The sequence below is a fragment of the Variovorax robiniae genome, assembly GCF_037889955.1.
Lineage (GTDB): Bacteria > Pseudomonadota > Gammaproteobacteria > Burkholderiales > Burkholderiaceae_C > Variovorax > Variovorax robiniae.
On the sequence record NZ_JBBKZS010000017.1, the window covers coordinates 1 to 56333 of the forward strand.

53 protein-coding genes are annotated in these 56333 nt (G+C 66.8%); 19 read left to right on the forward strand and 34 right to left on the reverse strand.

Translation table 11 applies throughout. From position 1 onward, the window contains the following. The 9 genes from WKW79_RS27920 to WKW79_RS27960 form a co-directional block, all read right to left on the reverse strand. The coding region (locus tag WKW79_RS27920) for a GTP-binding protein (RefSeq protein ID WP_295178652.1) at positions 1–107 on the reverse strand (107 nt) is incomplete at its 3' end. 139 nt (positions 108–246) lie between these two features. Then, complete coding sequence (fusA, locus tag WKW79_RS27925; protein WP_340338491.1) at positions 247–2346, reverse strand: elongation factor G; 2100 nt, start codon at positions 2344–2346, stop codon at positions 247–249. An 84-nt stretch (positions 2347–2430) separates the two neighbouring features. Then, entirely contained in the window at positions 2431–2904 is a 474-nt protein-coding gene (rpsG, locus tag WKW79_RS27930) for a 30S ribosomal protein S7 (RefSeq protein ID WP_114968651.1), read from the reverse strand. Positions 2905–3081: 177 nt separating this feature from the next. Beyond that, complete coding sequence (gene rpsL, locus WKW79_RS27935; RefSeq protein ID WP_213954645.1) at positions 3082–3459, reverse strand: 30S ribosomal protein S12; 378 nt, start codon at positions 3457–3459, stop codon at positions 3082–3084. A 120-nt stretch (positions 3460–3579) separates the two neighbouring features. Beyond that, positions 3580–4749, reverse strand: a complete 1170-nt coding sequence (locus tag WKW79_RS27940; protein WP_340338492.1) for a D-alanyl-D-alanine carboxypeptidase family protein — start codon at positions 4747–4749, stop codon at positions 3580–3582. Between the two features lie 25 nt (positions 4750–4774). Continuing rightward, positions 4775–5407 (reverse strand): alpha/beta hydrolase, encoded by a 633-nt coding sequence (locus WKW79_RS27945; protein ID WP_340338493.1) that lies wholly within the window; start codon positions 5405–5407, stop codon positions 4775–4777. A gap of 2 nt (positions 5408–5409) precedes the next feature. Continuing rightward, positions 5410–5763, reverse strand: a complete 354-nt coding sequence (locus WKW79_RS27950) for a (2Fe-2S) ferredoxin domain-containing protein (RefSeq protein ID WP_340338494.1) — start codon at positions 5761–5763, stop codon at positions 5410–5412. A gap of 174 nt (positions 5764–5937) precedes the next feature. After that, positions 5938–7047: a VanZ family protein gene (locus WKW79_RS27955; protein WP_340338495.1), complete on the reverse strand. Its 1110-nt coding sequence runs from the start codon at positions 7045–7047 to the stop codon at positions 5938–5940. 4 nt (positions 7048–7051) lie between these two features. Then, positions 7052–7489: a CopD family protein gene (locus tag WKW79_RS27960; protein WP_340338496.1), complete on the reverse strand. Its 438-nt coding sequence runs from the start codon at positions 7487–7489 to the stop codon at positions 7052–7054. A 375-nt stretch (positions 7490–7864) separates the two neighbouring features. On the opposite strand from WKW79_RS27960, the gene hemB reads away from it, so the two are divergent. Both hemB and WKW79_RS27970 read left to right on the forward strand, forming a co-directional pair. Then, positions 7865–8869: a porphobilinogen synthase gene (gene hemB, locus WKW79_RS27965; protein ID WP_340338497.1), complete on the forward strand. Its 1005-nt coding sequence runs from the start codon at positions 7865–7867 to the stop codon at positions 8867–8869. 60 nt (positions 8870–8929) lie between these two features. Then, on the forward strand, positions 8930–10072 hold the full coding sequence (locus WKW79_RS27970) for a magnesium transporter CorA family protein (RefSeq protein WP_340338498.1): 1143 nt from the start codon (positions 8930–8932) through the stop codon (positions 10070–10072). An 81-nt stretch (positions 10073–10153) separates the two neighbouring features. Here the strand turns inward: WKW79_RS27970 and WKW79_RS27975 are convergent, their stop codons facing one another. From WKW79_RS27975 to WKW79_RS27985, 3 genes are read right to left on the reverse strand one after another with little or no spacing between them, the layout of a single operon-like run. Continuing rightward, positions 10154–10528: a DUF4148 domain-containing protein gene (locus tag WKW79_RS27975; protein ID WP_340338499.1), complete on the reverse strand. Its 375-nt coding sequence runs from the start codon at positions 10526–10528 to the stop codon at positions 10154–10156. Between the two features lie 43 nt (positions 10529–10571). Then, complete coding sequence (locus WKW79_RS27980) at positions 10572–10928, reverse strand: alpha/beta hydrolase (RefSeq protein WP_340338500.1); 357 nt, start codon at positions 10926–10928, stop codon at positions 10572–10574. Positions 10929–10956: 28 nt separating this feature from the next. Then, positions 10957–11094, reverse strand: a complete 138-nt coding sequence (locus WKW79_RS27985; protein WP_340338501.1) for a hypothetical protein — start codon at positions 11092–11094, stop codon at positions 10957–10959. A gap of 119 nt (positions 11095–11213) precedes the next feature. Between WKW79_RS27985 and WKW79_RS27990 the strand changes: the two genes are divergently transcribed. Then, entirely contained in the window at positions 11214–12128 is a 915-nt protein-coding gene (locus WKW79_RS27990; protein ID WP_340338502.1) for a LysR family transcriptional regulator, read from the forward strand. A gap of 4 nt (positions 12129–12132) precedes the next feature. On the opposite strand, the gene WKW79_RS27995 is transcribed toward WKW79_RS27990, so the two are convergent. The 3 genes from WKW79_RS27995 to WKW79_RS28005 are packed head-to-tail and all read right to left on the reverse strand — an operon-like array spanning position 12133 to position 14317. Then, the gene (locus WKW79_RS27995; RefSeq protein ID WP_340338503.1) at positions 12133–13005 is read right to left on the reverse strand and encodes an amidohydrolase family protein; all 873 of its coding nucleotides are present in this window, start codon (positions 13003–13005) and stop codon (positions 12133–12135) included. Positions 13006–13009: 4 nt separating this feature from the next. Continuing rightward, entirely contained in the window at positions 13010–13693 is a 684-nt protein-coding gene (locus WKW79_RS28000; protein ID WP_340338504.1) for a dienelactone hydrolase family protein, read from the reverse strand. A gap of 27 nt (positions 13694–13720) precedes the next feature. Then, complete coding sequence (locus tag WKW79_RS28005; protein WP_340338505.1) at positions 13721–14317, reverse strand: 2-hydroxychromene-2-carboxylate isomerase; 597 nt, start codon at positions 14315–14317, stop codon at positions 13721–13723. Positions 14318–14392: 75 nt separating this feature from the next. Here WKW79_RS28005 and WKW79_RS28010 point away from each other — a divergent pair, with 75 nt between their 5' ends. Further along, positions 14393–15139, forward strand: coding sequence for an SDR family oxidoreductase (locus WKW79_RS28010; protein ID WP_340338506.1), 747 nt, complete (start codon positions 14393–14395; stop codon positions 15137–15139). Between the two features lie 22 nt (positions 15140–15161). Next, on the forward strand, positions 15162–15797 hold the full coding sequence (locus tag WKW79_RS28015; RefSeq protein ID WP_340338610.1) for a MarC family protein: 636 nt from the start codon (positions 15162–15164) through the stop codon (positions 15795–15797). On the opposite strand, the gene WKW79_RS28020 is transcribed toward WKW79_RS28015, so the two are convergent. Genes WKW79_RS28020 through WKW79_RS28050 form a run of 7 tightly spaced genes read right to left on the reverse strand, consistent with a single transcriptional unit; the run spans position 15794 to position 21506 of the window. Further along, positions 15794–16402: an HAD family hydrolase gene (locus WKW79_RS28020; RefSeq protein ID WP_340338507.1), complete on the reverse strand. Its 609-nt coding sequence runs from the start codon at positions 16400–16402 to the stop codon at positions 15794–15796. The genes WKW79_RS28015 and WKW79_RS28020 overlap by 4 nt on opposite strands. Further along, positions 16389–16877, reverse strand: a complete 489-nt coding sequence (locus WKW79_RS28025; RefSeq protein ID WP_340338508.1) for a metallophosphoesterase family protein — start codon at positions 16875–16877, stop codon at positions 16389–16391. The genes WKW79_RS28020 and WKW79_RS28025 overlap by 14 nt, the downstream gene beginning before the upstream one ends. Positions 16878–16884: 7 nt before the next feature. After that, positions 16885–17544, reverse strand: coding sequence for an ABC-type transport auxiliary lipoprotein family protein (locus WKW79_RS28030; protein ID WP_340338509.1), 660 nt, complete (start codon positions 17542–17544; stop codon positions 16885–16887). Between the two features lie 11 nt (positions 17545–17555). Then, positions 17556–18518, reverse strand: coding sequence for an MlaD family protein (locus WKW79_RS28035; protein ID WP_340338510.1), 963 nt, complete (start codon positions 18516–18518; stop codon positions 17556–17558). A gap of 7 nt (positions 18519–18525) precedes the next feature. Further along, positions 18526–19320: an ABC transporter ATP-binding protein gene (locus tag WKW79_RS28040; protein WP_340338511.1), complete on the reverse strand. Its 795-nt coding sequence runs from the start codon at positions 19318–19320 to the stop codon at positions 18526–18528. Continuing rightward, the gene (locus tag WKW79_RS28045; protein WP_340338512.1) at positions 19317–20450 is read right to left on the reverse strand and encodes an MlaE family ABC transporter permease; all 1134 of its coding nucleotides are present in this window, start codon (positions 20448–20450) and stop codon (positions 19317–19319) included. Before WKW79_RS28045 ends, WKW79_RS28040 begins: the two co-directional genes overlap by 4 nt. Before the next feature lie 42 nt (positions 20451–20492). Beyond that, positions 20493–21506, reverse strand: coding sequence for a LysR family transcriptional regulator (locus WKW79_RS28050; protein WP_340338513.1), 1014 nt, complete (start codon positions 21504–21506; stop codon positions 20493–20495). Between the two features lie 114 nt (positions 21507–21620). Between WKW79_RS28050 and WKW79_RS28055 the strand changes: the two genes are divergently transcribed. From WKW79_RS28055 to WKW79_RS28065, 3 genes are all read left to right on the forward strand, one after another. Further along, a complete protein-coding gene (locus tag WKW79_RS28055) occupies positions 21621–23138 on the forward strand; it encodes a CoA-acylating methylmalonate-semialdehyde dehydrogenase (RefSeq protein ID WP_340338514.1) in 1518 nt (505 codons plus the stop codon). Positions 23139–23207: 69 nt separating this feature from the next. Further along, positions 23208–24848, forward strand: a complete 1641-nt coding sequence (locus WKW79_RS28060) for a GMC family oxidoreductase (protein WP_340338515.1) — start codon at positions 23208–23210, stop codon at positions 24846–24848. Between the two features lie 420 nt (positions 24849–25268). After that, positions 25269–26027, forward strand: coding sequence for a sulfite exporter TauE/SafE family protein (locus tag WKW79_RS28065; RefSeq protein WP_340338611.1), 759 nt, complete (start codon positions 25269–25271; stop codon positions 26025–26027). Between the two features lie 343 nt (positions 26028–26370). Here WKW79_RS28065 and mrdA read toward each other — a convergent pair whose 3' ends face one another. The 4 genes from mrdA to WKW79_RS28085 form a co-directional block, all read right to left on the reverse strand. Beyond that, positions 26371–28362 carry a penicillin-binding protein 2 gene (gene mrdA / locus WKW79_RS28070; protein ID WP_340338516.1) on the reverse strand — a complete coding sequence of 664 codons (1992 nt, stop codon included), beginning with the start codon at positions 28360–28362 and terminating at the stop codon, positions 26371–26373. 78 nt (positions 28363–28440) lie between these two features. Next, complete coding sequence (gene mreD, locus WKW79_RS28075) at positions 28441–28962, reverse strand: rod shape-determining protein MreD (RefSeq protein ID WP_340338517.1); 522 nt, start codon at positions 28960–28962, stop codon at positions 28441–28443. Continuing rightward, complete coding sequence (gene mreC / locus WKW79_RS28080; protein ID WP_340338518.1) at positions 28959–30080, reverse strand: rod shape-determining protein MreC; 1122 nt, start codon at positions 30078–30080, stop codon at positions 28959–28961. The genes mreD and mreC overlap by 4 nt, the downstream gene beginning before the upstream one ends. A gap of 130 nt (positions 30081–30210) precedes the next feature. Then, the gene (locus tag WKW79_RS28085) at positions 30211–31254 is read right to left on the reverse strand and encodes a rod shape-determining protein (protein ID WP_340338519.1); all 1044 of its coding nucleotides are present in this window, start codon (positions 31252–31254) and stop codon (positions 30211–30213) included. A gap of 225 nt (positions 31255–31479) precedes the next feature. Between WKW79_RS28085 and gatC the strand changes: the two genes are divergently transcribed. Genes gatC through gatB form a run of 3 tightly spaced genes read left to right on the forward strand, consistent with a single transcriptional unit; the run spans position 31480 to position 34781 of the window. Then, on the forward strand, positions 31480–31779 hold the full coding sequence (gatC, locus tag WKW79_RS28090; protein ID WP_340338520.1) for an Asp-tRNA(Asn)/Glu-tRNA(Gln) amidotransferase subunit GatC: 300 nt from the start codon (positions 31480–31482) through the stop codon (positions 31777–31779). Then, positions 31776–33269: an Asp-tRNA(Asn)/Glu-tRNA(Gln) amidotransferase subunit GatA gene (gene gatA, locus WKW79_RS28095; RefSeq protein WP_340338521.1), complete on the forward strand. Its 1494-nt coding sequence runs from the start codon at positions 31776–31778 to the stop codon at positions 33267–33269. Before gatC ends, gatA begins: the two co-directional genes overlap by 4 nt. 15 nt (positions 33270–33284) lie before the next feature. Next, complete coding sequence (gene gatB, locus WKW79_RS28100) at positions 33285–34781, forward strand: Asp-tRNA(Asn)/Glu-tRNA(Gln) amidotransferase subunit GatB (RefSeq protein ID WP_340338522.1); 1497 nt, start codon at positions 33285–33287, stop codon at positions 34779–34781. 76 nt (positions 34782–34857) lie between these two features. On the opposite strand, the gene WKW79_RS28105 is transcribed toward gatB, so the two are convergent. Together WKW79_RS28105 and pyrE are read right to left on the reverse strand one after the other, a co-directional pair. After that, entirely contained in the window at positions 34858–35517 is a 660-nt protein-coding gene (locus WKW79_RS28105; protein WP_340338523.1) for a DUF4124 domain-containing protein, read from the reverse strand. A gap of 27 nt (positions 35518–35544) precedes the next feature. Next, a complete protein-coding gene (gene pyrE, locus WKW79_RS28110) occupies positions 35545–36222 on the reverse strand; it encodes an orotate phosphoribosyltransferase (RefSeq protein ID WP_340338524.1) in 678 nt (225 codons plus the stop codon). A gap of 16 nt (positions 36223–36238) precedes the next feature. On the opposite strand from pyrE, the gene WKW79_RS28115 reads away from it, so the two are divergent. Then, positions 36239–37042 (forward strand): exodeoxyribonuclease III, encoded by an 804-nt coding sequence (locus tag WKW79_RS28115; RefSeq protein WP_340338525.1) that lies wholly within the window; start codon positions 36239–36241, stop codon positions 37040–37042. A 12-nt stretch (positions 37043–37054) separates the two neighbouring features. Then, on the forward strand, positions 37055–37747 hold the full coding sequence (locus WKW79_RS28120) for an alpha/beta fold hydrolase (protein ID WP_340338526.1): 693 nt from the start codon (positions 37055–37057) through the stop codon (positions 37745–37747). 69 nt (positions 37748–37816) lie between these two features. Here the strand turns inward: WKW79_RS28120 and WKW79_RS28125 are convergent, their stop codons facing one another. Further along, positions 37817–39331, reverse strand: coding sequence for an amidohydrolase family protein (locus WKW79_RS28125; RefSeq protein WP_340338527.1), 1515 nt, complete (start codon positions 39329–39331; stop codon positions 37817–37819). 4 nt (positions 39332–39335) lie between these two features. After that, entirely contained in the window at positions 39336–40244 is a 909-nt protein-coding gene (locus tag WKW79_RS28130; RefSeq protein ID WP_340338528.1) for a cysteine hydrolase family protein, read from the reverse strand. A 118-nt stretch (positions 40245–40362) separates the two neighbouring features. Between WKW79_RS28130 and WKW79_RS28135 the strand changes: the two genes are divergently transcribed. The 4 genes from WKW79_RS28135 (at position 40363) to WKW79_RS28150 (ending at position 47378) form a co-directional block, all read left to right on the forward strand. Beyond that, positions 40363–42075 (forward strand): uracil-xanthine permease family protein, encoded by a 1713-nt coding sequence (locus WKW79_RS28135; RefSeq protein WP_340338529.1) that lies wholly within the window; start codon positions 40363–40365, stop codon positions 42073–42075. Positions 42076–42224: 149 nt separating this feature from the next. After that, positions 42225–42473: a DUF2917 domain-containing protein gene (locus tag WKW79_RS28140; protein ID WP_340338530.1), complete on the forward strand. Its 249-nt coding sequence runs from the start codon at positions 42225–42227 to the stop codon at positions 42471–42473. A 25-nt stretch (positions 42474–42498) separates the two neighbouring features. Next, complete coding sequence (locus WKW79_RS28145) at positions 42499–43410, forward strand: LysR substrate-binding domain-containing protein (protein WP_340338531.1); 912 nt, start codon at positions 42499–42501, stop codon at positions 43408–43410. A 281-nt stretch (positions 43411–43691) separates the two neighbouring features. Further along, positions 43692–47378 (forward strand): hypothetical protein, encoded by a 3687-nt coding sequence (locus tag WKW79_RS28150; protein WP_340338532.1) that lies wholly within the window; start codon positions 43692–43694, stop codon positions 47376–47378. 165 nt (positions 47379–47543) lie between these two features. Here WKW79_RS28150 and WKW79_RS28155 read toward each other — a convergent pair whose 3' ends face one another. Next, positions 47544–50519, reverse strand: a complete 2976-nt coding sequence (locus tag WKW79_RS28155) for an ATP-binding protein (RefSeq protein ID WP_340338533.1) — start codon at positions 50517–50519, stop codon at positions 47544–47546. 335 nt (positions 50520–50854) lie between these two features. On the opposite strand from WKW79_RS28155, the gene WKW79_RS28160 reads away from it, so the two are divergent. After that, the gene (locus WKW79_RS28160) at positions 50855–52393 is read left to right on the forward strand and encodes a wax ester/triacylglycerol synthase family O-acyltransferase (RefSeq protein ID WP_340338534.1); all 1539 of its coding nucleotides are present in this window, start codon (positions 50855–50857) and stop codon (positions 52391–52393) included. Positions 52394–52503: 110 nt separating this feature from the next. Beyond that, positions 52504–52812 (forward strand): cell envelope biogenesis protein TolA, encoded by a 309-nt coding sequence (locus tag WKW79_RS28165; protein WP_340338535.1) that lies wholly within the window; start codon positions 52504–52506, stop codon positions 52810–52812. A gap of 93 nt (positions 52813–52905) precedes the next feature. Here WKW79_RS28165 and WKW79_RS28170 read toward each other — a convergent pair whose 3' ends face one another. The 3 genes from WKW79_RS28170 to WKW79_RS28180 form a co-directional block, all read right to left on the reverse strand. Further along, positions 52906–53622 (reverse strand): GntR family transcriptional regulator, encoded by a 717-nt coding sequence (locus WKW79_RS28170; protein WP_340338536.1) that lies wholly within the window; start codon positions 53620–53622, stop codon positions 52906–52908. Positions 53623–53631: 9 nt separating this feature from the next. Then, positions 53632–54300, reverse strand: a complete 669-nt coding sequence (locus tag WKW79_RS28175) for a cysteine hydrolase family protein (protein ID WP_340338537.1) — start codon at positions 54298–54300, stop codon at positions 53632–53634. A 217-nt stretch (positions 54301–54517) separates the two neighbouring features. Next, positions 54518–56314, reverse strand: coding sequence for an ABC transporter ATP-binding protein (locus WKW79_RS28180; protein WP_340338538.1), 1797 nt, complete (start codon positions 56312–56314; stop codon positions 54518–54520). Positions 56315–56333 lie beyond the last annotated feature (19 nt).

The window sequence follows — 56333 nt, forward strand, 5'->3', positions numbered from 1 at the left end:
AGCACCGTTGCGATTGCAGCGGTCAGCGTGGTCTTGCCGTGGTCGACGTGACCGATCGTGCCGACGTTGACGTGCGGCTTGGTGCGGGTGAACTTGCCTTTTGCCATTTTTCAATCCTTGAAAGAGCATTCCCGTGGTTTGGTTTTATGTCTGCATCCGATTGCTGGTTCGCCCCGCACGGGAACAGGGCGGCACCGGATCGCAGACAAGTCGGGCAGCGCCTGGCGCCGCCCCACATTCTTGGAATTACTTCGCGCGTGCGGCCACGATGGCTTCGGCGACGTTGCGCGGAGCTTCAGCGTAGTGCTTGAACTCCATCGTGTACGTGGCACGGCCTTGCGACATCGAGCGCAGGGTGGTCGAGTAGCCGAACATTTCCGACAGGGGCACTTCGGCCTTGATGGCCTTGCCGCCGCCGACCATGTCGTCCATGCCCTGCACCATGCCGCGACGGCTGGACAGGTCGCCCATCACGTTGCCGGCGTAGTCTTCAGGCGTTTCCACTTCCACGGCCATCATCGGCTCGAGGATGACCGGGCTGGCCTTCTTGCAACCTTCCTTGAAGCCGAAGATGGCAGCCATCTTGAACGCCATTTCGTTCGAGTCCACGTCGTGGTACGAACCGAAGTGCAGCGTGACCTTGACGTCCACCACCGGATAGCCGGCGAGCACGCCCTGGCCCAACGCTTCGATGACGCCCTTTTCCACCGCAGGGATGTATTCGCGAGGAACCACACCGCCCTTGATGGCGTCGACGAACTCGAAGCCCTTGCCGGCTTCCTGCGGCTCGACCTTGAGCACGACGTGGCCGTACTGGCCCTTGCCGCCCGACTGGCGAACGAACTTGCCTTCGGCTTCTTCGACGGTCTTGCGGATGGTTTCGCGGTAGGCCACTTGCGGCTTGCCCACGTTGGCTTCCACGCCGAATTCGCGCTTCATGCGGTCCACGATGATTTCGAGGTGGAGCTCGCCCATGCCCGAAATGATGGTCTGGCCCGATTCTTCGTCGGTCTTGACGCGGAACGAAGGATCTTCCTGCGCGAGGCGCTGCAAGGCGATGCCCATCTTTTCCTGGTCGGCCTTGGTCTTGGGCTCAACAGCCTGCGAGATCACCGATTCCGGGAACACCATGCGCTCGAGCGTGACGATCGAATCCGGATCGCACAGGGTTTCGCCCGTGGTCACTTCCTTCAGGCCGACGCAAGCAGCGATGTCGCCGGCGCGGATTTCGCTGACTTCTTCGCGGTTGTTCGCGTGCATCTGCACGATACGGCCGATGCGTTCCTTCTTGCCGCGCACCGGGTTGTAGACGCTGTCGCCCTTCTTCAGCACGCCGGAATAGACGCGCACAAAGGTCAGCTGGCCCACGAACGGGTCGGTCATCAGCTTGAATGCGAGGGCCGAGAACTTCTCGTTGTCGTCGGCCTGGCGCGTCACCGGGTGCTCGTCGTCATCGGTGCCGGCGACCGGCGGAATGTCGGTCGGCGCGGGCATGTATTCGATGACGGCGTCGAGCATGGCCTGCACGCCCTTGTTCTTGAAGGCCGAGCCGCAGAGCATCGGCTGGATTTCGCCAGCGATCGTGCGGGTGCGGATGGCGAGCTTGATCTCTTCTTCCGAAAGCTTTTCGCCTTCGAGATACTTGTTCATCAGCTCTTCGCTGGATTCAGCGGCGGCTTCCACGAGCTTCTCGTGGTATTCGTTGCAGACGTCGACGAGGTCGGCCGGGATCTCACCGTAGGTGAAGGTCACACCCTTGTCTTCGTCCCAGATGATGGCCTTCATCTTCACGAGGTCGACGATGCCCTGGAACTTGTCTTCGGCGCCGATCGGGATCTGGATCACGACGGGGTTGGCCTTCAGGCGGTCGATCATCATCTGGCGAACGCGCAGGAAGTTCGCGCCGGTACGGTCCATCTTGTTGACGAACGCGAGGCGGGGCACCTTGTACTTGTTGGCCTGGCGCCAGACGGTTTCCGACTGGGGCTGCACGCCGCCGACGGCGTCATACACCATCACGGCGCCGTCGAGCACGCGCATCGAGCGCTCGACTTCAATGGTGAAGTCCACGTGGCCGGGGGTGTCGATGATGTTGATGCGGTGTTCCTGGAAATTCTGGGCCATGCCCTTCCAGAAGCAGGTGGTGGCAGCCGAGGTGATCGTGATGCCACGCTCTTGCTCTTGCTCCATCCAGTCCATCGTGGCGGCGCCGTCGTGCACTTCACCGATCTTGTGGTTCACACCGGTGTAGAACAGGATGCGCTCGGTCGTCGTGGTCTTGCCAGCGTCGATGTGCGCCGAGATACCGATATTGCGGTAGCGCTCGATGGGGGTATTGCGTGCCATGAGAATTACTCCGTTAACGGCGGAAAGCCCGCCCACCACATGGCAGGTCGGGCCTCAAGCCTGGTCTGATTGAAAGGACGGTGCTTAGAAGCGGAAGTGGCTGAAAGCCTTGTTGGCTTCTGCCATGCGGTGCACTTCGTCACGCTTCTTCATCGCGCCGCCACGGCCTTCCGTGGCTTCCATCAGTTCGTTGGCCAAACGCAGGGCCATCGACTTTTCACCGCGCTTGCGAGCAGCTTCCTTGATCCAGCGCATCGACAGGGCGAGGCGACGGACCGGGCGCACTTCGACGGGCACCTGGTAGTTCGCGCCGCCGACGCGGCGCGACTTCACTTCGACCATGGGCTTCACATTGTTGATGGCCATGGTGAAAGCTTCGACCGGGTCCTTGCCCGGGTTCTTCTTTTCGATCTGTTCCAGGGCACCGTAGATGATGCGTTCTGCAACAGCCTTCTTGCCGCCTTCCATGATCACGTTCATGAATTTGGACAGCTCGACATTGCCGAACTTCGGGTCCGGCAGGATTTCACGTTTGGGGACTTCGCGACGACGTGGCATTTTTTTAACCTCTTTGCTTCAGTTGGCACCGTTTCCGGCACCGCGAGAGCTGACAAGAAACTCTCACTTACTCGACCCAACCCTGGGTCACTACGTTCGATGCACCCGCCAAGGTACGCCGAACACCGCTGAATGAGAACGACAGAAGGACGAATCCCTCGGGAAACAGAAAGCCGATCAGGCCTTCTTCGGACGCTTCGCGCCGTACTTGGAACGCGACTGCTTGCGGTCTTTCACGCCTTGCAAGTCGAGCGAACCGCGCACGATGTGGTAGCGAACACCGGGCAAGTCCTTGACACGACCGCCGCGAACCAGCACGACGCTGTGTTCCTGCAGGTTGTGGCCTTCGCCGCCGATGTAGGAGATGACTTCGAAGCCATTGGTCAGACGGACCTTGGCAACCTTGCGAAGCGCCGAGTTGGGCTTCTTAGGCGTCGTGGTGTAGACGCGGGTGCAGACACCGCGACGTTGCGGCGAGTTCTGCATGGCAGGGCTCTTGGAGTTGACTTTCTCAACTTCGCGGCCCTGACGCACCAATTGATTGATGGTTGGCATGAATGAATAGTCCAAAAATTCTGCAGCTTGAACTTCCGGCGTGACACGGGAACTGCAGATGACGAAAACGTGAAACCCTTCGGAATTTTCCGAAAAGCCCACGATTATAGCAGGCGCGCCCTACTTGATCCAGAGGCGCATGGCATCCCAGGCGCGGCCCATGACGCCGGCCTGCTGGACGCCCTCGAGCGCGACGAGCGGAACGTCCGTCACCGGCTGGTCGCCCAGCGTGACCTTGAGCGAGCCGATGGCCTGGTTCCTGGCGAACGGCGCCACCAGCGGATCGGGGCGCGCGATCTGCGTCTTGATCTTGCTGGCCGAGCCCGAGGGCACGGCCACCACAATCGGCTCGACGCGGCCGATCTTGATCGTGTTCTGCTTGCCCTTCCAGATCGCCGGCGTGGCGACAGGCTGGCCGCCATCGAACAGCCGGACCGCGTCGTAGGCTGTGTAACCCCAGTTAAGCAGCTTTTGCGATTCGTTGGCACGGGCGTTTTCGCTGGATGCACCGAGGAGAATGCTCACCAGCCGGCGACCGCCGGCGAGGTTCGGGAAATCGCGCCTGGCGGTGGCGATCATGCAGAAGCCGGCAGCCTCGGTGTAGCCGGTCTTCAGGCCGTCGACAGTCGGGTCGCGGAACAGCAGCAGGTTGCGATTGGTGTCGTTGGTCGATGGCGTGCCGGGGTAGCGATACTTCTTGATCGCGTAATACTTGACCTCGTCCGGATAGTCGCGCAGCAGGCGCGTCGCGAGGATGCCCAGGTCGCGGGCGGTGGTCGTGTGGCCGGGCGCGGTGAGGCCTTCGGGGTTTTTGAAGGTGGTGTTCTTCATGCCGAGGGCCTTGGCCTGCTCGTTCATGAGTTCGACGAAATGCTCGACGGTGCCGCCCACGCCTTCGGCCAGCGCAATGGTCGCGTCGTTGCCCGACTGCACGATCAGGCCCTTGATCAGGTCTTCCACGGGCACCTGCATCTTGGGGTCGATGAACATGCGCGAGCCGGGCATCTTCCAGGCGCGCTGGCTGACCGGCAGGGTCTGCGTCAGGGTGATCTTCTTCGCCCGCAGAGCGTCGAAGACGACGTAAGCGGTCATGAGTTTGGTCAGCGATGCGGGTTCGACCGGGGTGTCGATGTCCTTTTGCGCGAGGATCTGGTTGGCCGTGACGTCCAGCAGCAGGTAGCTGCGCGCCGCGACGTCCGGCGGCGCCGGGACCTGGGCGAATGCCGACATGCAAAACGGCAGGACGAAAGCAAGCAGAAGCGCACGCAGCGCTTTCGGAAAACGAATCATGGAAGGCGGGGGAACGAAAGGGAAACTAGCCCGCGCGCAGGTGGCGGGCGACGAGATTCTTGAGCAGCGGCAATTGTCCGTGAAAGAAATGACCGCCCCCGGGGACGACTGTCACAGGAAGTGACTGCGGGCGTGACCAATCCATCACTGCGGCGAGGGAAACCGTGTCGTCCTGCTCGCCGTGGACCACCAGCACGCGCTCGTGCGAGTCGGCTGGCAAGGGCGGCGGGGGCACCCGCTCCACGCTCGGGCCGACCAGCGCGATGCGCTGGACATCGCGGGCGCCCCACAACGATTGCAAGGCATTGATCGCGACGAAGGCGCCGAAGGAGAAGCCGGCGATGGCCAATGGCCCGTCCGCGGCGACCTGCTGCACCACCGCCAGCATGTCCTCGGCCTCGCCGCGCCCCTCGTCGTGCACGCCTTCGCTGGCCGCGACGCCGCGAAAGTTGAAGCGCACCGCGGTCCAACCGGCGCCGATGAAGGCCCGCGCCAGCGTCTGCACCACCTTGTTGTCCATGGTGCCACCGAACAGCGGATGCGGATGCGCGATGACGGCCACGCCTTGCGACACGGTTCCGGCGACGGGCGCATCGCGCAGTGCCTCGATGACGCCTGCGGCGCCGTGCAAGGAGAGCTTCTCGGTCCGCGGGTTCACGCTCAGCGCCCCACGCTGGGCGGCAGCAGCAGGCGCTCGACGACCTGGCCGTTCTTCAGGTGCGAGTCGACGATCTCGTCGATGTCTTCCATGTCGACGAAGCTGTACCAGACCGCTTCCGGATAGACCACGGCCACGGGTCCGCCCGCGCAGCGATCGAGACAGCCCGCCTTGTTCACGCGAACCTGCCCCTGGCCTGCGAGCCCTTCCTTCTTGACGCGCATCTTGCAATGGTCGAAGCCGGCCTGCGCGTTGTGCTGAGAGCAGGAGTCTTCGCCGTTCTTGCGCTCGTTCAGGCAGAAGAAGATGTGGCGGGCGTAGTAGCCGCTCGGTGCGGGGGGCGAAGACGTGGACATTGGGGGATTCTAGGAGCCTCCGATCAAGTTCCACGCGAGGACGCGCGCCTCTGCGCGGGATGGGATGCAAGGCGCAAACCACAGCCATGGCCGAAGCCATGGCGAGGATTTGCAACGCCGCAGACCGCCCGGGCAGAGGATGCGCGGTCCGCGGGGGACTTGATCGGAGGCTCCCTAGGATTGCCCGCCGCGGCGCGAGAGCGCCAGCACCACGTAGCCCAGCGTGGCGAAGGGCCAGAGCCAGCCCACCCACTGCGCAAGGCCATTGAAACGGATGAAGCGGCCCTGCTCCCAAGTCGCCAGCGTCTGGGCGAAGTAGGCGCTCTCGGGTGCCTGGTTGAGCAGGCTCAGGTGCACGACCAGTGCCAGGATCAGCAGCACCCCGCAGACGCGGCGCGGCGCCCAGAGCAAAGGCACGCCCAGCACCACGGCCGCCACGATGCCCACTTGAACCGGCAAGCTGAGCCAGGACCAGGCATGCGGCGGCCCGTAGCTCAAGGCCGCCGACAGCGCGCTGGCGGCAATGCCGGCAAGCAAGGTCATCGACAACAAAAGCGCGCGGCGCGCCACGGCACGCACCACGAAGAAGCCCAGCAGGCAGGGCACCAGCGCCCCCAGCATCACGCAAAGCAGTTCGACGCCCGGCACCAGCGGCTCCAGTTCGAACTGGCGCACCGGCATCCAGTCGATGAAGGGCGTATCCATCAGCAGTTCGGAGATGCTGGCCTCGAGGCGCTCGAACACCTGGCCCAGCCCGAAGGTCACCGCCGCCGGGAACAGCAGCGCGATCGGCCACAGCGCAATCAGCACCAGGGCACCGCGCGGCTCCTCGACAAACCACTTCGAGCGGGCGGTATGCCAGTGCGCGATCACGCCCAGTCGCTCCAGCCCGGCCGCCAGCACCGCGCCGATCAGGGCGCCGGCTGAATTGAGGCTGAGGTCCACGTTGGAGGGCACGCGGTCAGGCAGGTAGCTTTGCAGCGTCTCCATGGCGAAGGAGATCGCCACGCCGGCAAGCGTCGCCCGCAGGATGGCGCCGGGCACGGCCAATGCCGCGTTCGTGCGCAGCACGGTCAGGCCGGCGAGAAAGCCGAAGGGGATGTAGCCCACGACGTTGACCGCGAGATCGAAACCGGTCCAGTACTTCGGCCACGGCGCGGCCAGGTAGGCCCATGGCGCGATGCCCTGGTCGCGCCAGTCGGCGAACGGATAAAGGCTGGCGTAGACGATCAGCGCCGCATAAGCCAGCGCAAGCGGGAGTGCGGTTGTCTTGTGCGCGGCCACCGGATCAGAAGGGACGCACGACCACCAGCAGGACGATGGCCAGCAGCAGCAGCACCGGCGCCTCGTTGAACCAGCGGTACCAGCGGTGACTGCGCCGGTTCTCGCCCGCCTCGAAGCGCCGCAGCAGCACGCCGCAGCCGTGGTGGTAGCCGATGACCACCAGCACCAGGGCCAGCTTGGCATGCAGCCAGCCGTTGCCGGGCCCGCGTCCGACGCCGAAGCCCAGCCAGAGCCACAGCCCGAGGGCCAGCGCGGGAATCGCCAGGATGGTGGTGAAACGCATCAATTTGCGGCCCATCAGCAGGAGGCGCGCCCGTTCGGCGATCGACTCGGGCGGCACCATGGCCAGGTTCACGAAGATGCGCGGGAGGTAGAAGAGGCCGGCAAACCAGCTTGCGACGAAAACGATGTGCAGTGACTTGACGACGTTGAACCAGAGCATCCGAAGAAGTTTAGTGGGCGCACGCTCCGGCGCGAGCGGGCAAAAAAAAGCCCGGCGTCAAAACGCCGGGCCAGGAAGCCCTTTTGCTGTCACACATCAAGGCACCCGCTCAGGGAGGAAAAGCGGGGGACGACAAGTCGCCCAAGACAGAATTTAACAAAGCCACCTGATCCTTTCAAGCTACTGGTAACTATTTTTTGACGTTTGTGGTGGATTGGATACAACCATTGTTTTCGTTTAGGCGAGTTCCTCGGACGAACGGTCGTGCGGAAACAACAACTCGCTGGAGACACTGTCGAGGCGAAGCGATTCCGTGAGCTCGACACAATCCCCACGGGCCGGTTCAGCGGCGACGCTTCAGGCACAATTTTCGGCATGACCCCCCTCGCCCCCTTCCCCGCCGGCCGGCCGCGCAGGCTGCGCCGCGACGCCTTTTCACGCAACTTGGTGCGCGAACATGCCGTGACCGCCCATGACCTGATCTATCCCGTGTTCGTGCAGGAGGGCCAGAAGAAGCGCGACGCGGTGGCTTCGATGCCGGGCGTCGACCGTTTGAGCCTGGATCTGCTGCTGCCGGTGGCTGAGGAATGCGTGGCGCTCGGCATTCCGGTGATGGCCCTGTTCCCGGTGATCGACAGCAGCCTCAAGACGCCCGCGGGCGACGAGGCCTTCAATCCGGACGGCCTGATCCCCCGCGTGGTCGCCGCGCTCAAAGCGCGCTTCCCGGAACTGGGCGTGATGACCGACGTGGCGCTCGACCCCTACACCAGCCATGGCCAGGACGGCCTGCTGGACGACACCGGCTACATTCTCAACGACGAAACCGTTGAAGTACTGACGAAGCAGGCGCTCACTCAAGCCGAGGCAGGCGTGGACATCGTGGCGCCCAGCGACATGATGGACGGCCGCATCGGCGCGATCCGCGACATGCTGGAAACCGACGGGATGATCCACACCCGCATCATGGCCTACAGCGCCAAGTACGCCAGCGCCTTCTACGGCCCGTTCCGCGACGCGGTCGGCTCAGCCGCCAACCTTGGCAAGAGCAACAAGAAGGTCTACCAGATGGACCCGGGCAATACCGACGAGGCGCTGCGCGAAGTGGCCATGGACATTGCCGAAGGCGCTGACATGGTGATGGTCAAGCCCGGCATGCCGTACCTGGACATCGTGCGCCGCGTGAAGGAGGAGTTCCGCGTGCCGACCTTCGCCTACCAGGTGAGCGGCGAATACGCGATGCTGAAGGCCGCCGCGCAGAACGGCTGGCTCGACCATGACGCGGTGATGCTGGAAAGCCTGCTCGCCTTCAAGCGCGCCGGCGCGGATGGCGTGCTGACCTACTTTGCGCTTGACGCGGCCCGCTTGCTACAAAAACAATAGCAATCTTCGCCCGTTCCGTGGGCGCAAAAGCCGGCTTCGACTGGCGGAAATCCTCGACCGATGCGCAGCTTCGAGATCAATGGCACCCGGGTGCTCGAGCATGATTCCCTGGCACCGCTGGCCCTGCCGGGCGCCTGCGGCGTCGGCAGCTATCTCTGGATTTCGCTGACGCGAGAGGAATTCCGGGCCCAGCTCGACACGGTGCAGGACATCCTGCAACGCCTTTGCGGCACGCAACTCGTCGACCTGCACGTGCTGGACCTGCTCAACGAGCAATTGCCCTCGCACTACGACTACACCTCAATCTACGACGTGCTGGTGATCCGGCGCCTGGCGACGAATGCGGGGAGCGCGGGCGCGGCGCCACAGGCGCCGACATCTTCCGCCACACCTGAGGGATCGGCCTTGCTCAGGCGAATCGACACCCGTCCGGTCGGCTTTGCCGTGTTCGACCGGGTCCTCTTGTCGGTGCATCCGGAAGACGGCGCGGTGCGCGACGCGTACGCGGCCAAGCTGCTGGCCGCCGGCACGCCGGGCGCGGTGGCAGCGCCCCCGCCCGACGGACGGCCCACCAGCAAGCGCCTGCCAACCGGCCCGGCCGACCTGATGCTCCGGCTGGTCAACCAGATCGTCGACGGGTATCTGGAACTGCGGCGCGAGATGACCCGCCAGATCGACCACTGGCAGGCGGAACTGATCGACGTCAGGAGCCGCTTCTCCAACTGGGGCGCGCTGATGCAGGCGCGCCAGTCCCTGCATCGGCTCGACGAGATCTGCGAGGACCAGCGAAGCGCCGTGCAGGACTGGATCGACGCGCTGGAGACGCTGCCCACGCCTGACGACCCGGCCGAGCGCCGCGAGCGTGAACTGGTGATGATCCGCAGCCGCGACGTGCACGAGCACATCGAGCGCGTGTTGCACCACGTGCGCCGTCTGGAGCAGAACGCGGAAACCGCGGTGCAGATGCATTTCAGCGTGCAGAGTCACCGCACCAACGACATCATGCGCGTGCTGACCGTACTCACGGCCGTGTTCCTGCCGCTGAACCTGATCGCCGGCATCTTCGGGATGAACTTCGAGTTCGTTCCACTGGTGCACAAGGCGGATGGGTTCTGGATCGCGATGGGGGCGATGGGGGTGACCGCCGTGGTGCTGGTGCTTGTGTTCTGGCGAAAGAAATATCTGGCCCGAACAGCTCGTTAGGGTTTGCAGATCGCGCGCAACGAAAAAGGCCGGGCGGTGCTTGCGCACCTGCCCGGCCTTCTTGATCCGCAACGCGACGGTTTACATCCGCGTCGAATTCCGGCGAACCAGCTCGGCGCGGACGTCGACCGGGTTGCCCAAGGTCGAAACCAGCTTGCTGTTGACGCGTGAACTTGGGTTCACGTTCTGGTCCGGGGCGGCCGCGGTGCGGACGGCTTCGGCTTTCACCACGCTGCGAGCAACCGACACCTGAACCGTTTCCGGGCCGCGCGAACCGCGCGTCACGTTCTGGTCCGGCGCGGTGGCCGTGCGAATGGCTTCGCTTTGCACGTCCGCACGGTTGAGGCCGGACACCGGCGCTTGAACGCCTTCGTACGTCTCCGCCTGGACGCCCGTCGCGGCGATGAGTCCGACGAGGGCCAATGCGGCGGCGGCGAGGAGGTTCGAGGCTTTCATGGGTGGTCTCAGCTCAGGTGGTGTGGGCAGCGTGGGAGCGGATTTACAGAGCGGCTTGGCGCTGTTCGGCCGGGCGACGGACCTTGTTGTATTGCGCAGGAACGGTGTCGCGGTAGAAGGCGCGGCGGTCCAGGCTGGCGAACGGGTCGTGCGCCTTGGCGACGGCTTCTGCGCGGACGACGCTGCGGTCGACGCTGCCATTGGTGGCGGCGACCACGCTGTCGTTGGCGCCTTCGGCGTAGGGGTTGGCCGAGTGGGCGGCGACGGTCGCTTCAGCGGCGACTTCGGCACGCGAGCGCTGGTTCGTCAACGGCTGCACGCCTTCGTAGGTTTCAGCCTGGGCGCCGGCGGCGGCGAAGAGGGCGATGGCGGCGGCTGCGATGATGTTCGAGGTCTTCATGATGATGATTCCTTGGGTTGGACTGGACTTACAGATGGGACTTCAACGATGCCGTGCGCATGGCAACGGGCATCATGTGCAGCGCGCGCGCTGCGGCATACGTTTCTGCTTGCGCGCGGGTGACAGTCAGCAGGGCCCTGAAAACGTCGATGAACTTGGCGGTCATTTCTTGTTCCTTCATTTCGGCGGATTTGCAGTAGTGCGTCCCCGTGCATCGAATTTTGGACGCGTTATCTAGGTAAAAACCCTCGAAAATCGAATCACCGCGTTCACGAACTGGAAACAATGGACAGCCTCGACCTCATCAAGACCTTCAGGGAAGTGGCGGCCTGCGGCAGCTTTTCCAAAGCCGCGACCAAGCTCGAAATGTCCAAGGCCACGGTCAGCAAGTACGTCGCCGAGCTGGAGACGCGCTTCGGCGTGCGCCTGCTGAATCGGTCCACGCGCTCGGTCAGCCTCACCGATGCCGGCGCCCTGCTGCTGGATCGCAGCAAGCCGGTACTGGAAATGGTGGAGTCGACCCAGGCCGAGATGCAGGGGCTGGCAGAGCAGCCACGCGGGCGCCTGCGCATCTCCGCCACCCACGGCATGGGCCAGGGCAACCTGCCGGGGATGCTGGCGCAGTTCATGGGCCACTACCCCGACGTGCACATCAGCCTTCAATTGACGAACCGTACTGTCGACATGGCCGAGGAAGGCATCGACCTGGCCCTGCGCTTCGGGCCGATCACGGACGACAACCTGATCGTGCGGCGGCTGCTGCTGATGGACCTGGTGGTCTGCGCGTCACCGCGCTACTGGAAGAAGCATGGCAAGCCGGAGCATCCGTCGGAGCTCGCGCACCACGATGCGCTGACCAACTTCAACCAGGGCCAGCATCCGCAATGGGTCTTCGTGGTCGATGGCAAGCCGGTCCGCGTCAACGTGAAGAGCCGGATGGATGCCACCGAGGGCGCGCCGCTGATCGAGGTGGCACTGCACGGCTTCGGCGTGCTGTACCTGCCGGCGCTGCTGGTGCAGTCGCACATCGACAAGGGGGAACTGGAACCCGTGCTGCAGCCCTATGTGCGCAGCGACATGTGGCTGTCGGCGGCGTACCTGCAACGGCGCCACAACAGCGCCGCGCTGAGGGCGCTGCTGGACTTCCTGGAGACGCGCATCAAGGGGCCGTCAAAGATCGTGCGGCCGAAGAAAGTCTGACCGGCTACTGCAACCCGAACAACCCCGCCGCGTTGCCCCACGCGATGCGTTGCGCCACCGCGGGCGGCAGGTCGCCGAGCCAGCCGCGGTAGCCCTGCATCAGCTCGTCGTAGGCGCTCCAGCGCTGGTTGACCCAGGTGTCGGAGCCGACCATGAAACGGCCGGGGTGCTGCAGGATCAGCTCTTTCCACTCAGGGCACAGCTTGCCGTCGGCGCAGGTCAGGCCGGGGCGGTAGGACAGTTCGCCCATCAGCAGCGGGTAGCGTTCCAGCAGCGCCCGCACGCGCGCCACCGGCGGGCCGCCGATGCCGGTGTGGGCCCAGATGATGCGCAACTGCTGGCCGCCGGACGGGGCGTTGGCCATCAGCAGGTCGATCGCCGTGTCATCGACGTGGGCCAGCACGGCGAGCTTTTTCTGCTCGGCCAGGACAATCAGCTTTTTCGCGACGGGGCCATTGGCGTTGGCGCTTTCATAGAGGTGGAACTCGCCGAGGCCACGGTACGGGCCGCTCGCGGTGCCGCGTGCCAGTTCGGTCTGCACCATCTCGTAGATCGACTCGTCGCGGAACCAGTTGCTGTAGTCGTCCCGGTTGCGATAGAGCCGCACGAAGGGCACGACGGTGACGCCGGCCTCGCGCGTCTCCCGCGCCGCCGCGAGCGTCTGCGTGCCGGCGTTGGGGCGCGAATTGGCGATGATGGCCTTCACACCGTTGCGCTGCATGCGTGCCAACGCCTCGGTCGGCGGGTACGGGCCGGTGTTGCCGTCCCACGCTTCCTGGTTGTAGTGCAGGTGGGTGTCGAACAGCGGGCCGGCGTAGTCGGCGGCCTGCGCGGCGAGCGCGCCGGCCGCGAGCAGTGCAAAAGCCAGTGCGCGCACGCCGTCAGCCGACGTACTTGGCGAAGAAGGCCAGCGTGCGCTCGCGCGCCAGCTTCGCCGCCTCGGCGTTGTACGAGCCGCGCTGGTCGCAATTGAAGCCGTGGCCGCACTCGTACACGTGCACTTCGACCTCCGGATGTGCGGCGCGGAAGGCATCCACGGTCGGCATCGGAATCCAGTGGTCGTTGTTGCCGAAGTGGACCAGCACTGGAACCTTGGGCTGCAGCGCGCTTTCCTCGGGCGTGGTCATGCCACCGCCGTAGTACGGCGCCGCGGCCGACAGGCCTGACACCACCGCGGCCGAGCGCCAGGTCAGCAGGCCGCCCCAGCAGTAGCCCACGATGCCGACCTTGCCGGCCTTGCCCGCGTAGTCGACCGCGGCCTGGATGTCCTGCAGCACGCCCGGCGGCGGCAGCGCCTCGACGGCCATCTTGAGTGCGAAGCCGGCCTTCATGTCGTCCTCGGTGTAGCCCAGTTCGACGCCCTGCTTCACGCGGTGGAAGGTGGCCGGTGCCACGGCGAGGTAGCCCGATGCCGCATAGCCGTCGGCCACGGCGCGGATGTGCGAGTTGACGCCGAAGATCTCCTGCACCACGACGACGGCGCCCTTCGGCTGGCCCGCGGGCTCGGCCACGTAGGCCGGGAAGGTGAAGCCGTCCTTGGCAGTGAGATCGATGAATTGGCCCATGGTCGGTTGCTCCGTTGGTGTTGAAGGTTATTGCAAGGCGTTGGCGAGGAAAGCGAGCCGGTCCTGGCCCCAGAAGATCTCGCCATCGAGCACATAGCTGGGCGCGCCGAACACGCCGGCATCGATGGCCTCTTGCGTGTACTGCTCGTAGGCCTCCTGCGCTGCCTGGCTTTGCGATTGGTCGATGAGGCGCGCGGGCATGCCGCATCCGAGAACCAACCGCTCGAGGTGCTTCGGGTCGGCGATGTTGAGTTCGTCCACCCACACCGCCGCGAAGATCGCGCCGCACAGCTTCATCGCGGCCTCGGTGCCTTCGTGCAGGTCGGCCGCGATGATGAGCTTGGACGCATCGTCGGTCGCCACCGGAAAGAACTTGGGCTTGGGCGTCAGCGGCATGCCGAGGTGGCGCGAGAAGCGCGCGAGTTCCACCAGCCGGTAGGCCTGCCGCTGCGGCGCACGCTTGCCGAGCGGCAGGCCGCCCGAGACCGGGAACACCGCGCCCAGGTCCACCGGCCGCACACGCACGGAGGCGCCAGCGGCCTGCGCGATGGCGGCGAAGCGCGTGTGGCCGAGATAGGTCCAGGGACTCTGCGGGGTGAAGTAGTAGTCGATGGTTCGGCGCATGCCGTCTCCTCGATGATGTAATCGGGCGGTCGAGGGGTTTTAACTGAGGCACGGATTCTGTGCAGGAGATGGGCTTTGAACAAGGTTCTGTTGGTCACAGGCGGCAGTCGCGGCATCGGCGCGGCGACGGCCCTTCTTGCCGCGCAACGCGGCTGGGCGGTGGCGGTCAATTACGCGAGCCAGGCGGCGGCGGCCGATGAGGTGGTAAAAGCGATCCGCGACGGCGGCGGCACGGCGATCGCGGTGCAGGGCGACGTCGGCGAGGAGGCGCAGGTGCTGGCGATGTTCGCGCGGGTGGATGCCGAACTCGGCCCGCTCGCCGGCTTCGTCAACAACGCCGGCGTGGTCGACATGCAGGCACGCGTCGACGAGATGAGCGTGGCGCGGCTGGAACGCATGATGCGCATCAACGTGATCGGCAGCATCGTCTGCGCACGCGAGGCGGTGAAGCGCATGAGCACGCGGCATGGCGGCAAGGGTGGCGTCATCGTCAACCTGTCGAGCGCGGCGGCACGGCTCGGCTCGCCGGGGCAGTACGTCGACTACGCGGCGAGCAAGGGCGCGATCAACACCCTCACCATCGGCCTGGCCAAGGAAGTGGCGGACGAAGGCATCCGCGTGAACGCGGTGTGCCCGGGTTTGATCGAGACCGAGATCCATGCCTCCGGCGGCCTGCCCGATCGCGCGAAGCAACTCGCGTCGACCGTGCCGATGAAGCGCACGGGCAGCGCCGAGGAAGTGGCGCACGGCATCGTCTGGCTGCTGTCGGACGAGTCCAGCTACACCACGGGAACGATCCTCGATGTGACCGGAGGGCGATGACATGGCGACCGCAGCCCAGACGATGGACCTCATCAAGCCGCTGATCTCGCTGCTGGCCATCGTGAATCCGCTGGCGATCGTGCCCTTCTTCATCCACTACACGCAGGGCTTCACCGACGGGCAGCGGCGACGGACGATCCTGGTGTCCTCGTTCAGCGCGTTCATCGTGATCGGGACCTGCGCGTTGCTGGGATTGCAGTTGCTGGCCTTCTTCGGCATCTCGATCGCGAGCTTTCAGGTGGGCGGCGGCTTGCTGCTGCTGCTGAGTTCGTTGTCGATGCTGAATGCGCAGCCGGCCGAGATGAAGACCACCAGCGAGGAAGTCCGCGCGACCGAGGTGAAGGCCTCGCTGGGCGCGTCCATCGCCGTGGTGCCGCTGACCATTCCGCTGCTGACCGGGCCGGCCACCATGTCGACGGTGGTGATCTATGCCGAGAAGACGCGGCACTTCTGGGAACTGCTGTTGCTGGTGGCCTACGGCGCGGTGATCGCCTTGGCCACAGCGGCTGCCTTCTCGCTGGCGCAACCCATTGCGCGCGCGCTGGGCAGGACCGGCATCAATGTGATGACGCGGCTGATGGGGCTGATCCTGGCGGCGCTGGCGATCGAGGTGATGGCGGATGGATTGGGCAAGCTCTTCCCCATCCTGATGCGCTAAAGATTCAGCCGCGCCAGCGCCTCGCGCACGTCGGCCGGCGAGCGCACCTGCACCGCCTGCAGTCCCGCAGCCACCGCGCCTACCACGTTCTCGACCAGGTCGTCGAAGAACAGGATGTTCGAAGGCGCTACGCCGATGGCATCGGCGATGTGCGCGAAGGCCGCGGCCTCCGGCTTGCGCATGCCGATCTCAGAAGACAGGAACACACGGTCGAAGGTGGCCGCGATGCGCGGGTAGGCGGCGTTCCAGGCGCGCTGGTGCTCCACGTTGGTGTTGCTGAAGGCGTAGCAGGGAAAGTGCTCGCGCGCCCCCGCAACGGCGTCGAGGGTTTCGCTGATCTCGGCGCCGAAGATGCCGTTCCAGCCTTCGGCGATCTGCGCATCGCTGGCCGTGAGCTTGAGGTTGCGGCGCAGGCTTTCAAAGTACGCGGCGGGCGTGATCTCGCCACGCTCGAACTGGCGATAGGGCTCGTCATTTCCGAAGCGCTCGCGCAACTCGCGCAGCGGCAATTCGGAGAACGGCGCCCAGTGCTGGATGGCCAATTCGAAGTTGAACTCGAACACCACGCCGCCCAGGTCGAACAACAGGGCCTCAACGCGCGACACGGGCATCCCTCGAAGTCTCCAGGTCGACGATGCGGGGCTCGATGGCGCCGTCCTTGCCGACGATCAGCTCGCCGATCGAGATGGGCAGGCTGAAGCGGCGCGGCCCGGCGCTGCCCGGATTGATGTAGAGCACGCCCTGGCGCGTCTCGATCTTCGGGCGATGCGAATGGCCGGTGACGACCACCTGCACGTCGGCAGCGACTGGATCGATGTCCAAATCCTCCAGGATGTGCAGCGCGTAGATGAAGATGCCGCCGACCTGCACCATGTCCGTGTCGGGCACGGCATCGGCCCAGGGCTGGTGGTCGTTGTTGCCGCGCACGGCCGTGAGGGGTGCGATGGCACCGAGGCGCTCCAGCACTTCAGGGCCGCCGATGTCGCCGCCGTGCACGATGTGGTCGCAGCCCTTGAGGAAGGCCAGCGCCTCGGGGCGCAGCAGGCCGTGGGTGTCGGAGATGAGGCCGATGCGTGTCATTTGCGTGTTACTTCAATCCGTCGACCCATTGGACCATGTCGTTGACGGCGGCATCGGTGGCGGTGGCCAGCGCCTTCACGCCACCGGCGGCATCCGCGGTGGCGGCGGGACGCTGCACGGTGAAGGTCTTCTGCCCGCGCACGCGGTCGCCGCCCGGCGCGCCGGTGACCAGCGTGGCGCGCAGGCGCACCAGGCCGGCGCTGGTCGATGGCGTGTCGAAGACCTGGCTGAACTCCTCCACCGTGACGCGCAGGGTGTCGGGGGCCTTGCCTTCGGTGCGGGTCATGCTGGCGTTCTCCTCGGCATTGAGCACGAGGCGGCGTTGCGACAGGCCGTTGCGGATGCGCTGCCGCACCATCTGCGTCGGTGCCATGCTCCAACGGGCCTGGCCGTAGGGGCGCAGTTCGTTGACGTCGGCATAGGCGAGGCGGTAGAGGATCTGCGTGCCGTCCAGGCGCGGGTTGGTCTCGAGTTCGGTGAGCGCGATGGTCGGCAGGGTCGGTGCGGCGACCGGCGCGGGCGCGGTGTCGCCAGGGCCGAAGTCGTACATCACGACGCGCGAGGGCTTGTCGGGCAAGGCGCCGCAGCCGGCGAGGACGGCTGCGCAGAGGCCAAGGAGGCTCGCGGCACCGGTGGAGCGGACGCGATCGGAAAGGGTCTGTGTCATGCGTTTCACCTTCAAGGCCGCGCGCTCGCTGGCGGCGGGGAGAAGCCGGGCTCGCCCGGGCCGGGCGCGACGCCGCCATTGCCGTACAGCAGCGACTGTGGGTTGTCGTTGATGTTGTCGGCGGTGCGGCCGAGTCGGCGCACGGTGCGCGAGGCATCGTCGGCCACGCGGTTGATGCGCGGCAATGTGGCGCCGTTGAAATTCTCGATCGCCACGGACAAGGACTTGGCGCCATCGCCGATGCGATGCAGCGCGCCTTCGGGTTCGTTGAGCCGGGTGACGGTGGTGTTGAGGTTGTTGGCCGTGCGCGAGACGTCGCTGGCCGCCTTCTTCACCCGGTCCAGCGTGTCGGGCATGCGCTTGAGCGCGGGGCTGAGGTCGGCCTTGATCGTCTTGTCGAGCGTCTGCGTGAGACGGTTGGCGCCGGCGGCGGCCTGCGAGATGTTCTCGAGCGCATCGGCGATGCGCTTCTGGTTTTCGTCGGCCAGCAGCGCGTTGGCACGCTTGGCAGCGATATCCACCTGGTTGAGGATGGCTTCGCCGCGCTCCTGCAACTGCGCCAGCACGGAGGGCTTGAGCGGAATGCGCGGCGGGTTGGCGTTGTCGGGGATCAGCGGCTCCTGGGATTCGCCCTTGTCGTCCAGCGCGATGAAGGCCAGGCCGGTGACGCCCTGGTAACTCAGCGACGCATAGGACGAGTGGGTGAGCGGCACCTTCTCGTCCACGCTGATGCGCACGCGCACATTGCCTTTGACCTTGGGATCGAAGTCGATCGACGCGACCTTGCCGACCGCGATGCCGCGGTAGCGCACCATGGCCTGCGGCTGCAGCCCGCTGACCGCATCGCGCGTGGACAACTCGTAGATGTTGCGCACCGTGTCGTCGCGTGTGAGCCAGACCACCAGTGCGATCAGTGCGGCGAGCAGGCCTATGACGAAGGCGCCGGCTGCGATGGCATGGGCTTTGTTTTCCATGATGGACTTACCTCTTTTCGTGCAGGGCTTCCATGGCACGCTGGCCACGTCCGCCGAGGAAATACTCGTGGATGAACGGATGCGGATAGGCGATCACGTCGCGCGCGGTGCCGGTGACGATCACCTGCTTGTCGGCAAGCACGGCGATGCGGGTGCTCAGGTCGAACAGCGTGTCGAGGTCGTGCGTGACCATCACCACGGTGAGGCCGAGCTCGCGATGCAGGCCGCTCAGCAGGTCGCAGAAGCCGTCGGCGCTTTCAGGGTCGAGGCCAGCAGTCGGCTCGTCGAGCAGCAGCAGCGGCGGGTCCATGATGAGCGCGCGCGCCAGCGCCACGCGCTTGATCATGCCGCCCGACAGGTCCGACGGACTCTTGGCCGCCTGCTGGGGATCGAGCCCCACCATTTGCAGCTTGACCAGCGCCGCGTCGCGGATCAATTCGTCGGGGAACACCTTCAACTCGCGCAACGGGAACGCGATGTTGTCGAGCACGCTGAAGGCCGAGAACAAGGCGCCGTGCTGGAACAGCATGCCGACGTTGGCGGCGGCCATGCCGCGGAAATGGCCGGGCGGCCGGCCCAGCACGCTGACCTCGCCCTTCTCCGGATGCTCCAGCCCCAGGATCTGGCGCAGCAATACCGTCTTGCCGGTGCCCGAGCCGCCCACCAGTGACAGCACCTCGCCGCGCCGGATGACAAGGTTCAGGTCGCGATGCACGACCTGCTCGCCGTCGGGCGACTTGAACACGGTCCAGAGATTGCGGATCTCGACCACGTTCTCGACGGTATTGACCACGCCCGTCATTGGCGCAATCCGATGCCCTTGAAGAGCACGGCAAACAGTGCGTCCACGAGGATCACGATGGTGATCGAGGTCACCACGGAAGACGTGGTGCCGCGCCCCAGGCTCTCTGTGTTGGGCTTCACCTTGAGCCCGAAGTAGCAGCCGATCAGCGCAATGAGGATGCCGAACACCGCCGACTTCGACAAAGCGATCCACAAGTTCGACAGCGGCACCGCGCGCGGCAATGCCGACATGAAGTACGAAGGCGAGATGTCGAGCGCCGCATTGGCCGCCAGCATGCCGCCGATGAGCGCGGCCATCGAGGTCCACATGCTGATCAGCGGCATCGCGATGGCCAGCGCCAGCACGCGCGGCATGACCAGCCGGAAGCCATGCGAGATGCCCATCACGCGCATCGCGTCGAGCTCTTCCGTCACGCGCATCACGCCGATCTGCGCGGTGATGGCCGATCCGGAGCGCCCCGCGATCAGCACCGCCGCCAGCACCGGCCCCAGCTCGCGGATCAGCGACAGGCCGAGGATGTTGACGATGAAGGCCTCGGCGCCGAAGTTGCGCAACTGTTGCGAGGTGAGGTAGGCCAGCACGATGCCGATCAGCAACCCGACCAGCGCCGTGATCGGCAGCGCCGTGGCGCCGAACTGGTAGAGCTGGCCCGAGAAATCACGCCAGGGCGCACGATGCGGCGCGCGGAAGAGCCGGAGGATGTCGAGCGTGAGCTGCCCGATGATGCGCAGGAAGTCGCGCACCACGCGCGCGATGCGCGGACCGGTGTGCGCGAAGTCTCGGAAGCGCTCGGCCCAGGTGCGCGGCGGCTCCTCGGGCATGCTGCAGGTGTACTGCGCGACCTGGTCGAGCACGGCCTTGTGCTGCGGGTCCATCTCGAGTTGCGCGGGCCATGCCTTGCCCCAATGGTTCCAGAGCACCTGCGCGCCCACATGGTCCAGCGGATCGATGGGCCGCAGGTCCCAGGCCGTGGCCGAACGCGTGGAAGCCAGGCCTTGCAACAGCGTCTGCCATGCGTTGGGCTGGGCAATGGCCATGGCCGTCCAGCGGCCACTGGCCGTGACCGTGCCGGAGATCTGTTCGACGCGCGGAGCAGTGTCAGTCGCAGGCGACGCGGCGGCGGGCATGGGCTCGATGGGCTCCAGGGAGAGCGCTGACGGGAATGTGTTTCAAGGCTCGCGCGATCGTAACCGCAGGGGCTGCGCGCGCGACAGGGGAACGACCCCCACCCTTGAACCACGCCCAAAGCCCTCCTTCAGTGCCTCGCGCAGCCACGCGACAAAGGCCGCAACCGCTCGAGGGACATGGGTTGCATAGGGACGTATCGCATAGAGCCGATCGCCGAAGGCACCCACCGGTTGCCATTGCGGCAGCACCTCGACCAGCTTGCCGGACTGCAGCGCCGCCTGCGCGCTGAAATCCGGCAGCAGCGCGATGCCCAGGCCCGCAATGGCGGCGTCACGCAGCGCTTCGCTGTTGTTGGCGGCGAAAGGCCCCGTAATCGGTACGGTGATGCGTGGCGGCGAGCCTGCGGATCGCGTGCTGGCCTTCACTTCGAGGTGCCAGGCCGGCGTGTCCTGGGCACGCGGGTAGTGCAGGCAGTCGTGGCCCGCGAGGTCCTGCGGCGATCCGGGATGGCCGCGGCGGCGCAGGTAGGCGCGGCTGGCCACGAGAACGGAGCGGGTCTCGCAGAGCGTCCAGGCGACATGCGTGTCCGGCGGCGCCGCGGTGTGGCGGATCGCGAGGTCGAAGCCCTCCATCGCCAGCGAACTGAGTCGGTCCGACAGGTCGAGTTCGATCCGCACCTCGGGCTGCGCGCGCAGGAAGTCGGCCAGCCGCGGCACCAGTTGCTGGCGCGCGAAGGCCACCGGCGCGGTCACACGCACCAGTCCGCGCGGCACGCCGGCCAGGTCGCGCACGCCCGCGAAGCTGTGCGCGATGTCCTCGAAGGGCTGGCGCATGTCTTCGACCAGATGCTGGCCGGCTTCGGTGAGCCGCACGCTTCGGGTGGTGCGCTGCACCAGCGGCACGCCGGCCGCGCGTTCCAGTTCGGCAATGCGCTGGCTCATGGCCGCCTTGCTCACGCCGAGCCGCCGCGCTGCTGCCGTGTAGCTGCCTTGCTGGGCCAGCACCGTGAGCCAGTGCAGGTGCGTCCACAGCGACTCGATTTTTTGTTGCGACATGCCCGCATTGTTCATCATGGCGAACAATCAATTCAGCTTTTCGTGGCTTGGCGCGCAGGGTCCGCGTGCCTACACTGCCCGGCACCTCATCGCCGCAACTCAAGGGACACCGCCATGCAAATCATCAAGACCCCGATCGACCACTTCATCAACGGGCGCATGGTCGCCAACACCTCGGGCCGCACGCAGGACGTGACCAACCCGGCCACCGGCTCGGTGACCGGCGTGGCCGGCCTCGCCGGCGCATCTGACGTCGATGCCGCCGTCGCCGCCGCCAAGGCTGCCTTCCCCGCCTGGGCCGACACGCCGCCGATCCGCCGCGCGCGCGTGCTGTTCAAGTTCCTCGAATTGCTCAACATCCACAAGGACGAGCTGGCCCACCTGATCACCGCCGAGCACGGCAAGGTCTTCACCGATGCGCAGGGCGAAGTCACGCGCGGCATCGACATCGTCGAATTCGCCTGCGGCATCCCGCAACTCCTGAAGGGCGATTTCACCGACCAGGTGAGCACCGGCATCGACAACTGGACGCTGCGCCAGCCGCTCGGCGTGGTGGCCGGCATCACGCCCTTCAACTTCCCGGTGATGGTGCCGATGTGGATGTTCCCGGTGGCCATCGCCGCAGGCAACACCTTCATCCTCAAGCCCAGCCCGACCGACCCCAGCCCCTCGCTGCGCATTGCCGAACTGCTGAAGGAAGCCGGCCTGCCCGACGGCGTGTTCAACGTCGTGCAGGGCGACAAGGTCGCGGTCGACGCGCTGCTGGAGCACCCGGACGTCAAGGCCATCAGCTTCGTCGGCTCCACGCCCATCGCCAACTACATCTACGAGACCGGCGCGCGCCACGGCAAGCGCGTGCAGGCGCTCGGCGGCGCGAAGAACCACATGGTCGTGATGCCCGATGCCGACATCGACCAGGCCGTCGACGCGCTGATCGGCAGCGCTTACGGCTCGGCCGGCGAGCGCTGCATGGCGATCTCGGTGGCCGTGCTGGTCGGCGACGTGGCCGACCGCCTGCTGCCCAAGCTCATCGAACGCACGAACACGCTCAAGGTGCTCGACGGCGAGAATCTCGCGGCCGAGATGGGCCCGATCGTCACCAAGGCCGCGCACGAGCGCATCACCGGCTACATCGCGCTCGGCGAGCAGGAAGGCGCCAAGCTGCTGGTCGACGGCCGCGGCTTCGATGCCAAGAAGGCCGGCGACGGCTGCGACGACGGCTTCTGGATGGGCGGCACGCTGTTCGACCACGTCACGCCCGAGATGCGCATCTACAAGGAAGAAATCTTCGGCCCGGTGCTCGGCTGCGTGCGCGCGCATGACCTGGCGGAAGCGGTGGACCTCATCAACGACCACGAATTCGGCAACGGCGTGAGCTGCTTCACCCGCGACGGCAACGTGGCGCGCGAATTCAGCCGCCGCATCCAGGTCGGCATGGTCGGCATCAACGTGCCGATCCCGGTGCCCATGGCCTGGCACGGCTTCGGCGGCTGGAAGCGCTCGCTGTTCGGCGACATGCATGCCTACGGCGAGGAAGGCGTGCGCTTCTATACGAAGCAGAAGTCGGTCATGCAGCGCTGGCCGGAGAGCATCGGCAAGGGGGCGGAGTTCGTGATGCCGACGGCGAAGTAAGCTCCCTGCACAGCCCGAGGCACGGCCCACCCCGTCCCGGGCTTTTTTTCTGATCCTGGAGACAACGCGTTGAGCGACACCACTTTCGACTACATCGTCATCGGCGGCGGCACCGCCGGCGCGCTGCTCTGCAACCGCCTCACGCAGCAAAAACAGAAGCGCACGCTGCTGATCGAAGCCGGCCGCAAGGACGACTACCACTGGATCCACATCCCGGTCGGCTACCTCTATTGCATCGGCAATCCGCGCACCGACTGGCTCTACAACACCGAACCCGACGCCGGCCTCAACGGCCGCAGCCTGCGCTACCCGCGGGGCAAGACGCTCGGCGGCTGCTCCAGCATCAACGGCATGATCTACATGCGCGGCCAGTCGCGCGACTACGAGCAGTGGGCCACACTCACCGGCAGTGACGAATGGCGCTGGGACCAGGTGCTCCCCGCCTTCAAGAAGCATGAGGACTACTACCTCGGCGCCGATGAACTGCATGGCGCGGGCGGCGAATGGCGCGTCGAGAAGCAGCGGCTGCGCTGGGTCATCCTCGACGCCTTCGCGCAAGCCGCGCAGCAGGCCGGCATTCCGCATTCCACCGACTTCAACCGCGGCAGCAACGAAGGCGTCGGCTACTTCCAGGTCAACCAGAAGGAGGGTTGGCGCTGGAACACGGCCAAGGCCTTCTTGCGCCCGACCTGCTATGGCCGGCCCAATTTCGAGATGTGGGTCAACGCCCATGTCACGAAGCTCATCGTCGAGACGCAGCCCGACGGCAGCCAGCGCTGCACCGGCGTGCAGGTGTGGGACGGCCAGCAGATGGTCACCGCCCATGCGACGCAGGAAGTGCTGCTGTGCGGCGGCAGCATCGGCTCGCCGCAGATCCTGCAGCTTTCCGGCATCGGCCCGGCGGACCTGCTGCGGCAGCACGGCATCCCAGTCGTGGCCGACCTGCCCGGCGTCGGCGCCAACCTGCAGGACCACCTGCAGATCCGCGCGGTGTTCAAGATCGATGGCGCGCCCACGCTCAACGTGCTGGCCTCGTCGATGGTCGGCAAGGCGAAGATCGGTTTGGAGTACCTGCTCAAGCGCAGCGGCCCTATGAGCATGGCGCCCTCGCAGCTCGGCGCCTTCACGCGCAGTTCGCCCGCCCATGAATGGCCGAACCTCGAATACCACGTGCAGCCGCTGTCGCTCGACGCATTCGGCGAACCCTTGCACGCGTTCCCGGCCTTCACCGCCAGCGTGTGCAACCTCAACCCGACCAGCCGCGGCACGGTGCGCATCAAGACCGCGCGCTGGCAGGACGCGCCCGCCATCGCACCCAACTACCTCAGCACCGAGGAAGACCGCAAGGTGGCGGCCGATTCGCTGCGCGTCACGCGCAACATCGTCGCGCAACCGGCACTGGCCAAGTACAAGCCGCAGGAATGGAAGCCGGGCACCCAGTACCAGAGCGACGACGAACTGGCCAGGCTCGCGGGCGACATCGCCACCACGATCTTCCACCCCGTCGGCACCACGAAGATGGGCGCCGATGGCGATCCGATGGCGGTGCTCGATTCGCGCCTGCGCCTTCGCGATGGACGCGGCGGCCTGATCGCCGGTCTGCGCGTGGTCGATGCCGGCGCCATGCCGACCATCACCAGCGGCAACACCAACAGCCCGACCTTGATGATGGCGGAGAAGGCCGCAGCCTGGATCCGCGCGGGGGCCTGATCGAAGCACGGCCAACCTGCACCTGCGGCATGCATCCAATCGGCTGCACACCTTTTGAGTGCATCGCCTTTCCGCGGCGCACTTCTTGATCATTTAAGCAACATTTGAAAACGATAGACACAAACTTATAGCTGACGTTGCCCAAGAGCAACGGGTATCCCCCAATGCACTCTTGCGGTGCTGCCGCTACAGTCTTGCCACTCGCAACGGGCCATGCCCGCTGGGCGGGGCCGAGGAGACAAACCTTCGCGACCAAGTACAACGAATTAAAAAAGGCCTCGTGCATTGACACGAATTGCCGCACCTTCATAAAGCGCCGCTAGTCGGCGCTTTTTTTATGCCCAGCGAGCCCACATCGTGCCAATCAAGGCTGCATTGCTATCAATTCGATAGCAAATCCGCAGTGCGAAAATGCCCGCCATGGAAATGCTGGTGGTCACGGGGGCATCCCTCCTCGGGGGATTTGTCGATTCGATCGTGGGCGGCGGCGGACTCATCCTGGTGCCCGCGCTGTTCGCCACTTTCCCCGGCGCACCACCAGCGACGTTGCTGGGCACCAACAAGAGCGCCTCGGTGTGGGGCACGGCGGCTGCCGCGGCGCAGTTCGGCCGAAGAGTCCAACTCCAGTGGGCATCGCTGCTGCCGGCTGCAATGGTGGGCTTTGCGGGGTCCTTGCTCGGCGCGTGGGCGATCACGGTGTTTCCGGGCGAGTTCCTGCGGCGTGCCCTGCCCTTCATCCTGCTGGCGGTCCTGGGCTACACCCTGGCCCGCAAGGACATGGGGCGCCACCATGTGCCGCGCTTCGTCGGTCGGCACGAGACCCTGGCCGCCTGCTCGATCGGCCTCCTGATCGGTGTGTATGACGGCTTCTTCGGCCCCGGCACCGGCAGCTTCCTGGTGTTCCTCTTTGTGCGCTGGCTCGGCTACGACTTCCTGAACGCATCGGCCTCGGCCAAGTGCATCAACGTCGCCACCAATCTTGCAGCCCTGATCCTGCTGGCGGCCAAGGGGCACGTATGGTGGCACTATGGCCTGGTCATGGCCGTGGCCAACGTGGCGGGCAGCGTTCTGGGCACGCGCGTGGCGCTGAAGCACGGCGCAGGCTTCGTGCGCGGCGTGTTCATCGTCGTGGTGAGTGCGCTGATCCTGAAGACGGGCTACGACGCTTTTCTCAAGTAGCGGTAGGCGCCGCGCCGCGCCATCATCGCCATACAGCTTGCGAGCCACGGATAACAGCGGGAAACCCCAAGCAGTTCACGAACATTTTTTCCGGGAACGCGCGCGCAGGAACGATCATCGACCACGTTCGAAGGGATCAAGAAAAATGCGCACTCAACCCAGCACCGTCCGAACGCCGTCCGCGGCGCAACAACGGACACCCCTTGCCGCAGCCGTGGCACGTCGGTTCGACCTCCTGTCGACTCACCGCAACCGCATCAATGCGCAACGCCGGCAGGACCATCTTGCCCACCTGGATCTGGACCAGCGCGTGCGCGAAACAGGCGAGTGGTAGAGCCGCTCGTCAGGGCGTCGCAGCCGGCGCGCCAGTGGCTGCGCCAGGCGTCGGCGCCGCCACCGGCCATGCCGCCTCGCTGGCCAGCCGAGGCTTGCCGATGGGCGCGGAGGCCTTGCCTACCTTGATGGCCGCCATGTCGGCCTCGCTCGGATACTGGCCGAGCAGCCAGTAGTCGAACACCCGCCGCGCGATCGGCGCCGCGGCGCCGGCGCCCCAACCCGCGTTCTCCACGATCACCGCAACGGCGATCTTCGGATCATTGGCCGGTGCAAACGCGACGAACAGGGCATGGTCGCGCTGGTGTTCTTCCAGCGCCTTGGCGTTGTACTTGGTGTTCTGCGCCTGCGTCACGGCCTGGGCCGTCCCGGTCTTGCCGGCCGCAACATAGCCGGCGCCAGCGAACACGGCACGCGCCGTACCGGCGGTGATCACGGCCTGCAGGCCTTCCCGCACCACCGCCACGTTGGCCGGCGCGAAGTGAAGGTCGAGCGTGGGTGGCGGCTCGACCGGGGTCGTCTGGCCTGTGACGGTGTCGCGCGTGGCCACCACCAGGTGCGGCCGGTGCTTGCGGCCGCCGTCTGCAATGATGGATGTGGCCTGCGCGAGCTGCAGCATCGTGAAGCTGTTGTAGCCCTGCCCGATGCCCAGGGAAATGGTCTCGCCTGCGTACCACTTCTTCATCTCCGGGCGCTTGTAGGCGTTGCGCTTCCATTCGGTGCTGGGCAGCACGCCGCGCACCTCGCCGCCCAGGTCGATGCCGGTGATCTGGCCGAAGCCCATCGGCTTCATGAAGTCGTGGATCAGGTCCACGCCCATCTCGTTGGCCAGCGAGTAGTAGTAGATGTTGCTCGACAGCTGGATCGAGCGGCGCATGTCGACGTTGCCGATGTTGCCTTCGGGGCTGCCGAAGCGGTGGCCGGCGAAGTTGTAGAAGCCCGGGTCGTTGACCTGCACGTTGGGCCCGCGCTTGCCTGTCTGCAGTGCGCCCATGGCCATGAAGGGCTTGTAGGTGGAGCCGGGCGGATAGGTGCCGCGCAGCGCACGGTTGAGCAGCGGCTTGTCGATGGACTCGCTGAGCTCCTTCCAGCTTTCGCTGTCGATGCCTTCGACGAACAGGTTGGGGTCGAAGGTGGGCTTGCTGACGAAGGCCAGCACCTCGCCGGTCTTGGGGTCGAGGGCGACCATCGCGCCGCGGCGCTCGCCGTACATGTCCTCGATCATCTTCTGCAGCTTGATATCGAGCGACAGCATCACGGTGTTGCCGGGCGTCGCCGGATGGCCGTTGAGCCGGCGCACCGCACGGCCGCCGGCGGAGGTCTCCATCTGCTCGACGCCGGTCAGGCCGTGCAGGGTCTTCTCGTAGCTCTGCTCGATGCCGAGCTTGCCGATGTATTCGGTGCCGCGGTAGTTGTCGTAGTCCTCGTCGCTCCACTCCTCCATCGCGGCCTTCTCGGTCTGGTTGATGCGACCGATGTAGCCGAGCACGTGGCTGGCGATCTCGCCATGCGGATAGTTGCGGAACAGGCGCGCCTTGATCTCGACGCCGGGGAAGCGGTAGCGCTGCGCGGCGAAGCGGGCCACTTCCTCGTCGCTCAGGCGGGTGCGGATGGGAATGGAGTCGAAGCTGCGGGAGTCTTCACGCAGGCGCTTGAAGCGCCGCCGGTCGCGCGGCCCGACTTCGATCACCGTGGCCAGGCCGTCGATGGTGTCCTCCAGGTCCGGCACCTTGGAGGGCGTGATCTCCAGCGTGTAGGCCGAATAGTTGGAGGCCAGCACGATGCCGTTGCGGTCGAGGATCAGGCCGCGGTTGGGCACCACCGGCACGACGGCGGTGCGGTTGTTCTCGGCCTGCTCGGCCAGGTCCTCATGGCGCACCACCTGCAGGTAGGTCAGGCGCAGCCCCAGCAGCGTGAAGGCCGCCAGCACGACGAGGCCGATCACGATCACGCGACGCTTGAAGCGCGCGATGTCGGCGGCGACGTTGCGGATTTCAGTCATCGAGGGGGCAGAGCTTAGGCTTGTGGAATATCAATGGCAATCGTGCCGCGTGGCTGGCGACCGCATGCTGCGTGGCGATCACAAGGGCCGGTTGGCGTCGGGCTCGGGCGTTCGGCGTTGCGGTGCGAGCAGCAAGACGCTGACGAACGGCCAGAGCACGGCTTCGATCACCGGAGCGAGCGCAAGGTTCCAGCCCGGGAACACGCCGCCGCCGATCATCCGGATGCCCAGTTCGACGAAGTGCGACAACGCGAACAGCGGCAGCAACTGCAGCGCCTGCGAGAACATGGAGAACCAGAGCAGACGCCGGTGCATCATGATCGCGAAGAAGCTCAGCGCGGTGTACGAGAGCGCGTGCTGGCCCAGCATGGCGGCCTGGTGCACGTCCATGAACAGCCCGAATACGAAGGCCACGCCGATGCCGATGCGCGTGGGCTGGTGCACGCTCCAGAACACGATGGCCAGCGCCATCAGGTCAGGGAACCAGGCGATGCGGCCGAGCGGCAGCATGTTGAGCAGCATCGCCAGCAGCAGGCTGCCCCAGATGAAGAGCGGGCTCACGGGCAACAGGAGTTGCTGCTGGCCAGGACGCATGATCATCGCGCGGCGCCTTTCTCTTTGCGGTCGGCCTTGTCCGCCGCCTTGTCGGCTGCCTTGTCCGCGGCCACTTGCGCCTTGTCGGGCTGGGCTGGCGCGGCGGGCTTGACCGGCTTGTCGGTTGCCTTGTCGCCTGGGGCCGCCGGTGCCGCCTGGGCAGGCTTGCTGGTCTTGTCAGCCTTCTCGCCCTTGGCCGGCTTGTCGCCCTTCTTCTTCACGGGCGCGACCGGGGGCGCCACGACCGGCACCGGCTTGGGCGGCAGGTTCAGGTTCGCCGGCACCAGCACCATCACATAGCGCGCGCCCGCCACGCCGCCCGCCGGCACGCAATGGATGCGCGCAAAGGCCGAATCGGCGCGTCGCTCGATGCGGTCGATCTTGCCGACCGGCAAGCCCGCCGGATAGACACCGTCCACGCCACTGGTCGTCAGCAGGTCCCCCTCCTGCACATCCGAGTTGGCCTGCATGAAGCGCAGTTCCAGGCCGCCGCCATAGGCATTGGCCTCGCCGAAGGCCACGCTGCGCGCGCCGGTACGGGTGTTCTGCACGGGAATGGCCAGGTCGCGGTCGGTCACCAGCGTCACCTCGCTCGTGAACGGCAGCACCTGCGTGACCTGCCCGAGCACGCCGCGTTCGTCGATCACCGGCGAGCCGGGCACGATGCCCTGCGTCATGCCCTGGTCCAGGATCAGCTTGCGCGTGTAGGGGTCGGCTGCGTCATAGAGGACCTCGGCAACGCGGCCCGGCGTGGTGGTGCTGGCCCGCAGGTCGAGCATCGAGCGCAGCCGTGCGTTTTCCTGGGCGAGCGCGTCGGACTGGCTGGCGCGCTCGGACTGCAGCGCGAGGGATTTGCGCGCATCGGCCTCGTTGCGCTGGGCCACCTGCAGGTCTTCGAAATAGCGGGTGCCGCCGAGCACGAACTGCACCGGCTTCATCGCCACCCATTGCACCGGGTACAGCACGGCGCCGATGGCCGCGCGAATCGGCTGCACAAGATGGAAGCGCGCATCCGCCACCATGAGGAACAGCGACAGCGCGCTGAAGAAGATCAGCTTGCTGAGCGCCGACGGCCCCTGGTTGAAGAGGGGCGGCGCAGTGCGATCGAGGGTGCCGAGTGGCATGGAGGAGTTTTACGCCAGAAACGCCCGAATTCGTGAGGTGCCGCGAAACCGACGCCTGCCGGCCCGCTGGCGCCACCCCCGATTGGCGACGGGAGCGCCGCAAATGTACGCCCGCCTAGGCGGGCCGCACTCACTCGCTCGTGAAGATGCTTCCGAGGCGGTCCATGCGCTCCAGCGCGATGCCGCAGCCGCGCACCACGCAGGTCAGCGGGTCTTCGGCGACCAGCACCGGCAGGCCGGTTTCCTCCGCCAGCAGGCGATCCAGGTCGCGCAGCAGCGCGCCGCCGCCGGTCAGCATCATGCCGCGCTCGGCGATGTCGGCGCCGAGTTCCGGCGGGGTCTGTTCCAGCGCGTTCTTGACAGCCGAAACGATGTTGTTGAGCGGATCGGTCAGTGCTTCCAGCACTTCGTTGCTGCTGATGGTGAAGCTGCGCGGCACGCCTTCGGAAAGGTTGCGGCCCTTGACTTCCATTTCCTTGACCTCGGAGCCCGGGAAGGCCGAGCCGATGTTCTTCTTGATGACTTCGGCTGTCGGCTCGCCGATCAGCATGCCGTAGTTGCGGCGGATGTAGTTGATGATGGCTTCGTCGAAGCGGTCGCCGCCGACGCGGACCGAGCCCTTGTAGACCATGCCGCCGAGCGAGATCACGCCGACTTCCGTGGTGCCGCCGCCGATGTCGACCACCATCGAGCCGCTCGCCTCGCTGACCGGCAGGCCCGCGCCGATGGCCGCAGCCATGGGTTCCTCGATCAGGTAGACGGAGGTGGCGCCCGCCGCTTCGGCCGCGTCCTTGATGGCGCGGCGCTCGACCTGGGTGGAGCCGCAGGGCACGCAGATGATGATGCGCGGGCTCGGCGTGAACAGCGAGCGCGGGTGCACCATCTTGATGAACTGCTTGATCATCTGCTCGGTGATCACGAAGTCGGCGATCACGCCGTCCTTCATCGGGCGGATCGCCTCGATGTTGCCGGGCACCTTGCCGAGCATGGCCTTGGCTTCCGCGCCGACCGCCTGGATCACCTTCTTGCCGTGCGGGCCACCTTCGTGCCGGATGGCAACGACCGAGGGCTCATCCAGCACGATGCCCTTGTTGCGGGCGAAGATCAGGGTGTTGGCGGTGCCGAGGTCAATGGCAAGGTCGGTCGAGAAGTATCGACGGAAAACTCCAAACATTTTGCGGGATCCTTGTGGCACGGCATGCGCTTCGGCATGCGGTCGCCTTGTGTAATCTGTGGGTCGACTGACGGGGATGAATAGAGGTTTTTGCGGCAAAAGCCGGCGCGTTCGCGTGGGTTGCGGCAAAGGCGGGATAATAACCGATCCCCTCCGCCTCGCGCGCCAGCACCCCTGCCGCAAGTGCGATTGCGGCGGTTTCTTCCCCGATTCCAGACCTTTCCCATGTCCCTTACCGATACCGATATCGCGCGCATCGCGTCGCTCGCCCGGCTGCAGCTCGGCAGCGAGGAGAGCACGCGCATGCTGGGCCAGATCAACGGCTTCTTCGCGCTGGTCGAGCGCATGCAGGCAGTCGACACCACCGGCGTCGAACCGCTGGCGCATCCCGTGGCAACGATTGAAGACATTTCTCTGCGACTGCGTGATGACGTCGCGAGCGAGCCGAATTGTCGCGAGGCGAACCAGCGCAGCGCGCCGGCGGTGGAAGCGGGCCTGTTCCTTGTGCCGAAGGTGATCGAATGAGCCGCCCCGACCTGCATCAGATGGGCGTGGCCCAACTCGCGAAGGCGCTGGCCGCGCGCGAGGTGTCGGCCAATGAAACGGCGCAGCACTTTCTGGGGCGCATCGGGGCGAATGGCGCGCTGGGCGCCTTCGTTTCGCTCGACGCCGATGTGACGCTGGCGCAAGCCCGCGCGGCGGACGAGAAGCTGGCCGCCGGCAATGCGCCTGCGCTCACCGGCGTGCCGATCGCGCACAAGGACATTTTCGTCACGACCGACTTCCCGACCACCGCCGGCTCGAAGATCCTCGCGGGCTATCGCTCGCCCTTCGATGCGACGGTGGTGCGCAAGTTGGCCGAAGCCGGTACCGTGACGCTGGGCAAACTGAGCTGCGACGAGTTCGCGATGGGTTCGTCGAACGAGAACGTCGCGGTGCCGGCGGTGGGCTTCGACACCGCGACGCCGGTGCGCAATCCGTGGGACGGCTCGCGCATTCCGGGTGGCTCGTCGGGCGCCAGCGCAGCCGTGGTCGCCGCGCGACTCGCGCCCGCCGCCACGGGCACCGACACCGGCGGCTCGATCCGGCAGCCGGCCTCCTTCTGCGGCATCACTGGCATCAAGCCGACCTATGGTCGCGCCTCGCGCTACGGCATGGTGGCCTTTGCGTCGAGCCTCGACCAGGCCGGGCCGATGGCTCGTTCGGCCGAAGACTGCGCGCTGCTGCTGTCGGCCATGTGCGGCCCGGACCTTGACCGTGACTCGACCTCGATCGACCGACCGGCCGAAGACTTCTCGCGCAACCTCAACGGCTCGCTGGAAGGCCTGCGCATCGGCGTGCCGAAGGAGTTCCTCGGCGACGGCGTGGCGCCGGGCGTGCGCGCCGCCATCGATGCCGCATTGGCCGAGTACGAGAAGCTGGGCGCGAAGCGGGTCGTCGTCAGCCTGCCGCGCACCGAGCTGTCGATCCCGGTCTACTACATCCTGGCGCCGGCCGAGGCATCGAGCAACCTGAGCCGCTTCGACGGCGTCAAGTTCGGCCATCGCGCGGCGCACTACAAGGACCTGGGCGACATGTATGCGCAGACGCGCGAGGAAGGCTTCGGCGACGAGGTGAAGCGCCGCATCATGATCGGCACCTACGTGCTGAGCCATGGCTACTACGACGCCTACTACCTTCAGGCGCAGAAGGTGCGCCGGATGATCGCGGACGACTTCCAGCAGGCCTTCAAGGAGTGCGACGTGATCGCCGGACCGGCCGCGCCGAGCGTGGCATGGAAGATCGGGGAGCACGGGGACGATCCGGTCGCCGACTACCTGGCCGACATCTTCACGCTGCCGGCGTCGCTGGCCGGATTGCCTGGCATGTGCCTGCCGGTCGGCTTTGGCGAAGGCAACATGCCGGTGGGACTGCAACTGATCGGCAACTATTTCAATGAAGCGAAGTTGCTGAATGCGGCCCATCGTTTCCAGCAGGCGACGGACTGGCATACGCGGACGCCCGCGGGGTTTTGAGTTGGAGCGAATGAAATGACTGAAACCGTTGTCGCAAACCCCTTCGAACAGGCGCAAGCCGGCCGGCCCACGGGCCCGCTGGTGCAGGGCTTCGAAGTCATCATCGGCTTCGAGACGCACGCGCAGTTGTCGACCGAAAGCAAGATCTTCAGCCGTGCCTCGACGGCCTTCGGTGCGGAGCCGAACACGCAGGCTTGCGCGGTGGACCTGGCGCTGCCCGGCACGCTGCCCGTGATGAACAAGGGCGCGGTCGAGCGTGCCATCAAGCTGGGCCTGGCGCTGGGCTCGCACATCGCGCCGCGCAGCGTGTTCGCGCGCAAGAACTACTTCTATCCCGACCTGCCCAAGGGCTACCAGATCAGCCAGTTCGAGATCCCCGTGGTGCAGGGCGGCACGGTGAGCTTCTTCGTCGGCGATGAACTCAAGTCTGTGCGACTGGTGCGCGCGCACCTGGAAGAAGACGCCGGCAAGTCGCTGCACGAGAACTTCATCGGCCAGTCGGGCATCGACCTGAACCGCGCCGGCACGCCGCTCTTGGAGATCGTGACCGAGCCCGACATGCGCTCCACCGCCGAGGCTGTGGCCTATGCCAAGGAGTTGCACAAGATCGTGACCTGGATCGGCATCTGCGACGGCAACATGCAGGAAGGCAGCTTCCGCTGCGACGCCAACGTGTCGGTGCGCCGTCCCGGCGAGCCGCTGGGCACGCGCCGCGAGATCAAGAACTTGAACAGCTTCCGCTTCATGCAACAGGCGATCGACTACGAGATCCGCTGGCAGATCGGCGAGATCGAGGACGGCCGCAAGATCCAGCAGGCCACCGTGCTGTTCGACCCCGACACCGGCGAGACGCGCGCCATGCGCACCAAGGAAGACGCGGCCGACTACCGCTACTTCCCCGACCCGGACCTGCCGCCGCTGGCGATTGCCCAGGAGTGGATCGACCGCGTGAAGGCCGGCATGCCGGAGCTGCCGCGTGCGATGGCCGAGCGCTATGTGCGTGACCACGGACTGTCAGAGTACGACGCGGCGCAACTCACGCAGAGCGTGGCGCTGGCGCGTTACTTCGACGAGGCCGTGAGCAAGGGCGCGACGCCCAAGCTGGCCAGCAACTGGATCACTGGCGAGATCGCGCGCCGCCTGAACGCGCAGGAAATCGGCATCGAGGCCGCGCCGGTGAAGGCCTCGCAACTTGGCCAGCTCATCGCGCGCATCAGCGACGGGACCATTCCCAACAGCGCGGCGCGCGTGGTGTTCGACGCGCTGTGGAGCGGTGAAGGCAGCGAGGTCGACGCGATCATCGCGGCGAAGGACCTGAAGCCGATGAACGACACCGGCGCGCTGGAGAAGATCATCGATGGGGTGCTGGCGACCAACCAGAAGAACATCGATGAATACCGCGCCGGGAAGGACAAGGCCTTCAACGCACTGGTCGGGCAGGTCATGAAGGCGAGCCAGGGGAAGGCGAATCCGGCGCAGGTGAATGCGTTGTTGAAGGCGAAGTTGGGGTGATCTGCGAGGGCGGTGGGCTTTTCAACCGCCGCTGCCCTCACCCCTGCCCTCTCCCAAGGGGGGAGGGAGGAAGTCACTATTTCTTGGTGACTTCCGGCGCCCAGAGCTGCTTCAGGCGGACGCGCTCCTCGTCGAAGCGCGCATTGACCCGCTTCTTCTCATCTTCCTGCTCGCCGATGAAGCGCGTCTGCACCGCGAGGCTCTGGTTGCTTTCCTCGACCTGGCGCCGCAGCGAGGGCGGCGCCTTGTTGACGTCGTTTCGGTAGAACTCCAGCTCGGCGTCGAGCTTCTTTCGTTCGTCGGCGAGTTCACCCTGACGCTTGCGTGCGGACTGGATCACCGCGTCGATCTGGCCGATGGCCTCCTTGCGGTCGCGCTCGTGAACGGTATCGTTGGGATAGCGCATGAGCAGCGCGCGCTCGCGCCTGCGTTCCTCGATCTGCCGCGACGCCGCGATCTGGGCCTGCCGCGCGCGCTCGTCGCGCTCGGCCTGTTCCTTGGCGGTGTAGTTGGGCTCGACGCGGCGGCGCGTGGTGCCGCTGGAGTTCAGCTCGCGCTGCTCGCGGTCGAGGCAATCGGGAATGGGACGGTCCGAGGTGATGGTGCGGCCATTGGCATCGACACAACTGAAGATGCCGGCAGGGTTGGCCAATTGCGGGGCCTGTTGCGCTTGCACGGCCGACGCGCCCAGCCCGAGGGCCAGTGGCAATCCCGCAAGAACAAAGGCAAGGCGCACGGCATCGACCCCTTCAAGGCGGCCTCCTCAGACAGCGCCGTAGCGTGCCCTGTAGGCCAACACTCCCTCGCGATGGGCATCCAGCGAGTTGTCCGGACGGCCCGAGAGGTAATGTAACAAGTCATCGAGGGTTGCTATCGCCAGCACCTGCAGTCCCAGCTGATTCCGGACATATTGCACAGCGCTGTGGTCGACGTCCACGCCGTTCTCGGTCGCCTTTTCCTGCCGGTCGAGCGCGATGGCCACGGCATGTGGCGTGGCGCCGGCGGCCTCGATGATGGCGATGGACTCGCGCACCGCAGTGCCGGCCGACATCACGTCATCGACGATCAGCACGCGGCCCTTGAGCGGCGCGCCGACGAGGCTGCCGCCCTCGCCGTGAGCCTTGGCTTCCTTGCGGTTGTAGGCAAAGGGCACGTTGCGGCCGCGCCGGGCGAGCTCCGCCGCGACCGTGGCGCCGAGCGGGATGCCCTTGTAGGCGGGGCCGAAGATCATGTCGAACTCCAGGCCGCTGGCGAGCAGCCGCTCTGCATAGAATTCGGCCAGCCGCGCCAGCTTGAGGCCGTCGTCGAACAGGCCCGCGTTGAAGAAATACGGGCTCATGCGGCCCGACTTGATCTTGAACTCGCCGAAGCGCAAAACGCCCGCGTCGAGCGCGAACTGCACAAAGCGCTGGGCCAGATCTTCTCCACCCTTTTCAGCCATATCGGGAATCCTTTTCGTGTTCAAACTGACCAGCCTCAACCTCAACGGCCTGCGTTCCGCCGCCACCAAGGGCGTCGCCGACTGGGTCGCCGAACTGGCGCCGGATTGTATTTGCATGCAGGAAATCCGCGTCCAGGCGAGCGACATCGAGGGGCGCTTCGAGGAGATGGCGGGGCTGAGGGGGCACTTCCACTTCGCCGAGAAGAAGGGCTACGCGGGCACCGCGATCTACTCGAAGCATGCGCCGAGCGACGTGGTCGTGGGCTGGGGCGACAAGGAGTTCGATGCCGAGGGGCGCTACCTGGAGCTGCGCTTCGACACGCCGAAGCGCAAGTTCTCGGTGATCAGCTGCTACTTCCCGAGCGGGTCATCGGGCGAGGAACGGCAGGCGGCCAAGTTCCGCTTTTTGGAGGGCTTCTTTCCGCACCTGATCGAGTTGAAGAAGACGCGCGAGTTCGTGCTGTGCGGCGACATCAACATCGCGCACCAGCAAGCCGACCTGAAGAACTGGAAGGGCAACCAGAAGAACAGCGGCTTCCTGCCGGAGGAGCGCGCGTGGATGACGCGGCTGCTGGACGCGGGCGCGGAAGGCGCGGGGCTGGTGGATGTGTACCGGCTGCTGAAGCCTCATACCACCGAGGAGTGCTACACATGGTGGAGCAACCGCGGGCAGGCCTATGCGAAGAACGTGGGCTGGCGGCTGGACTACCACCTGGCGACGCCGAAGATCGCGGCGCTGGCGCGTCATGAGGCGATCTTCAAGACGATCAAGTTCAGCGACCATGCGCCGATCACGGTGGATTACGAGTTCGAACTTTGACGGTGGAAAGCCATGGCGACGCTGGTGCTGCTTCCCGGCCTGGAGGGAACGGGCGACCTGTTTGATCCGTTCCTCACGGTGTTTGGCAACCGCGCCAGGACGCAGGTGCTTCGCTATCCGACGGACGTCGTGCTTGGGTACGACGAACTCCAGGACCTTGTTCGCAAGGCACTTCCTGTGGATGAGCCCTATGTGCTTTTGGGAGAGTCATTCTCCGGCCCGATTGCCATTGCCCTCGCGGCAGAGGCACCGCCTCTGTTGAAGGGCTTGGTGCTCTGCTGCACGTTTGCTCGCAACCCGCGTCCCGGCCTGGCGGGCGCACGTGTGCTGCTTCCGTTCATTCCCTTCCTGGGCATGCCGTCATTTGCGCTCAGCCAATTGCTGCTCGGCAAGTTCAGCAGTCCAGGTTTGCTCAGTGCCATCTCAAGTGCAGTGGAACGCGTTCATCCCGCGGTCTTGCGTGATCGACTCCAAGCTGTCTTGTCTGTGGATTCATCGGCGCTGCTGGCAAGGGTCCGGGTGCCCAGCATCTACCTTCAGGCTTCAACGGATCGGCTGATCCCGAGGGGCGCTTTTGCGCACATTCATGCGTTGCTTCCTTCGGTGGCATTGATGAAGATCGAGGCACCGCATTGCCTGCTTCAAGCAAGTCCCGATGCAGCGACCAGCGCAATATCCAATTTCATGCGAGGGCTCGACCTTTAGCCGGTTCGAGCCGACGTCGCTCGACAAGCCTCGCTCCGCAGCCAGGTTGCAAAGACCGGCGGTGAGTTTCTAGGCGCAGCAGTCGCCCAGCCCGCCGCGATAGAACGGCGCGAGGTCTTCCGCCAGTTCACGCAAGGTATTGAGCCAGGCCGCGTGGCGGTTGTCCGCCGCGAGTGCCGCGCGGGCGCTGGCGATCAGCTCGGCGCGCAGTGCCGGTTCGTCGATGCCTTGCACCCGGCCAGCCTCGACCACCGTTCTGCCGCCGATGATGACCTTTGCGATGTGCGTGCCGTTGGCGCGGGCGAGCAGCAAGTCGAGCGGGTCCACATCGGGGAACAGCATGTCGTCGTCGAGCTTGTCCCAGTCGAGCACGACGATGTCGGCAGGCGCACCGGGCGTGAGGCGGCCGGTGGCGATGGCGCCCGAGCCGCTGACGCTGCGCGGGCCGTGGCAACCGGCGAAGCGCCACAGTTGCTCACGCGTCATCGTGCGCTCGAAGCCCCAGCCGCGATGCAACTGGTAGGCGATGCGCATCTCGCGCAGGGCATCGTCGTCTTCGTCGAAGCCGGTGCTGTCCAGGCCCATCGCGATGCGGCAGCCTTGGCGGAGCATCTCGGGGACCGGGGCGATGCCGGACTTCAGGTAGAGGTTGGAGCTGGTGTTGACCGCGATGGTGACGCCGCGTTCCGCGAGCAACGCGAGTTCGTCCGGCCGAGCCATGGCGCAATGCGCGAGCGTGAGACGGGGGCTGAGCAGGCCGATGTCGTCCAGGAAGCGGACCATCCCCTGCGGATGGTGCTTGTCGGCCCAGGCGCGCTGGTAGGGGGTTTCGAGGCAGTGCATGTGCACCGGACGGCCGGTGTCTGCCGAGGCGCGTGCGATGGCTTCGAGCAGGGGCGTGCTGCACCAGTGCACCGCTGCCGGGCCGTATTGCGCGGTGACGTGGTCGGTGTAGCCACCCTCCTGCAGCATGCGCGCCACGTCGTCGACCTGTTCGAGGTACTGCGCGGGCGGGATGGGCTTGACTGAAAGGCGGCCGGCGACCGCGTCGCGGATGCCGGGGCGCAGGGCCTTCAGGACGGACGCGTTGTCGGCATAGGCGATGCCGTTGCGCTCGCGGATGGAGACGGCAAAACCGATGCGCGCGCCCACGTCTTTCGCGGCGCGCGCGACCTGCCTGGCCTCGTCGACATAGGGCATGCCGCCTTGCACGCCGGTGTAGTGGACCATGAGGTTCGCGACGCCGTGGCGCACCGAGCGCGCAAAGGAAGTGGCGGCGCAGATATACGGGTCCAGGCCGGGCACTGTGCCGAGGAAGGGAATCCAGCTTTCGAGCGGCTTGTCGAAGGCGCCGAGCGTGGCGCTGCGGAAGGTGCGGCCGTGGTCGTGGGCGTTGGACAGCGCCGGCAGCACCAGTTGGCGCGGGCCGGTCGCCTTGGAACCGATGGGCGCGACCGAGGCGATGCGGCCATCGTCGCCGATGGTGATGCGCATGTCGGCCTGTGCCGCTTGCGCGCCGGGGTCCTGCAGCAGCCAGGCGCAGTCGATCGTGTGCTGCGATGTCGTCGTGGTGGCGGTCAGCATGGGTTCAGCGGGTCATTGCCTTGGGGGTGTCGATTGCGCTCATCAGCGATTCTGCCGTCGCCACGAAGCCATGCAATTGCTGCACGAGGAAGTGGATGCCGCGCGTGACGTAGGGCGGCGACGGGGTGTTGCACGCGTCCTTCAGCAGCACGCAGTCGTAGCCGAGGAAGGCGGCGTCCTGCAGCGTGGAGAACACGCATCGGTCGGTGTTGATGCCCGCGAACATCAGCGTGGTGATGCCTTGCTGGCGCAGCACCGTGTCGAACTCGTTGTCCCAGAAGCCGCTGAGGCGATGCTTGTGGATGGTGATGTCGCCGGGCACGACGGCGAGTTCATCGATGACCTGCGCGCCCCATGAGCCCTGCACCAGCGAGGGGCCGTGGTCGATGGGGGAGTGCTCGGCATAGCCGACGCCATCCGCGGTGCGCTTGCCCTTGAACTGGATGGTCGGGCTCAGGTTGCGCGCGTCGGCGCGGATGCCCCAGTTGCACCACACGACCGCGCCGCCGGCCTTGCGCCAGGCTGGCAACAGTTGCGTGAGGACCGGGATGGGCTTGCGGCAGGGCCTGATGTCGATGCCCTTCTGCGCGAACCAGCCTTCGGGATGGCAGAAGTCGTTCTGCATGTCGATGACGATCAGGGCGGTGCGGGCGAGGTCGAGTTCGACAGACTGCGGCAGCGCGGGGATGCGCACCGGTTTGGGACGCTTGGGCTTGCGAACGAGGCTGACGGTGTCGCCGGTCAGGCTCCATGCGTTGTGCGGCGAGGGGCCGAAGGTCGCGGGGGCTTTTGCCTTGGGGGCTGAGGTCCCGGCGGCGACCTTGGAGCGGCGCTTTGTGCTCGCCTTCGCGGCAGGGGCGGTGGCGATGAGGGTGTCCGGTGTGGTGCGTAGCGCTGCAGATTGGCGTGTCATGCCTGCGATGTTCGCACCCTGCGTGCCAGGCGGTGCTTCGAATCCGTGCGGCGCCAGCACGATCCGGCCGATCCGGACAGAATGCGCGTCACCCCCGCCGACCCAAGGATCCTCCCGCATGTCGCACAAGCCTGCCGACCTCCTCTACGGGGTCGACGACAAGCCGCCGCCCGGCGTCAATGTTCTCAGTGGCCTGCAGCATGTCGGCCTGATGTTCATCTACCTCGTGTATCCGGTGCTGGTGGCGCAGGCCGCGGGCGGAACGGCGGAGGTGGCATCGACGATGGTCAGCTTCACGCTGCTGGCGATGGCCGTGGGCACGGTGTTGCAGGTGAAGCGCTTCGGCTGGATCGGCTCGGGCTTCCTGTGCCAGCCGACGCCGAGCGTGGTGTACGTGGTGCCGTCGATGCTGGCGGCGCAGCATGGCGGGCTGTCGGCGGTGTTCGGCATGACGATCGTGGCGGGGCTGGTCGAGATGCTCCTGGCGCGCGGGCTGCCTCACCTGCGCAAGCTGTTCACGCCGGAGATCACGGGGCTGGTGGTGCTGTTGTCGGGCATCTCGGTGGGCGTGGTCGGGCTTCGAACGGCAGTGGGCGCCTCTGCAGATACCGGCACCGTGCCCGCGAGCGTCGACATGACGCTCGGGCTCGCCACGCTGGCCTTGATGGTGGCGCTGAATGTGTGGGGGCGCGGTGTGCTGCGTCTCTACTGCGTGCTGATCGGGCTGGCGGCCGGTTGCCTCGCAGCCTGGGCGCTGGGGCGCTTCGACGCGGTGGAGGTGGCGCATGTGTCGGCCGCGCCGCTGGTGGCATTGCCGGGGCTGTCGCACCTGGGCTGGTCTTTTCACCCGAGCCTGTTGCTGGCCTTCGTGATCGGCGCGGTGGCCGCGGTGCTGAAGACGATCGGCAATGTGACGACTTCGCAGAAGGCCAACCAGGCCAACTGGGTGCGGGCCGACATGCGCACGATCGGCGGCGGCGTGATGGCCGACGGGCTCGGCAATGTGGTCGCGGGTGCGATCGGCGCGCACGGCATGAATTCGTCGACCGGTGCGGTGGGCCTGGCTTCGGCCACGGGCGTGACGAGCTGGCGCGTGGGCTGGTCGGTCGCGGCGATCCTGCTGGTCGCGGCCTTCGTGCCCAAGCTGGGCCTGCTGGTCAACCTGATGCCGCGCGCGGTGCTGGGCGCGGCGCTGGTGTTCTCGTCGACCTTCATCGTGCTGAACGGCCTGGTCATCATGACCTCGCGCCTGCTCGATGCGCGCAAGACGCTGGTGATCGGGCTGTCGATCGTGATGGGGCTGGCGGTGGAGATCTACCCGGGCTTCCTGGTGGTGCTGCCGCCGGGGCTGCGCGCCTCGCTGGGCAACGCGATGGTGTTCGGCACGCTGGTGGGGCTCGGGCTCAACCTGCTGTTCCGCATCGGGCTGCGCAAGACGGTGTCGATGACGGTGCAGCCCGGCGGGCTCGACCCGCAGGCGCTGGAGGATTTCCTCGAGATGCAGGGCGGCGTGTGGGGCGCGCGCCGAGACGTGATCGTGCGTGCCAAGTTCAACCTGGTCCAGTCCATCGAGACGCTGGCGTCGAGCGGCGTCGCCAGCGGGCCGCTGGTCATCGAGGCCTCGTTCGACGAGTTCAACCTCGACCTGAGCGTGTCCTATGACGGCGATGTGCTGGAGCTGCCACAGGTGCGCCCGACGATCGAGGAGATCATCGGCTCGGACGACGGCGAGCGCCGCCTCGCCGGCTTCCTGCTGCGGCAGTTCGCCGATCGCGTGTCGTCACGGCGGGTGGGGCCGCGGGCGACGGTGGCATTTCATTTCGATCACTGATCACGGTAGCGGCAAGCAGCCGGCACCGCTTGCACCGCGAGGCATGCCGCACCCGCATGGCAGCCCTGCACAAAAGTCGGACCACGACTGACCCGGCTTGCGTTCAATGGTCGACATGCGGCGCTTCCGCCGATGCGAAGGAACGCACCATGAAACCGAATGACTTCCCGCATGACCTTGTGGCCGTGATCTACAGGCAACCGCACAGGATCGAACCCCTCCGTGAGACCCTCTGCGTGATCTGCCAGTCGGGCACGGCATGGATCACGATCGAGGGGCGGCTCGATGACGTGATCCTGGTCCCCGGCGACTTTCACTGCGTGCAGCCGGGCCAGAAGGCGCTGCTGGCGGGCATGCCGGAATGCCATGTGTTGATCGATGCGGGAGGCATGCAATGAGGCGTGCGGGGCTAGACTGCCGCGCATGTCCGTTCCCCTCGTCCGGCTTTCCTCGCTCGATCTGATCCGGGGCTTCGTCGCCGTCGGGCGGCGCATGAGCATCACGCAGGCGGCCGACGATCTGTGCCTGACGCAATCGGCAGTGAGCCGGCAGGTGCGTGCACTGGAAGAACAGCTCGGTGTCACGCTGCTGGAGCGCAAGAGCCGCGGCGTCCGGTTCACGCCCGCGGGCGAGCGATTGTTCCGAAGCGCCGACGGCGCGGTGCAGCAGTTGCAGGATGTGCTCGGCGAGATCCGGCGCGACAGCGCGCACCAGCAAGCCGTGACCATCTCGGCCAGCATCGGCATCGCGGGGCTCTGGCTGTTGCCGAGGCTGGGCCGCTTGCAGCAGGCGCATCCGGACATCGAGGTGCGCTTGTCCGCGACCAACGAGGTGGTTGACATGAGCGACGGGCAGGTCGACCTGGCCATGCGCTACTGCCCGCGCAGCGTGGCGCCGGCCGGGGCCGTCTGGCTGTTCGGCGAGCGGGTGGTGCCGGTGGCGCACCCGTCGCTCGGCATCCGCGAGTTGCAAGGCCCCGATGCACTGCGCCGGGTTCACTTCCTCGAATTCGACGACTCGCGCCCCTGGCTGCAATGGGGGCCGTGGTTGCGCGAGCGGGGATGGCGACAGGTCAAGCCGCGCGGCGTGCTGCGCTTCAACCAGTACGACCAGGTCATCCACGCGGCGCTGGCCGGCCAGGGAATTGCGCTGGCCCGGTTCGAACTGGTCCGGCCATTGATCGACAACGGGCAACTCATCGCCGTGGCTGCGCCGCCCGACAAGGAAGAGACGCCGAATGCGTACTGGCTGGTTCGCGGCGATGCACACCCGCGCGAGCAGGTTCGGCGGGTCGCGGCGTGGATCGAGGCGGAAGCGGCTGCGGTGCGCGATTGACATCGCGGGCCACGCGCACCGCTCACATCGAGTCCGGCCGGACCGAAATGGCTGCAAACCTCCCACGCATTGGGGGCGCATCCAATCCGCCCCTGCCCCACCATGTCACCCCGCCTTGGACACCGGCCAATGCGCGCGCGTGTACCGCAGGCGACTTGCCATGGGCTTGCGCCATTGACGGGCGCCGGCTTTGTCGCGACAACCGAGGATCACTTCAGGGGGCATGCGCGACTGCGTAACCCGTCAACACGGAGGCGCGGCGCACCACAAGGAGCGCGGAAATGGGGCCATCAACAATCAAGCGGAGCACCGTCCTCGGTGGCATCACGAACCTGTCGGTGCTGGCGCCGGTCAAGAAGGGCATGGTGATCGGCTTCGAGCCCATCAGTTACCTCGAACGCTTGCGCAAGGTGCTCGATGCGCTGTATTCGGCGCGGCAGAACGTGCGCGAGTCGGAACTGCTGCAGCCGGTGTTCCCCGATTCGGTCGGCCAGTTCGGCATCATCGACCACTTCCGCTATGCCCTGGTCCCGCCCGTGCCCGGCCTGCCGGTCGGCGCGGAGCAGCCGGAGGACGGCACCTGGCGCCTGTCGCTCAACGTGACCTTCGACGGTGGCTGGGAGCCCTACATGCGGGTGATCTACCGCGACCTGGGCGAACTGCTGGACCTGCTGTTCTGCAACTGCGACGACTACCCGGGCTCCAAGACCTCGCGCTACGAGGACTACTGCGCCTGGGTGCGCCGCAACGAGGTGGTGGGCGGCACTTTCTATGCCGATTCGGTGATGCCGCTGGGCGACCACCAGTACCTGGCGGAAGTGGAGAAGAAGCAGCGCGAGACGGGCGCCAGCGCCACGGTCGACAAGGACATCGCACGGTACGCCCTGCCCTCGGACGTGAAGGCAAAGCAGGCGGCGCTCGGAAATGCGCTGGGCGGCGGGCTGAAGTCCGTCGTGAGCGCGCTGGTGCTGCCCTTGCGCACGCTGACCGGCCTGTACCGGCTCTCCATCTACTTCCCGCCAGGCAATGCCGCCAACCACGACGGTGACCGGGGCACGTTGCGCCGCTTTGCCCGGCAGGTGCTGCGTGGCTCGATCGAGATGATGGAGATCCTGGACAGGCCCACCACGCCGGGGCACACCGAATGGCTCGCTGCCAAGGAGATCCGCCTGAAGCCCTACATGGATCAATTGGCCTGGCTCAAGGACCCGTTCACCGACACCGGCAAGGAACCGGACGCCCCGCCCTACGACCCGGCGCTGATCCAGAGCCACGTGCTCACCAACAACGAACCCGTCACGCATGCCTGCGTGGTGTTGCTGCGCGTGACGCAGCCCGCGCAGGCGCGCACCTCGCTCTCCAGAGCCGCGAAACGATGCGGCCCGTTGGAGGACGGCGGCGTCGCCTGGGTGGTCGGCTTCACGCATGCGGGGCTGGCGGCGCTGGAGATCGCGGAGACCCGCCTCGCGGGCTTTCCGCAGGAATTCGTCGAGGGCATGGAGGCACGGAGCTCGCTGCTGGGCGACGTCCGCGTGAACCATCCGGACCGCTGGAACCGGCCGCTGCCATGGCGCAGGGAGGACAGCGGGCACCGGGTCGACATGAAGGCCGTGCACGTGCTCGTCCACATGCGGATCCGGAGCCCGGCGAATACGTCGGCCGCCCTGCATCCGCTGCTGAAGGCCCAGGTCGATGAACTGGATGCGATGAACGGCTTGCGCGTGCTGGCCGTGCAGCCGACCTTCGCGGTACGCAATGCGCGGGGCGAGATGGCAGGCCACTTGAACTTTGCCGACGGCATCAGCCAGCCGCGGATCGACGCGACCCGGGCACCGGCTGCAAAGCCACCCCCGGCCTTCGACGAGCGGGTCTTGCCCGGCGAGGTGTTGCTCGGCCATGCCAACAACCGCGACGACGCACCCAACACGGCCATCGACCCGCTGAGGCTGGACGGCACCTTCCTGGTGGTGCGCAAGCTGCGCCAGCACATGGACACGCTGCACGCAGCGACGTCGATGCTCACGGAGTCCGAGCGCGACGACCTGCTGAGCCGGATGATGGGCCGGCAGCGCGACGGCACGCCGCTGGTGCCGCTGCCACCCGGCGCAGGCCGCAACGACTTCAACTACGACAAGGCCAGCGACGCCTGCCCGTACCACTCGCACATCCGCCGCGCCAACCCGCGCGACGGGCGCCAGTACACGCCGCGCATCATCCGCCGCGGCATGTCCTACGGCCCGCCGGTGTCGGCCGACCCGTCCGCGGAGCGCGGCCTGGTGTTCATGGCCTATTGCGCCAGCCTGTCCGAGCAGTACGAGACCCTGCAGCGCTGGATCACCGGCGGCAACAGCAGCGGCGTGAGTTCGGCGCAGGGCGATGCCTTCCTGCGCGTGCCGCAGATCGGTGAGAAGTACACCTTCCGCTACCTCGACAAGGACGGCAACGTGGCCCGCTTCGTCTTCGACGACAAGCCGCTGGTGCGCCTGGAATGGGGCCTGTATGCGTTCGTGCCGTCGCTGGCCGCGCTGGAGCGCCTCGATGCGTGGACAGCCGAGCCTCCGAAGGCCCGCAAGCCCGCCAAGTCGCCGGCGCCGACCGCCGACCAGCTCGAAGAGGCCGAGCGGGACGCGGTGCGCCAACGGCTGGACGACCCGGAGCGCGCGCCCGCCGCCTGGAAGAAGGTGCGCGAAGGCCACCCCAAGGCCCCGACCCACACCGCCTACGGCCACCTCCTAGGCACCTACCCCGAAGTGCTCGAAGCCATGATGGACGCCGACGCCGTCAAGTATTCCGTCAAGGGCTACGGCGAACGGATGCACCAGTCGATCGGACGCAACCTGCTGGGCCTGGACGGCGCCGAGCACACCCAACAGCTCGCCCTCAACGAGGCGGTGGAGAACGTCGACGAAAAGACGGCCTACGACCTGACCCTCGGCGTGGTGAAGCGCCTGCTCGCCGACAAGGACAAGTTCCCGGACCTGCCCTCGCCGCTCCCGGGCGACCTGGTGCGGCGGCCGATCGACACGCTGACCCTCTCCGACCACGTGATGGCCGACCTGTGCACCCACTGGATCGGCCTGCCGGACGCAAAGCGCGAGTACATGGTGCCCGGCGGTCGCGTCGAGGAAACGCCCGAGAAGCCGCGCTGCCCGGGCAACTTCGCAACCGCATCGCGCTACATCTTCTCCCCGCAACCGCGCCAGGGCGTGGTGGACGCAGGCAAGGCGCAAGGCGAGGCGGTGTTGAAGGCCGTGGACAAATGGCTGAAGGAGAAGGGCAGCGACGACCTGGGCTCACTCGCCCAGGAGATCCTGGCCGGCCTGAACAAATCCTCCCTCGCTCCGGTTGCCGTCACCGACCCGGTGTTCGCCATCAACCTGGCCGGCGTGCTGCTCGGCTTCCCGCCGACGGTGCAAGGCAACTTCATCCGCACCATGGAAACATGGATCAAGGAAGAGACGCTGTGGGACTGCCAGGAGGCGCTGTTCGAGGCCACCGGCGGCGCGGAGCCCACTTACGAGGAGGCCAACAACGCGCTGCGCAAGCGCCTGCTGGGCACCATGCGCAGGCGACCGGTGCCGGAGATGCTGTGGCGCTGCCCGGTCGGCCGGGACGGGACGGTCGACACGTCGGCGAAGAACCACGTCGTGCTCGGCATCACCTCGGCCCTGACGGACCCGGCGGCGCCTGACGCGCTGATGTTCGGCCGCAACAAGCCGGACGACAGCGGCGGCGATCCGTACGCGCCCAACGAGACCGTGCACGGCTGTCCGGGCTACTACATGGCGATGGGCGTGATGCTGGCCATGTTCGCCGGCCTGCTGCATGCCGGTGCGCTGCGGCCGACCGGTTCGCCGGTGCTGCTGATCCTGACGCCGAAGGCGGTGCCAACGCCGACACCGACACCCGCGTCGCCGCCCACCGCATCGCGGACCATGTCCGCGACCGATGCCACGCCGGCGAGCTGACTAAGGAGGCTCTGAACAAGTCCCCGCGAGGGCGCGCGCCTCGGCTCGGGATGGGATGCAAGGCGCAAACCGCAGCCATAGCAGAAGCTATGGCGAGGATTTGCAACGCCGCAAACCGCCCGAGCCGAGGATGCGCGCTCCGCGGAGGACTTGTTCAGAGCCTCCCTAACTGACCGCGCTCAAGGCCGGCCCGGCGGGCGCCGGCGCAAGTTCCTCACGCGTGCCCGCCTCCATCGCGGACTGCAGCCACAGCCCTTCCCTGAGGTGCCAGGGCATGCCCATGCGCTCGAAGCCGGCGATGGCCGCATCCAGCAGGGCGTTTTCCCGCCGTCCGTGCTGCTGCCAGGCGATCTCGGCGGCGCACAACTGCGTGACCGCGATCTCGTGCGCCGAATCGCGCGCGCGCGCCGCCTCCATCGCCCGGTCGAGGTAGTGCTGCACGCGCTCCGGCCGCCGCGCCGCGAAGCCGCGGGCCAGCGCGCGGTAGCTCATCGCCGCGCCCAGAAGGTCGCGCTGCCGGCTGCGTTGCAGCGCCAGCGCGGCATGGCGGCGGGCCTCGGCATGGCGTCCGGCATGGGTCAGGCCGGCGGCCAGCCAGCCGTGGTTGAGCGAGCGGAACAGGCCGCTCTGGCGCGGCACCAGCCAGGCCGTCACTTCCACGATGGTCTGCAGGTGTTCCGGCTGGCGGGTCAGCATCCAGCCGGAGAAGGCGTCCATGGCGCGCGCCACCGACAGTTGCGTGAGGCTGCGCGTGGCCTCGGCGTTGCGTCCGGATTCGATGGCGGCCGCGCTGGCTTCTTCCCACCGGCCCTGCCACAGCAGCACGGCGCTGCGCAACCCGTGGACCGTGGCGCCGATCTCGTGGGTGAGCCCCTCGATGGAGGCCCGCGCTTCGTCGAAGCATTCATGCGCCTCGGCGAACTGCCCGCGATCACCCAGCAGGTAGCCGCGCGTGACCAGCGAGAAGGCCAGCCCGACGTTGACGTGCCGGCCACTGCGATGCCGCTTCTTCACGGCGATGGCTTCGTCCAGCAGCGTCAGCGAGCGATCGTAGTTGGCGGCGGCCTGGTGCGCCTCGCCGAGCGCTGCCACCACCTGCACCACCAGCTTTTCATCCTGCGTCGCGCGAGCCTCGACCAGCGCCCGCTCGCAATGCGCGACCGCGGCGCGGCCGTCGCCCAGCCCGTAGCTGATGTAGCCCAGCCAGTAATGCGCGCGCCCGATGGTGCCCGCATCGCCATGGCGTTCGGCGAGTTCGAGCGCGCGCACGTACAGGGCCAGTTCGCTGCGCTCCGGGTCGAACACGCAGATCCGGCCCAGGCTGTGCACGATGGCCACCCAGTGCAGGGCCACGGCCGGGCTAGCCGGCAGCCGGTCCAGCGCGGCCAGTGCCACCCGGTACAGCGTGCGGGCCCGGTCGAGCGCGGAGGCCGACAGCGCCTTGTCGCCCGCCAGTTCGGCATAGCGGGCCGCCTGCACCGCGTCGCCGCCGGCGTCGAAGTGCATGGCCAGCGCCTCCAGCGCCTCGTCCTGCGCCTCGGTGGCGCTGTGCGCCTGCATCGCCTCCGCGATGCGCAGGTGCAGCGCCTGGCGCACGTGCAGGCCGACCGACTCGTAGATGATGTCGCGCGTGATGCCGTGCTTGAAGCGCAGCGTGCCGGCCCGTTCGCCGGGGAAGATGAAGTCCTGCTCGGCCAGGCCCAGTTGCAGCGGGCCGTCGGCGCGCTGCCCGGTGATGGTTTCGAGCAGCCAGGCCGGGATCACGTTGCCGATCACGGCGGCGGCGCGCACCAGCTCGATCTGCGCCGCGGAGAGGTGCTGCACGCGCGATTCGACCAGCCGGTTCAGCCAGCCCGCGCCCTGCGCCCGCCCCAGGCGGCGCCCGCCATCGCCGCGCGCGGCGGAGTGGCACAGCTCTTCCAGGAACAGCGGATTGCCGTTGGCATGGCGGCAGATCTCCTCGGCGACGAAGGGGTCGAGCACCCGCAGGCGCGCCTCGATGGCCCGCCGGGCTTCCTCGTCGGAAAGCGGCCCCAGCAGGAGGGTCTGGTCCGCGGCCGCGGGCGCGTTGGCCGTGGGCGTGATGCGTGTCGACAGCACGACCAGCAGGCGGCTGTCGGCGCGCTTGCGCAGGGCGGCCAGCACATGGTGGGAGGCATCGTCCGCCCACTGCCAGTCATCGATGAACAGCAGCAGCGGCCGTTGTTCCGCCAGCCGGGCGAACAGCGCGTCGAAGTCGTCGGGCGTGTGCGGGTGCGCCTCGTCGGCCAGCGCCTGCAGCATGTGCTGGAAGGGCTGCAACGGCTCGGCGCCGAGTTCACTCTCGCAATAACCGCGCAGCACGGTGCAGCCCCGCTGCACCACCCGGCTCAGGAAGTGCTCGACCAGCCGCGTCTTGCCCATGCCCGGCGGCCCGGCGACGGCCACCGAACGCGTGTGCCCGGCCATGGCGTCGTCCATCGCGCGTTCCAGCAGCGCGAGTTCCGCACGGCGTCCGACGAAGGCGGTGGAGCCATGCCGCGAGGAGGCGCTGAAGCTTTCGGCCAGGCTGGCGCGGGCGTCGACGCGGTAGACCAGCAGCGGCGCGGCGCGGCCCTTGACCTGCAGCAACTGCGGGGGTCCGGTCACGAAGAAGCGGCTGGCCGGGCCGAGCGTCTCCTCGCTGACCAGGATCTCGTGCGGACCCGCGGCATCGGACAGTCGCGAGGCGATGTTGGGCACCGAGCCGAGCAGTTCGAAGCGGCCCAGTTCGACGTCGCCGGTGCTCATCAGCACCAGGCCGGAATGGATGCCGGTGTGCAGGCACAGGTGGCGGCCGGCCGGGAGGTAGGGCCGCAGGTCGGTGATGCGTTGGTGCATCTCCAGCGCCGCGGCGACGGCGCCGCGCCCATCGTCCTCGCGCGTGACCGGGTAGCCGAACATCGCCAGCAGGCCATCGCCCTGCACGCGCACGACGATGCCACCGTGCCGGGGAATGGCATCGTGATAGACCTTGCGCACGGCGGCGAGCACGGTTGCGTAGTGCTCGGCCTCCATGATTTCGGCCAGTTCGGTCGACTGGGAGAGGTCGGCGAAGAGCAGGGTCAGGTAGCGCCTGCCCAGCGCCATGCCGGCCTTCTCTCCATGCGCATCGTCTTTCATCGGAATGGAATCCCACGGCTTCCCGAGGCGATCGGAAACAGCGACCGCCCGGCACGGTGTTGTCGGGCAAGGGTCCGCCGGAATTTGCCACAAGTCAACCAGCTTGCGCATCCGGCGTTTCGCCAGTGCCGGACTGGGGCGCCAACTGCAAGAGCCGGGCCAAGCTGGCAAGCGCCCGCGCGAGCCGGGGATGGTTGACGCGCTTTCGCTGCAAAGCGTCACTTTTGCGGTCATGCGCTTGGGCCATACTGGGAATGCACACCTTCGATTGCACCGGCGTGCCCGATGCCCCGTCAAGCCGGGGACCAGACCATAAACACAGAGGAGACGAGACCATGAGCAAGACCATCCCACCCCTGGACCTGATGTTCCTGTTGACCGAGACGGCCGACAGCCCGAAGCATGTGAGCGCGCTCATGACCTTCGAGCTGCCGGGCTCGGGTGCGACCAAGGTTGTGCGCGAGATCGTCGAGGCCTACGGCGCGGCCAAGCCGGTGGCGCCCTTCACCTACGTCGCGGAATATTCGCTGACCGGCCTGCCGCGCTGGAAGACGGTCGACGGCATCGAGCTCGACCGCAATCTCCATCACGTGTCCTTGCCTGCCGGGGCCACGCATGACGACCTGCTGAGGCTCATCCAGACCCTGCACGAGCCCACGCTCGACCGCAATCGCCCGGCCTTCGACGTGTTCTTCATCGAGGGCCTGCCGGGCAACACCTTCGCCCTGTTCGTGAAGATCCACCACGCCATCGTCGACGGCATCTCGGCCATCAACCTGTTGCTGACCAGCCTGAACGCCGATGCCAAGGCGACGCGCATCGAACCCTTCTTCGCGATCGAGTCGTCCGCGCCTCGATCCAAGCCGCCCAGGCCGCTGGTCGAGCGGGCGCTGGCCTTGCGCGACGGGGCGCTCAAGCAGGGCAACGCGATTGCCAACCTCTATGTCGGCATGCTGAAGAAGGGCATCGGCCGCCTGATGAGCGGCATCAAGACCGGCAACCAGCTCTTCCAGGCGCCGCGCACGCCGATGAACGGCGCGATCCAGATGTCGCGCTCGATCGCCACGTTGTCGCTGCCGCTGGCCGAGATGCGGGCCACCGGCAAGGCCTTTGGCGGCACGCTGAACGACGTGGCCGTGACCGTGGTGGACGCGGGAGTGCATCGCTACCTGGCGGGCCTCGGCAAGCCGGTGGAGCAGCCGCTGGTGGCGATGTGCCCGGTCTCGCTGCGGGAGCCTGGCGACAAGGAGGCGACGACCAAGGCCTCGGCGATCTTCGTGGCGCTCGGCGAAGCCGGGGATTCGATGGGCGAGCGCATGCAGCGGGTGGTGAAGGGCATCGTCGCGGCCAAGGCGGAATTGAAGTCGCTGTCGAAGGACTCGGCGATGCTCTACGGCATTGCGGCCTTCGGGCTGGCCGAGGCCGAGGCCCAGCTTTCGCAACGCCGCGTGACGACTGCCGGCCCGGCCGCGAACTTCGTGGTGTCCAACGTGCCGGGCAGCGCGACGCCGCTGTACCTGAACGGGCTGCGCATGACGGGCTTCTTCCCGGTGTCGACCATCGGCGCGGGCGTGGGCCTGAATGCCACGCTGTCGTCCTATGCGGGGTCGATGGACTTCGGCTTCGTCGGCAATGGCGTGGCGCTGCCGCGGCTGACGGAACTGGCGCGGCATACGCGGGAGGCATTCGAGGAACTCAAGGCGGCTGCGGCCGCGCTGGGCAAGGCTGCTGCGCCGGCTGCCGCTGCCGCAGGCCCTGCCGAAGCGGCGCCGCGCAAGCGAGTACCGGTGGCAAGGAAGAGCGCGCCCTCCACGAAGAGCGCACCGGCCAAAAAGCGTGCGACGCGCAAGACGCCGGCCGTCGCCGCGAAGTAAAGTCACCAGGACATGGCCCGGTGACCTCGACGGGTCGTGGGCGCGCAGGCTTGTCCGGCGCGTCTTTTTTCGCGAGGCGTATCCATCAAAAACATCAGGGAAAGATAGCCATGAAGAAACTGTTCGCGGTCATGATCGCCGGCCTGTTCGCAGCCGGCGCCTACGCGCAAAACCCCGCGGGAACCTCCTCCCAGCAGCAAGTGGTCACCGACAGCAAGCCGCAACAGGCGGCCCAGGCCAAGGCCGATGCGAAGCCGCAAGGCGAGGTGAAGGCGCCCACCGGCGACACGATGAACTCGGCCACCACCAATGCCGTCGGCAACGACAAGGCCGCCGCGGCCGGGCAGGCCAAGGCGAAGAATCGTGCAGCCAAGCGTCCGAACCGAAAGGCCGCCACGCAGGGCGGTACGCCGAAGTAAGCGGCGTCATCCGCGCGTCGCCTTCGGGCTGACACGTTGAAGGGGGCGGGGGCCGTTGCGGCGCCCGCCCCCTTTTACATGGTTGCGCCAGTTTCAAGCCGCGGAGTGGCGCGCGAGATGCACCTGGTGCAAGGTGATCTTGCGCACCTCGGCCTGGCTGGTCTCGATGTGCGCACGCAGCAGCATCGCGGCCTGGTCGCCGCGGTTGGTGCGGATGGCCTTCAAGATCTTGGCATGCTCGTCGTAGGTCGCGTCGATGCGCGGCTGCATGGTGAAGTCGAGCCTGCGGATGATGCGGATGCGGTCGGTGACGTCGCGGTGCACGCGGGCCATCTCGCTGTTGCCTGCGGCGGCGACCAGTGCGCAATGGAAGGCCTCGTCCCACTCCGCCACCTGCGTGTTGTCGGAACTGCGTTGCGCGTTCGGCACCAGCCAGATGGCGCCCAGGTCGCTGAGCATCTGGCGGTTGATGCGGCGATCGGTCTCGCAGAGCCGATGCACGGCGGTGGTCTCGAGCACCATGCGCAGGTCGTAGAGCTGCTCGAACTGGTCGAAGTCGAAGGGCAGCACGCGCCAGCCGCTGCGAAACAACACTTCGACGAAGCCTTCCTGCTGCAGCCTGAACAGGGCCTGCCGCACGGGGGTGCGCGAGACACCGAGGCGCTCGCTGATCTCGTTCTCGGTGAAACGATCGCCGGGGACCATGCGGAACTCGGCGATGTCGCGCTTGAGTTGGGCATAGACCTCGTCGGCGCGTGTGCGGAACACGACGACGTCGGTGTCTGCGGTGGTGGCGTAGACGGCGGTCACCGCGGGATCTTAGGCGGGGTTGCCGAGTGCTGCCAGCAGTGATTTGCTCGGCGCGGTCCAGCCGACGATGGCGCCCTGGGCGCGGATCATCTCGACGGCGGCGGCCTTGAATTGGGGGAAGTAGCTTTCGGTGCAGTCCTCGAGCAGGAGGCTGTCGTAGCCTCGGTCGTTGGCTTCGCGCATGGTGGTCTGCACGCAGACTTCGGTGGTGACGCCGGCGAAGAGGAGATGGGTGATGCCGCGCGCCTGCAGGGTCTCGTGCAGGCCGGTGGCGTAGAAGGCGCCCTTGCCGGGCTTGTCGATGACGAGCTCGCCATCGATGGGCGCGAGGGCGTCGATGATCTGGTTGCCGGGCTCGCCCATGACGAGGATGCGGCCCATCGGGCCTTCGTCGCCGATGCGCAGCTTGGGGTTGCCGCGGCCGCGCTTGGCGGGTGGGCAGTCGGAGAGGTCGGGCTTGTGGGCCTCGCGGGTGTGGACGACGAGGCCGCCATGCTGGCGCCAGGCTTGCAGAACGGCTTGGGTGGCGGGGACGATGGCTTCGAGGAGTTGGACGTTGTTGCCCAGGGTCTCGCCGAAGCCACCGGGTTCGATGAAGTCGCGCTGCATGTCGATGATGACGAAGGCGGTCTTCTGGAGGTCGAAGGGGTAGGGGAAGGGGGCGGCTTCGATTTGCACTTTCGTCCTTTGGTTGGGTCAGGCGTGCTGGGGCGGGGTGCGATGGCTCGAGGGTCTGATCCTGTAGCTCACGGCGCAGCGGTTCAAGGCGCAACGACAGACCGGGGGGCGGCGGCGGGCGGCATGCGAAGTGCTCCGGTCGCCTTCACTGTGCCGGCCGCTGCGCGGCTCCCCTGCCGTGCTAGCGTTCGGCGGGGTCCACATGAACTCGCTTCGCTCAAACAGCATGTGGCCCTGATCCGCCGAACACTGCGCGCTTCGGCGGCACAGAGGCGGCGCCCGGAGCACTTCGCATACCACCCACCGCCGTGGGAAGGCTCGTGGGTATTTGTATTCCTCCCTCTCCCTCTGGGAGAGGGCCGGGGTGAGGGCTGGCGTCCACCACCACCGCCCCATGATGCGCATGCTCCCCGCCCCCCATGTGCGCCCCCAGCACATGCCGCTCCGCCGTGGCCGCATCGGTCTCGTACACGATGCGCCCCTCGCTCATCACGACGATGCGGTCGGCGAGTTCGAGCAGTTCATCGATGTCCTCGCTGATCAACAGCACCGCCCCGCCCTTCTCCCGCACCTGCACGATGCGGCTGTGGATCTCTGCAACGGCGGCGAAGTCCAGGCCGAAGACCGGGTTCGCGGCGATCAACACGTTGATGTCGCCGGCCAGTTCTCGCGCCAGCACGGCGCGCTGCACGTTGCCGCCGGAGAGGCTTCGGATTGGCGCACCTTCGCCTTGGGTCTTCACGCCATATTCGGCGATCCATTCGCGTGCACGGCTTCGCCACTTCGGGAAGCGCAGCAGGCCGCGCCTTGCGAGTGGCGCCTGGTCGAAGTCGCGCAGTGCCATGTTCTCGGCCACGCTGAGGTCGCCGACGCAGGCATTGCGCAAGGGTTCTTCCGGCAGGCTGCGCACCTTGAGTCTTCGGTTCTCCTCGCGCTTCGCGTCATAGCGCTGGCCATTGACCGTCACCTTGCCTGACAGGCGCGGGCGTTGGCCGACCAGTGCCTCGACCAACTCGCGCTGGCCGTTGCCGGAGACACCCGCTACGCCGAGGATCTCGCCAGCGCGCACTTGCAGGCTGAGTTCATGCACGGCCAGCGTGCCGCGGTCGCCTTGGGCCACGAGCTTGTCGACGCTCAGGGAGATCGCGGCATCGGCGGCCACGGGCTTCACGCCATGGATCGCGCGGCCGGTGAGCGCGGCCTTTTCGCCTTCTTCACCAAGCGCCAGTTCGGGGGGAGGTGCATCGCTCTCGCCCATCATCGCGGCGGCGAGTTGCTTGGGGCTGGTCTCGGCGACGCTGCAATGCTTCACCGCCTTGCCACGGCGCAGGACGGTCACGTTGTCGGCATAGGCCATGACCTCGCGGAACTTGTGCGTGATGATGAGGACGGTGCACTGGCCGCTGCGTGCGAACTCGCGCACATGGCCGAGTACCTCGTCGGCCTCCTGCGGCGTCAGCACGGAGGTGGGTTCGTCGAGGATCAGCAGGCGCGGCTTCAGGTAGAGCTGCTTGAGCAGTTCGAGCTTCTGCTTCTCGCCGGCGGCGAGCGACGAGGGCGTCACGTCCAGGTCGAGCGTGAAGGGCGTGGTCGCGAGGAACGCTTTGAGCTCCGCGCGCTTGGTCTTCCAGTCGATCGTCGCGGGGGTCTTGCCGCCGGCCAGCAACAGGTTCTCGGCCACCGTCATGCCCGGTGCGAGCGTGAAGTGCTGGTAGACCATGCCGATGCCCAACTCGCGCGCGACGATCGGGTTGTGGATGTGCTCCTCGCGACCGTCGATGAGCACTGCGCCCTCCTCCGCCACCTGGAAGCCGGCCACGCATTTCACCAGCGTGCTCTTGCCCGCGCCGTTCTCGCCGAGCAGCGCATGCACGGTCCCGGGCTCGACGCGCATGGTCACGCTGTCCATCGCGGTGAAGGCGCCGAAGCGCTTGGTGAGCTGGAAGGTATCGAGCGCGAGCGCACCGGTGTTGCGTGGCAAGGCGCCGATGGGTTGGGTGGGTTCGTCAGCCATGGTGTCCTTCAAGTGCGGG

Excerpts from the sequence above, each read along its gene's own strand:
- fusA (WP_340338491.1), bottom strand. The coding sequence starts at position 2,346 with ATGGCACGCAATACCCCCATCGAGCGCTACCGCAATATCGGTATCTCG.
- rpsG (WP_114968651.1), bottom strand. The coding sequence starts at position 2,904 with ATGCCACGTCGTCGCGAAGTCCCCAAACGTGAAATCCTGCCGGACCCG.
- rpsL (WP_213954645.1), bottom strand. The coding sequence starts at position 3,459 with ATGCCAACCATCAATCAATTGGTGCGTCAGGGCCGCGAAGTTGAGAAA.
- WKW79_RS27940 (WP_340338492.1), bottom strand. The coding sequence starts at position 4,749 with ATGATTCGTTTTCCGAAAGCGCTGCGTGCGCTTCTGCTTGCTTTCGTC.
- WKW79_RS27950 (WP_340338494.1), bottom strand. The coding sequence starts at position 5,763 with ATGTCCACGTCTTCGCCCCCCGCACCGAGCGGCTACTACGCCCGCCAC.
- WKW79_RS27960 (WP_340338496.1), bottom strand. The coding sequence starts at position 7,489 with ATGCTCTGGTTCAACGTCGTCAAGTCACTGCACATCGTTTTCGTCGCA.
- hemB (WP_340338497.1), top strand. The coding sequence starts at position 7,865 with ATGACCCCCCTCGCCCCCTTCCCCGCCGGCCGGCCGCGCAGGCTGCGC.
- WKW79_RS27970 (WP_340338498.1), top strand. The coding sequence starts at position 8,930 with ATGCGCAGCTTCGAGATCAATGGCACCCGGGTGCTCGAGCATGATTCC.
- WKW79_RS27975 (WP_340338499.1), bottom strand. The coding sequence starts at position 10,528 with ATGAAAGCCTCGAACCTCCTCGCCGCCGCCGCATTGGCCCTCGTCGGA.
- WKW79_RS27980 (WP_340338500.1), bottom strand. The coding sequence starts at position 10,928 with ATGAAGACCTCGAACATCATCGCAGCCGCCGCCATCGCCCTCTTCGCC.
- WKW79_RS27985 (WP_340338501.1), bottom strand. The coding sequence starts at position 11,094 with ATGACCGCCAAGTTCATCGACGTTTTCAGGGCCCTGCTGACTGTCACC.
- WKW79_RS27990 (WP_340338502.1), top strand. The coding sequence starts at position 11,214 with ATGGACAGCCTCGACCTCATCAAGACCTTCAGGGAAGTGGCGGCCTGC.
- WKW79_RS28000 (WP_340338504.1), bottom strand. The coding sequence starts at position 13,693 with ATGGGCCAATTCATCGATCTCACTGCCAAGGACGGCTTCACCTTCCCG.
- WKW79_RS28005 (WP_340338505.1), bottom strand. The coding sequence starts at position 14,317 with ATGCGCCGAACCATCGACTACTACTTCACCCCGCAGAGTCCCTGGACC.
- WKW79_RS28015 (WP_340338610.1), top strand. The coding sequence starts at position 15,162 with ATGGACCTCATCAAGCCGCTGATCTCGCTGCTGGCCATCGTGAATCCG.
- WKW79_RS28025 (WP_340338508.1), bottom strand. The coding sequence starts at position 16,877 with ATGACACGCATCGGCCTCATCTCCGACACCCACGGCCTGCTGCGCCCC.
- WKW79_RS28030 (WP_340338509.1), bottom strand. The coding sequence starts at position 17,544 with ATGACACAGACCCTTTCCGATCGCGTCCGCTCCACCGGTGCCGCGAGC.
- WKW79_RS28035 (WP_340338510.1), bottom strand. The coding sequence starts at position 18,518 with ATGGAAAACAAAGCCCATGCCATCGCAGCCGGCGCCTTCGTCATAGGC.
- WKW79_RS28040 (WP_340338511.1), bottom strand. The coding sequence starts at position 19,320 with ATGACGGGCGTGGTCAATACCGTCGAGAACGTGGTCGAGATCCGCAAT.
- WKW79_RS28045 (WP_340338512.1), bottom strand. The coding sequence starts at position 20,450 with ATGCCCGCCGCCGCGTCGCCTGCGACTGACACTGCTCCGCGCGTCGAA.
- WKW79_RS28050 (WP_340338513.1), bottom strand. The coding sequence starts at position 21,506 with ATGTCGCAACAAAAAATCGAGTCGCTGTGGACGCACCTGCACTGGCTC.
- WKW79_RS28055 (WP_340338514.1), top strand. The coding sequence starts at position 21,621 with ATGCAAATCATCAAGACCCCGATCGACCACTTCATCAACGGGCGCATG.
- WKW79_RS28065 (WP_340338611.1), top strand. The coding sequence starts at position 25,269 with ATGGAAATGCTGGTGGTCACGGGGGCATCCCTCCTCGGGGGATTTGTC.
- mrdA (WP_340338516.1), bottom strand. The coding sequence starts at position 28,362 with ATGACTGAAATCCGCAACGTCGCCGCCGACATCGCGCGCTTCAAGCGT.
- mreD (WP_340338517.1), bottom strand. The coding sequence starts at position 28,962 with ATGATCATGCGTCCTGGCCAGCAGCAACTCCTGTTGCCCGTGAGCCCG.
- mreC (WP_340338518.1), bottom strand. The coding sequence starts at position 30,080 with ATGCCACTCGGCACCCTCGATCGCACTGCGCCGCCCCTCTTCAACCAG.
- WKW79_RS28085 (WP_340338519.1), bottom strand. The coding sequence starts at position 31,254 with ATGTTTGGAGTTTTCCGTCGATACTTCTCGACCGACCTTGCCATTGAC.
- gatC (WP_340338520.1), top strand. The coding sequence starts at position 31,480 with ATGTCCCTTACCGATACCGATATCGCGCGCATCGCGTCGCTCGCCCGG.
- gatA (WP_340338521.1), top strand. The coding sequence starts at position 31,776 with ATGAGCCGCCCCGACCTGCATCAGATGGGCGTGGCCCAACTCGCGAAG.
- gatB (WP_340338522.1), top strand. The coding sequence starts at position 33,285 with ATGACTGAAACCGTTGTCGCAAACCCCTTCGAACAGGCGCAAGCCGGC.
- pyrE (WP_340338524.1), bottom strand. The coding sequence starts at position 36,222 with ATGGCTGAAAAGGGTGGAGAAGATCTGGCCCAGCGCTTTGTGCAGTTC.
- WKW79_RS28120 (WP_340338526.1), top strand. The coding sequence starts at position 37,055 with ATGGCGACGCTGGTGCTGCTTCCCGGCCTGGAGGGAACGGGCGACCTG.
- WKW79_RS28125 (WP_340338527.1), bottom strand. The coding sequence starts at position 39,331 with ATGCTGACCGCCACCACGACGACATCGCAGCACACGATCGACTGCGCC.
- WKW79_RS28130 (WP_340338528.1), bottom strand. The coding sequence starts at position 40,244 with ATGACACGCCAATCTGCAGCGCTACGCACCACACCGGACACCCTCATC.
- WKW79_RS28135 (WP_340338529.1), top strand. The coding sequence starts at position 40,363 with ATGTCGCACAAGCCTGCCGACCTCCTCTACGGGGTCGACGACAAGCCG.
- WKW79_RS28140 (WP_340338530.1), top strand. The coding sequence starts at position 42,225 with ATGAAACCGAATGACTTCCCGCATGACCTTGTGGCCGTGATCTACAGG.
- WKW79_RS28145 (WP_340338531.1), top strand. The coding sequence starts at position 42,499 with ATGTCCGTTCCCCTCGTCCGGCTTTCCTCGCTCGATCTGATCCGGGGC.
- WKW79_RS28150 (WP_340338532.1), top strand. The coding sequence starts at position 43,692 with ATGGGGCCATCAACAATCAAGCGGAGCACCGTCCTCGGTGGCATCACG.
- WKW79_RS28155 (WP_340338533.1), bottom strand. The coding sequence starts at position 50,519 with ATGAAAGACGATGCGCATGGAGAGAAGGCCGGCATGGCGCTGGGCAGG.
- WKW79_RS28160 (WP_340338534.1), top strand. The coding sequence starts at position 50,855 with ATGAGCAAGACCATCCCACCCCTGGACCTGATGTTCCTGTTGACCGAG.
- WKW79_RS28165 (WP_340338535.1), top strand. The coding sequence starts at position 52,504 with ATGAAGAAACTGTTCGCGGTCATGATCGCCGGCCTGTTCGCAGCCGGC.
- WKW79_RS28180 (WP_340338538.1), bottom strand. The coding sequence starts at position 56,314 with ATGGCTGACGAACCCACCCAACCCATCGGCGCCTTGCCACGCAACACC.